Source organism: Pseudomonas sp. WS 5146 (assembly GCF_012985495.1).
Lineage (GTDB): Bacteria > Pseudomonadota > Gammaproteobacteria > Pseudomonadales > Pseudomonadaceae > Aquipseudomonas > Aquipseudomonas edaphica.
Window position 1 is genome coordinate 461,374 of record NZ_JAAQWL010000001.1, and the last position, 57,671, is coordinate 519,044.

Annotated in this window: 52 protein-coding genes (2 of these 52 only partly in view); 32 read left to right on the forward strand and 20 right to left on the reverse strand. The window is 60.1% G+C overall.

Annotated elements, in window-relative coordinates; all coding sequences use genetic code 11:
- From HBO41_RS02000 to cobA, 8 genes are all read left to right on the forward strand, one after another.
- On the forward strand, positions 1-716 hold the 3' portion of the coding sequence (locus tag HBO41_RS02000) for a CmpA/NrtA family ABC transporter substrate-binding protein (RefSeq protein WP_017134768.1). It extends 511 nt beyond the left edge of the window; the window shows 716 of its 1,227 coding nt (coding positions 512-1,227); its start codon lies beyond the left edge, outside the window; it ends in the stop codon at positions 714-716.
- A gap of 13 nt (positions 717-729) precedes the next feature.
- Positions 730-1,305 carry an ANTAR domain-containing response regulator gene (locus tag HBO41_RS02005; protein ID WP_053257467.1) on the forward strand — a complete coding sequence of 192 codons (576 nt, stop codon included), beginning with the start codon at positions 730-732 and terminating at the stop codon, positions 1,303-1,305.
- A gap of 183 nt (positions 1,306-1,488) precedes the next feature.
- On the forward strand, positions 1,489-2,700 hold the full coding sequence (locus HBO41_RS02010; RefSeq protein WP_058422064.1) for a NarK/NasA family nitrate transporter: 1,212 nt from the start codon (positions 1,489-1,491) through the stop codon (positions 2,698-2,700).
- On the forward strand, positions 2,700-4,370 hold the full coding sequence (locus HBO41_RS02015; RefSeq protein WP_138451665.1) for a bifunctional protein-serine/threonine kinase/phosphatase: 1,671 nt from the start codon (positions 2,700-2,702) through the stop codon (positions 4,368-4,370). The genes HBO41_RS02010 and HBO41_RS02015 overlap by 1 nt, the downstream gene beginning before the upstream one ends.
- Before the next feature lie 231 nt (positions 4,371-4,601).
- Positions 4,602-7,055 carry a nitrite reductase large subunit NirB gene (gene nirB, locus HBO41_RS02020; RefSeq protein ID WP_169984965.1) on the forward strand — a complete coding sequence of 818 codons (2,454 nt, stop codon included), beginning with the start codon at positions 4,602-4,604 and terminating at the stop codon, positions 7,053-7,055.
- On the forward strand, positions 7,052-7,369 hold the full coding sequence (nirD, locus tag HBO41_RS02025; protein WP_017134764.1) for a nitrite reductase small subunit NirD: 318 nt from the start codon (positions 7,052-7,054) through the stop codon (positions 7,367-7,369). The genes nirB and nirD overlap by 4 nt, the downstream gene beginning before the upstream one ends.
- Positions 7,369-10,077: a nitrate reductase gene (locus HBO41_RS02030; protein WP_169984967.1), complete on the forward strand. Its 2,709-nt coding sequence runs from the start codon at positions 7,369-7,371 to the stop codon at positions 10,075-10,077. The genes nirD and HBO41_RS02030 overlap by 1 nt, the downstream gene beginning before the upstream one ends.
- A 10-nt stretch (positions 10,078-10,087) precedes the next feature.
- A complete protein-coding gene (gene cobA, locus HBO41_RS02035; protein ID WP_169984969.1) occupies positions 10,088-10,831 on the forward strand; it encodes a uroporphyrinogen-III C-methyltransferase in 744 nt (247 codons plus the stop codon).
- Between the two features lie 60 nt (positions 10,832-10,891).
- On the opposite strand, the gene HBO41_RS02040 is transcribed toward cobA, so the two are convergent.
- The 8 genes from HBO41_RS02040 to ppsA all read right to left on the reverse strand — a co-directional run bounded on the left by HBO41_RS02040 (position 10,892) and on the right by ppsA (position 19,032).
- Positions 10,892-11,872, reverse strand: a complete 981-nt coding sequence (locus tag HBO41_RS02040; RefSeq protein WP_169984972.1) for an OmpA family protein — start codon at positions 11,870-11,872, stop codon at positions 10,892-10,894.
- A gap of 107 nt (positions 11,873-11,979) precedes the next feature.
- The gene (gene sigX / locus HBO41_RS02045; protein WP_017134760.1) at positions 11,980-12,570 is read right to left on the reverse strand and encodes an RNA polymerase sigma factor SigX; all 591 of its coding nucleotides are present in this window, start codon (positions 12,568-12,570) and stop codon (positions 11,980-11,982) included.
- Positions 12,571-12,657: 87 nt separating this feature from the next.
- Positions 12,658-13,482, reverse strand: coding sequence for a mechanosensitive ion channel family protein (locus HBO41_RS02050; RefSeq protein ID WP_003193288.1), 825 nt, complete (start codon positions 13,480-13,482; stop codon positions 12,658-12,660).
- A 2-nt stretch (positions 13,483-13,484) separates the two neighbouring features.
- A complete protein-coding gene (locus HBO41_RS02055) occupies positions 13,485-13,730 on the reverse strand; it encodes a hypothetical protein (RefSeq protein WP_005790375.1) in 246 nt (81 codons plus the stop codon).
- Positions 13,731-13,816: 86 nt separating this feature from the next.
- The gene (locus HBO41_RS02060) at positions 13,817-14,812 is read right to left on the reverse strand and encodes a zinc transporter ZntB (protein WP_138814349.1); all 996 of its coding nucleotides are present in this window, start codon (positions 14,810-14,812) and stop codon (positions 13,817-13,819) included.
- Positions 14,813-14,837: 25 nt separating this feature from the next.
- The gene (rraA, locus tag HBO41_RS02065) at positions 14,838-15,326 is read right to left on the reverse strand and encodes a ribonuclease E activity regulator RraA (RefSeq protein ID WP_169985266.1); all 489 of its coding nucleotides are present in this window, start codon (positions 15,324-15,326) and stop codon (positions 14,838-14,840) included.
- A gap of 234 nt (positions 15,327-15,560) precedes the next feature.
- Complete coding sequence (locus HBO41_RS02070) at positions 15,561-16,550, reverse strand: alpha/beta fold hydrolase (protein ID WP_017134757.1); 990 nt, start codon at positions 16,548-16,550, stop codon at positions 15,561-15,563.
- Positions 16,551-16,656: 106 nt separating this feature from the next.
- Positions 16,657-19,032 carry a phosphoenolpyruvate synthase gene (gene ppsA / locus HBO41_RS02075; protein ID WP_017134756.1) on the reverse strand — a complete coding sequence of 792 codons (2,376 nt, stop codon included), beginning with the start codon at positions 19,030-19,032 and terminating at the stop codon, positions 16,657-16,659.
- Positions 19,033-19,210: 178 nt separating this feature from the next.
- Between ppsA and HBO41_RS02080 the strand changes: the two genes are divergently transcribed.
- Positions 19,211-20,029, forward strand: a complete 819-nt coding sequence (locus tag HBO41_RS02080) for a pyruvate, water dikinase regulatory protein (RefSeq protein ID WP_003193298.1) — start codon at positions 19,211-19,213, stop codon at positions 20,027-20,029.
- Between the two features lie 178 nt (positions 20,030-20,207).
- Here HBO41_RS02080 and HBO41_RS02085 read toward each other — a convergent pair whose 3' ends face one another.
- Positions 20,208-21,632 (reverse strand): PLP-dependent aminotransferase family protein, encoded by a 1,425-nt coding sequence (locus HBO41_RS02085; protein ID WP_169984974.1) that lies wholly within the window; start codon positions 21,630-21,632, stop codon positions 20,208-20,210.
- A 160-nt stretch (positions 21,633-21,792) separates the two neighbouring features.
- On the opposite strand from HBO41_RS02085, the gene HBO41_RS02090 reads away from it, so the two are divergent.
- From HBO41_RS02090 to HBO41_RS02110, 5 genes are read left to right on the forward strand one after another with little or no spacing between them, the layout of a single operon-like run.
- Positions 21,793-22,686 (forward strand): DMT family transporter, encoded by an 894-nt coding sequence (locus HBO41_RS02090; protein ID WP_017134754.1) that lies wholly within the window; start codon positions 21,793-21,795, stop codon positions 22,684-22,686.
- A 35-nt stretch (positions 22,687-22,721) separates the two neighbouring features.
- A complete protein-coding gene (moeB, locus tag HBO41_RS02095) occupies positions 22,722-24,584 on the forward strand; it encodes a molybdopterin-synthase adenylyltransferase MoeB (protein WP_099548797.1) in 1,863 nt (620 codons plus the stop codon).
- 15 nt (positions 24,585-24,599) lie between these two features.
- Entirely contained in the window at positions 24,600-25,514 is a 915-nt protein-coding gene (locus HBO41_RS02100) for a PLP-dependent cysteine synthase family protein (protein WP_017134752.1), read from the forward strand.
- Positions 25,515-25,551: 37 nt separating this feature from the next.
- Entirely contained in the window at positions 25,552-26,544 is a 993-nt protein-coding gene (locus HBO41_RS02105) for a serine O-acetyltransferase (protein WP_017134751.1), read from the forward strand.
- A gap of 2 nt (positions 26,545-26,546) precedes the next feature.
- Positions 26,547-27,278 (forward strand): alanyl-tRNA editing protein, encoded by a 732-nt coding sequence (locus HBO41_RS02110; RefSeq protein ID WP_099548796.1) that lies wholly within the window; start codon positions 26,547-26,549, stop codon positions 27,276-27,278.
- A gap of 62 nt (positions 27,279-27,340) precedes the next feature.
- Here the strand turns inward: HBO41_RS02110 and HBO41_RS02115 are convergent, their stop codons facing one another.
- Complete coding sequence (locus HBO41_RS02115) at positions 27,341-28,189, reverse strand: hypothetical protein (RefSeq protein ID WP_169984976.1); 849 nt, start codon at positions 28,187-28,189, stop codon at positions 27,341-27,343.
- Positions 28,190-28,579: 390 nt separating this feature from the next.
- Here HBO41_RS02115 and HBO41_RS02120 point away from each other — a divergent pair, with 390 nt between their 5' ends.
- Together HBO41_RS02120 and HBO41_RS02125 are read left to right on the forward strand one after the other, a co-directional pair.
- Positions 28,580-30,325, forward strand: a complete 1,746-nt coding sequence (locus HBO41_RS02120) for an ABC transporter permease subunit (protein ID WP_169984978.1) — start codon at positions 28,580-28,582, stop codon at positions 30,323-30,325.
- A gap of 14 nt (positions 30,326-30,339) precedes the next feature.
- On the forward strand, positions 30,340-31,662 hold the full coding sequence (locus HBO41_RS02125; RefSeq protein WP_017134747.1) for an AAA-associated domain-containing protein: 1,323 nt from the start codon (positions 30,340-30,342) through the stop codon (positions 31,660-31,662).
- Positions 31,663-31,806: 144 nt separating this feature from the next.
- Here HBO41_RS02125 and prpD read toward each other — a convergent pair whose 3' ends face one another.
- From prpD to HBO41_RS02155, 6 genes are all read right to left on the reverse strand, one after another.
- Positions 31,807-33,291, reverse strand: a complete 1,485-nt coding sequence (gene prpD / locus HBO41_RS02130; protein ID WP_169984980.1) for a 2-methylcitrate dehydratase — start codon at positions 33,289-33,291, stop codon at positions 31,807-31,809.
- A gap of 200 nt (positions 33,292-33,491) precedes the next feature.
- The gene (prpF, locus tag HBO41_RS02135) at positions 33,492-34,682 is read right to left on the reverse strand and encodes a 2-methylaconitate cis-trans isomerase PrpF (RefSeq protein WP_017134745.1); all 1,191 of its coding nucleotides are present in this window, start codon (positions 34,680-34,682) and stop codon (positions 33,492-33,494) included.
- Positions 34,683-34,692: 10 nt separating this feature from the next.
- Positions 34,693-37,287 (reverse strand): Fe/S-dependent 2-methylisocitrate dehydratase AcnD, encoded by a 2,595-nt coding sequence (gene acnD / locus HBO41_RS02140; protein ID WP_169984982.1) that lies wholly within the window; start codon positions 37,285-37,287, stop codon positions 34,693-34,695.
- 183 nt (positions 37,288-37,470) lie between these two features.
- Entirely contained in the window at positions 37,471-38,598 is a 1,128-nt protein-coding gene (gene prpC / locus HBO41_RS02145; protein WP_169984984.1) for a 2-methylcitrate synthase, read from the reverse strand.
- A gap of 42 nt (positions 38,599-38,640) precedes the next feature.
- Positions 38,641-39,534 carry a methylisocitrate lyase gene (prpB, locus tag HBO41_RS02150; protein WP_017134742.1) on the reverse strand — a complete coding sequence of 298 codons (894 nt, stop codon included), beginning with the start codon at positions 39,532-39,534 and terminating at the stop codon, positions 38,641-38,643.
- Positions 39,531-40,244: a GntR family transcriptional regulator gene (locus tag HBO41_RS02155; protein ID WP_017134741.1), complete on the reverse strand. Its 714-nt coding sequence runs from the start codon at positions 40,242-40,244 to the stop codon at positions 39,531-39,533. The genes prpB and HBO41_RS02155 overlap by 4 nt, the downstream gene beginning before the upstream one ends.
- A 272-nt stretch (positions 40,245-40,516) precedes the next feature.
- Between HBO41_RS02155 and HBO41_RS02160 the strand changes: the two genes are divergently transcribed.
- The 6 genes from HBO41_RS02160 (at position 40,517) to HBO41_RS02185 (ending at position 45,989) form a co-directional block, all read left to right on the forward strand.
- Positions 40,517-41,050 (forward strand): ATP-dependent zinc protease, encoded by a 534-nt coding sequence (locus tag HBO41_RS02160; RefSeq protein ID WP_017134740.1) that lies wholly within the window; start codon positions 40,517-40,519, stop codon positions 41,048-41,050.
- 5 nt (positions 41,051-41,055) lie between these two features.
- Positions 41,056-42,588, forward strand: coding sequence for an inactive transglutaminase family protein (locus HBO41_RS02165; RefSeq protein WP_017134739.1), 1,533 nt, complete (start codon positions 41,056-41,058; stop codon positions 42,586-42,588).
- Positions 42,588-43,574, forward strand: a complete 987-nt coding sequence (locus HBO41_RS02170) for an alpha-L-glutamate ligase-like protein (RefSeq protein WP_017134738.1) — start codon at positions 42,588-42,590, stop codon at positions 43,572-43,574. Before HBO41_RS02165 ends, HBO41_RS02170 begins: the two co-directional genes overlap by 1 nt.
- 185 nt (positions 43,575-43,759) lie before the next feature.
- A complete protein-coding gene (gene pabB / locus HBO41_RS02175) occupies positions 43,760-45,103 on the forward strand; it encodes an aminodeoxychorismate synthase component I (RefSeq protein ID WP_169984986.1) in 1,344 nt (447 codons plus the stop codon).
- 227 nt (positions 45,104-45,330) lie between these two features.
- Entirely contained in the window at positions 45,331-45,633 is a 303-nt protein-coding gene (locus HBO41_RS02180; RefSeq protein ID WP_099548789.1) for a type II toxin-antitoxin system HigB family toxin, read from the forward strand.
- Positions 45,633-45,989, forward strand: coding sequence for a type II toxin-antitoxin system HigA family antitoxin (locus HBO41_RS02185; protein WP_017134735.1), 357 nt, complete (start codon positions 45,633-45,635; stop codon positions 45,987-45,989). The genes HBO41_RS02180 and HBO41_RS02185 overlap by 1 nt, the downstream gene beginning before the upstream one ends.
- 109 nt (positions 45,990-46,098) lie before the next feature.
- Here HBO41_RS02185 and thrH read toward each other — a convergent pair whose 3' ends face one another.
- Positions 46,099-46,716 carry a bifunctional phosphoserine phosphatase/homoserine phosphotransferase ThrH gene (thrH, locus tag HBO41_RS02190; protein ID WP_017134734.1) on the reverse strand — a complete coding sequence of 206 codons (618 nt, stop codon included), beginning with the start codon at positions 46,714-46,716 and terminating at the stop codon, positions 46,099-46,101.
- Between the two features lie 151 nt (positions 46,717-46,867).
- Between thrH and HBO41_RS02195 the strand changes: the two genes are divergently transcribed.
- The 3 genes from HBO41_RS02195 (at position 46,868) to HBO41_RS02205 (ending at position 50,335) form a co-directional block, all read left to right on the forward strand.
- Positions 46,868-47,602, forward strand: coding sequence for a phosphoadenylyl-sulfate reductase (locus tag HBO41_RS02195; protein WP_017134733.1), 735 nt, complete (start codon positions 46,868-46,870; stop codon positions 47,600-47,602).
- A 467-nt stretch (positions 47,603-48,069) separates the two neighbouring features.
- Entirely contained in the window at positions 48,070-49,599 is a 1,530-nt protein-coding gene (locus tag HBO41_RS02200; RefSeq protein ID WP_017134732.1) for an NCS1 family nucleobase:cation symporter-1, read from the forward strand.
- Between the two features lie 13 nt (positions 49,600-49,612).
- The gene (locus tag HBO41_RS02205; RefSeq protein ID WP_099548786.1) at positions 49,613-50,335 is read left to right on the forward strand and encodes an aspartate/glutamate racemase family protein; all 723 of its coding nucleotides are present in this window, start codon (positions 49,613-49,615) and stop codon (positions 50,333-50,335) included.
- An 88-nt stretch (positions 50,336-50,423) separates the two neighbouring features.
- Here the strand turns inward: HBO41_RS02205 and HBO41_RS02210 are convergent, their stop codons facing one another.
- The gene (locus tag HBO41_RS02210; protein ID WP_169984988.1) at positions 50,424-51,347 is read right to left on the reverse strand and encodes a LysR family transcriptional regulator; all 924 of its coding nucleotides are present in this window, start codon (positions 51,345-51,347) and stop codon (positions 50,424-50,426) included.
- A 105-nt stretch (positions 51,348-51,452) separates the two neighbouring features.
- Here HBO41_RS02210 and HBO41_RS02215 point away from each other — a divergent pair, with 105 nt between their 5' ends.
- Positions 51,453-52,199, forward strand: coding sequence for a 3-oxoacyl-ACP reductase family protein (locus tag HBO41_RS02215; RefSeq protein ID WP_169984990.1), 747 nt, complete (start codon positions 51,453-51,455; stop codon positions 52,197-52,199).
- Positions 52,200-52,289: 90 nt separating this feature from the next.
- Here HBO41_RS02215 and HBO41_RS02220 read toward each other — a convergent pair whose 3' ends face one another.
- Positions 52,290-52,979 (reverse strand): HAD-IA family hydrolase, encoded by a 690-nt coding sequence (locus tag HBO41_RS02220; RefSeq protein ID WP_169984992.1) that lies wholly within the window; start codon positions 52,977-52,979, stop codon positions 52,290-52,292.
- A 221-nt stretch (positions 52,980-53,200) separates the two neighbouring features.
- On the opposite strand from HBO41_RS02220, the gene HBO41_RS02225 reads away from it, so the two are divergent.
- On the forward strand, positions 53,201-53,584 hold the full coding sequence (locus HBO41_RS02225; protein ID WP_169984994.1) for a DUF2784 domain-containing protein: 384 nt from the start codon (positions 53,201-53,203) through the stop codon (positions 53,582-53,584).
- On the opposite strand, the gene HBO41_RS02230 is transcribed toward HBO41_RS02225, so the two are convergent.
- The gene (locus HBO41_RS02230) at positions 53,544-54,512 is read right to left on the reverse strand and encodes an NAD-dependent epimerase/dehydratase family protein (RefSeq protein WP_169984996.1); all 969 of its coding nucleotides are present in this window, start codon (positions 54,510-54,512) and stop codon (positions 53,544-53,546) included. The genes HBO41_RS02225 and HBO41_RS02230 overlap by 41 nt on opposite strands.
- Positions 54,513-54,605: 93 nt before the next feature.
- Between HBO41_RS02230 and HBO41_RS02235 the strand changes: the two genes are divergently transcribed.
- From HBO41_RS02235 to HBO41_RS02255, 5 genes are all read left to right on the forward strand, one after another.
- Complete coding sequence (locus tag HBO41_RS02235; protein ID WP_169984998.1) at positions 54,606-55,490, forward strand: LysR family transcriptional regulator; 885 nt, start codon at positions 54,606-54,608, stop codon at positions 55,488-55,490.
- Positions 55,491-55,544: 54 nt separating this feature from the next.
- Positions 55,545-56,123: a DUF4337 domain-containing protein gene (locus HBO41_RS02240; RefSeq protein ID WP_017134636.1), complete on the forward strand. Its 579-nt coding sequence runs from the start codon at positions 55,545-55,547 to the stop codon at positions 56,121-56,123.
- A gap of 192 nt (positions 56,124-56,315) precedes the next feature.
- Positions 56,316-56,975: a M24 family metallopeptidase gene (locus tag HBO41_RS02245; protein WP_169985001.1), complete on the forward strand. Its 660-nt coding sequence runs from the start codon at positions 56,316-56,318 to the stop codon at positions 56,973-56,975.
- 9 nt (positions 56,976-56,984) lie between these two features.
- Positions 56,985-57,338: a gamma-glutamylcyclotransferase family protein gene (locus HBO41_RS02250; protein WP_017138310.1), complete on the forward strand. Its 354-nt coding sequence runs from the start codon at positions 56,985-56,987 to the stop codon at positions 57,336-57,338.
- 102 nt (positions 57,339-57,440) lie between these two features.
- Positions 57,441-57,671 carry the 5' portion of a hypothetical protein gene (locus HBO41_RS02255; protein WP_017138311.1) on the forward strand. It continues 105 nt past the right edge of the window, so 231 of the gene's 336 nt are visible here — the first part of the coding sequence; the start codon lies at positions 57,441-57,443; its stop codon lies off the right edge, out of view.

A 57,671-nucleotide genomic window follows, 5' to 3' on the forward strand; every position in this document is an offset into this window, starting at 1 on the left:
AGGATGTAGACAGTGTGGTGGTGCCGCCACCGCAGATGATCGCGCACCTGCAAGCCGGGCGCATCGACGGCTTTTGTGTCGGTGAGCCCTGGTGCGCCAGCGCGGTCAAGCAAAACCAGGGGTTCACCCTGGCCACTACCCAGTCGATCTGGCCAAACCACCCAGAAAAAGTGCTCGGCTGCACCCAGGCGTTCGTCGATCAATACCCAAACACCGCCCGCGTACTGGTTATGGCGATCCTCGAGGCCAGCCGTTTTATCGAACAAAGCCAGGAAAACCGCCGCTCCACCGCACAACTGCTCAGCGCTCGCGAGTACCTCGATGCCCCGCTCGACTGCATCGAACCCCGCTTGCTGGGGGCTTATGACGACGGCCTCGGCAACCAGTGGCAAGACCCGCACGCCCTGCGCTTTTTTGCTGATGGCGAGGTGAACCTGCCGTACCTCTGCGATGGCATGTGGTTCATGACCCAGTTTCGACGTTGGGGCCTGCTGCGCGAAGACCCGGACTACCTGGGCGTGGCTCGCCAGGTGCAGCAACTGGACCTGTATCGCCAGGCCGCGACTGCCGTTGGCGTCCCGGCCAACGCCCAAGACATGCGCAGCAGCCTGTTGATCGACGGCAAGATCTGGGACGGCTCCGACCCCGCCGCCTACGCCCGCAGCTTCCGCCTGCATGCCCTGGCGGACCTTACCAGCCGCCAGGCACTGCGCTGACAGGACCACGACTATGTTACGAATCCTGTTGATCAACGACACCCCGCGCAAGGTCGGGCGCCTCAAAGCCGCTTTGACCGAGGCCGGTTTCGAGGTGATCGATGAGTCCGGCTTGACCATCGACTTGCCGGCGCGCGTCGAAACGGTGCGCCCGGACGTGATCCTGATCGATACCGAGTCACCCGGTCGCGATGTGATGGAGCAAGTGGTGCTGGTCAGCCGCGACCAGCCGCGACCCATCGTGATGTTCACCGATGAGCACGACCCCAATGTGATGCGCCAGGCGATCAAGTCAGGGGTCAGCGCCTACATCGTCGAAGGCATTCAGGCCCAGCGCCTGCAGCCGATTCTCGACGTGGCCATGGCCCGCTTTGAAAGCGACCAGGCCTTGCGCGCCCAGCTCCAGGCCCGTGACCAACAGTTGGCCGAGCGCAAGCGCATCGAGTTGGCCAAGGGCATGCTGATGAAAATGAAGCACTGCAATGAGGAAGAGGCCTACACCCTGATGCGCCGCCAGGCCATGAGCCGCCAGCAGAAATTGATCCAGGTGGCCGAGCAGATCATCGCCATGAGTGAGCTGCTCGGCTGAACTGGCGCAGCTCTTGCTAAGCACTTATTACAGGTAGCCAACGGCGGTTGCCCCTTTTACGACAAAGACGTCGCCCATCCGGTTTGCACTCGCGAACTCGATGGCGGCGTTTTTTTTCGTTTTGGCCCCGGCGATTGGGGCCAACAGGCCTTCTGACAAGACCCCCAACCGTTGAGGTGCGTGATGAAATCAAGCTTCTGGAAATCCGGGCACACCCCGACCCTGTTTGCCGCGTTCCTGTATTTCGACCTGAGCTTCATGGTCTGGTACCTGCTGGGGCCACTGGCGGTGCAGATTGCCGCCGACCTGCACCTGACCACCCAGCAACGCGGCCTGGTGGTGGCCACGCCAATCCTGGCAGGCGCGGTGCTGCGCTTTTTGATGGGCATGCTGGCCGACAAGCTGTCACCCAAGACCGCCGGGCTGATCGGCCAGGTGATTGTGATCGCCGCCCTGTTCGGCGCCTGGAAACTCGGCATCCATAGCTACGAGCAAGCGCTGTTGCTGGGCGTGTTCCTGGGCATGGCCGGTGCATCCTTTGCAGTCGCCCTGCCCTTGGCCTCCCAGTGGTATCCGGCTGAGCACCAAGGCAAGGCCATGGGTATCGCCGGCGCCGGCAACTCCGGCACCGTGTTTGCCGCCTTGCTGGCGCCGGTACTGGCCGCCGCATTTGGCTGGAGCAATGTGTTCGGCTTCGCGCTGATCCCGCTGGTGCTGACACTGATCGTGTTCGCGTGGCTCGCGCGTAATGCGCCCGAGCGCCCGAAAGCCAAGTCCATGGCCGACTATTTCAAAGCCCTGGGCGACCGCGACAGCTGGTGGTTCATGTTCTTCTACAGCGTGACGTTCGGCGGCTTTATCGGCCTGGCCAGCGCCCTGCCCGGCTACTTCAACGACCAGTACGGCCTGAGCCCGGTGACCGCCGGCTACTACACCGCCGCCTGTGTGTTTGGCGGCAGCTTGATGCGCCCATTGGGCGGCGCGCTGGCCGACCGCTTCGGTGGGATTCGCACCCTGCTCGGCATGTACGGCGTGGCAGCGATTTGCATCGCCGCCGTGGGTTTCAACCTGCCAAGTTCCTACGCCGCACTGGCGCTTTTCGTCTGCACCATGCTCGGCCTCGGTGCAGGTAATGGCGCGGTGTTCCAACTGGTGCCCCAGCGTTTTCGCCGCGAAATAGGCGTGATGACCGGCCTGATCGGCATGGCGGGCGGCATTGGCGGCTTTGCTCTGGCGGCAGGCATGGGCGCGATCAAACAGAGCACCGGCAGTTATCAGCTGGCCTTGTGGTTATTTGCCAGCCTTGGCGTGTTGGCCTGGTTCGGCCTGCACGGCGTCAAGCGTCGCTGGAGAACCACGTGGGGCTCGGCCGCCGTGACCGCCGCACGCGTCTGATGAGCCTGCAACTGAGCGTCGCCCAGGCCAGCGCCATCGGCCCGCGGGCAGAAAACCAGGACGCCCTGCGGGTGGTCACGCCCATGCCGGAACTGGCCGCAAGCAAGGGTTACCTGTGCGCCATCGCCGATGGCGTCAGCCAATGCGCCGACGGTGGCCTGGCCGCCCGTTCAACCTTGCAGGCGCTGGCCCTGGACTACTACGCCACGCCGCAAACCTGGGGCGTGGCCCAGGCACTGGAGCGACTGTTACTGGCACAGAACCGCTGGTTGCAGGCCAACGGCGGTGGCCAGCCGCTGCTGACCACCCTCAGCGCCCTGGTATTTCGCGGCCAGCGCTTCACCCTGGCGCATGTGGGGGATTGCCGGGTGTATCGCTGGCTGGACGGCGAGTTGCAGCGCATCACGCAAGACCATGTGTGGGAACAACCGGGCATGCAGCATGTGCTCAAGCGCGCCCTCGGCCTGGATCAGCACCTGGTGCTGGACTTTCTCGACGGTGAACTGCGCGAAGGCGAGTGCTTCCTGCTGCTCAGCGATGGCGTGTGGGCCACGTTGGGCGACCACAGCATCAGCGCGATCCTGCGCGAACAAACCAATCTCGATGTGGCGGTGAACACGCTCGTCAGTGCCGCACACCTGGCCGCCAGCCAGGACAATGCCAGCGCGCTGCTGGTGCGTATCGACCAGCTAGGCGCCGCGACCCTGGGCGATGCGCTGGTGCAGTTGCAGCAATGGCCGCTGCCACCGCCCCTGAAGGCCGGGCAACGCTTTGAAGGCTGGCAGGTTGAAAGCCTGCTGGCGCAAAGCCGACAGTCATTGCTGTACCGCGTGCGCGATGCCCAGCAACAAGCTTGGCTGTTGAAAACCTTGCCGCTCAACCGCGACGATGACAACGACGCCGGCCAAGCCTTGCTGTCGGAAGAATGGTTTCTGCGACGAGTGGCCGGGCGCGCGTTTCCTGAAGTGCATGCGGCCAGTGGGCGTCAGCATTTGTACTACGTGATGCGTGAATATTCGGGGCAGACCCTCGCGCAGCTGTTCCAGCAACAAGGCCCGCTGCCCTTGGCGCAATGGCAGTCCATTGCCGAGCGTTTGCTGCGGGCAGTGGGCCTTCTGCATCGACGGCAGATCCTGCACCGTGACATCAAGCCGGAAAACCTGCTGCTGGGCGATGATGGCGAATTACGCGTGCTGGATTTCGGCCTGGCCTACTGCCCGGGGCTTTCCGAGGACCGCGCCCATTTGCTGCCCGGCACCCCAAGTTTTATCGCGCCCGAAGCCTTCAGTGGCGAACGTCCTACGCCGCAACAGGATTTATACAGTATCGGTGTCACGCTCTATTACCTGCTGACCGGGCATTACCCCTACGGTGAAATCGAAGCTTTCCAGCGGCCACGTTTCACCCAGCCCGTCAGCGCCAGTCGTTACCGCCCCGATTTACCGGACTGGTTGCCGTTGAGCCTGGAACGCGCTGTGGCCGCACAGCCCGCAGAACGTTATGAAACCGCCGAGGAATGGTTGCTGGTGCTGGAACAGGCCGACCGCCGTGAATTGAGCGTACGACCCAAACCGTTGCTGGAGCGCGAGCCGCTCAAGGTCTGGCAAACCCTGGCGACCGTCTCGCTGCTGGTCAATCTGGTGCTGCTGTACTGGCTGCTGCACCACTAGGGGGCGAATTTCCATGTGATATCAATGGGAATCCCAATAAAACGGGCGTCCGGCAACTTGGCACAACCGCTGCATTAGCTTCATCAACAACTCACATATAGCCGCCCCTTCAACGTCGAAGGGTCGAGCTTCCCGAGAGAACGGGACCGGACAAAGGTGTCCTCGCCAGGTAACTGGTGGGGGCGCCTTTTTTGTTTGCGCACGATTTGTCGAGCCATTGCGGAGAACGACATGAAAAAACTCAAACTGGTGATGATCGGCAACGGCATGGCCGGGGTTCGCACCCTTGAAGAATTGCTCAAGCTGAGCAGCGACCTGTACGACATCACGGTGTTCGGCGCCGAGCCCCACACCAACTACAACCGCATCCTGCTGTCACCGGTGCTGGCCGGCGAGCAGACCTTCGAAGAGATCGTGCTCAACGACCTCGACTGGTACCTGGACAACCACATCAAGCTGTTGCTCAACCGCAAAGTGGTGCAGATCGACCGTGTAAGACGCATCGTCATCGCTGAGGACGGCAGCGAGGCCGAGTACGATCGTCTGTTGATTGCCACCGGCTCGACGCCTTTTATCCTGCCAATCCCCGGCAATACCTTGCAGGGTGTGATCGGCTACCGCGACATCGCCGACACCCAGGCCATGATCGACACCGCCAGGACCCACAAGCACGCGGTGGTCATCGGCGGCGGCCTACTCGGCCTGGAAGCCGCCAACGGCCTGATGTTGCGCGGCATGCACGTGACCGTGGTGCACATCGGCGAATGGCTGCTGGAACGCCAGCTGGACAAGACCAGCGGCCAGTTGCTGCAAACCGAACTGGAAAGCCGTGGCCTGGTGTTTCGCCTGTGCGAGCAAACCCAGGCCCTGCACGACGCCGGCAATGGTCGTGTCGGCTCGGTGCAGTTCAAGAATGGCGACATCATCCCCGCCGACTTGGTGGTGATGGCCGCCGGCATCCGCCCCAACACCGAACTGGCAGAGAAATCCGGCATCCCCTGCAACCGAGGGATTCTGGTCAATGACACTCTGCAAACCTACGACCCGCGCATCTATGCCATCGGCGAGTGCGCCAGCCACCGTGGGATCGCCTACGGCCTGGTGGCGCCGCTGTTCGAACAGGCCAAGGTCTGCGCCAATCACCTGGCCCAGTTGGGCTTTGCCACTTACAAAGGCTCGGTGACCTCGACCAAGCTGAAGGTCACCGGTATCGACCTGTTTTCCGCCGGGGATTTCATGGGTGGCGAAGGCACTGAGACCATCACCCTCTCCGACCCGATTGGCGGCGTGTACAAGAAGCTGGTGATCAAGGACGACATCCTGGTTGGCGCGTGCCTGTACGGCGATACCGCCGACGGTGGTTGGTATTTCCGCCAGATCCGTGAGAACCACGCGATTGGCGAGATTCGTGATCACCTGATGTTTGGCGAAAATGCTTTAGGCGATGTCGGCCACCAAGGCCAGGACAAAGCCATGAGCATGGCCGACAGCGCTGAAGTCTGCGGCTGCAACGGCGTGTGCAAAGGCACCATCGTCAAGGCGATTCAGGAACACGGGCTGTTCAGCGTTGACGATGTGAAGAAGCACACCAAAGCCGCCAGCTCCTGCGGATCCTGCGCCGGGCTGGTGGAACAGATCCTGATCAACACCGTGGGCGGCGCCGCCGACGTCAAACCCAAAAGCGAAAAAGCCATCTGCGGCTGCAGCGACCTCAACCATGGGCAAATCCGCCAGGCGATCCGCGACCAGCACCTGCTGACCATCGCCGGCACCATGAGCTACCTGAACTGGCGCACCCCCAACGGCTGCGCGACCTGCCGCCCGGCCCTGAACTATTACCTGATCTCCACCTGGCCCGGCGAGGCCAAGGACGACCCGCAATCGCGCCTGATCAACGAACGCGCCCACGCCAATATTCAGAAAGACGGCACCTACTCCGTAGTCCCACGGATGTGGGGCGGCGTGACCAATCCGTCGGAGTTGCGGCGCATTGCCGATGTGGCCGACAAGTACAACGTGCCAATGGTCAAGGTCACCGGTGGCCAGCGTATCGACCTGCTGGGCATCAAGAAACAGGATTTGCCCGGTGTGTGGAAGGACCTCGACATGCCCTCCGGCCACGCTTACGGCAAATCCATCCGCACCGTGAAGACTTGCGTGGGCAGCGAGTTCTGCCGCTTCGGCACGCAGAACTCCACGCAGTTGGGTATCGAGTTGGAGCACGACCTGTTCAATATGTGGTCGCCGCACAAGGTCAAGCTGGCGGTGTCCGGTTGCCCACGCAATTGCTCGGAAGCGGGCATCAAGGACGTCGGCATTATCGGCGTCGACTCCGGGTGGGAGATGTACATCGGCGGCAACGGCGGGATCAAGACCGAAGTAGCGGAGTTTTTCGTCAAGCTGAAAACTGCCGAAGAGGTGCGCGAATACAACGGCGCGTTCCTGCAGCTGTATCGCGAAGAGGCTTTCTACCTCGAGCGCACCGTGCATTACCTGCAACGGGTAGGCATGGAGCACATCAAGAAAGCCGTTCTGGAAGACCCGGCCCGGCGCCAGACCCTCAACGAGCGCCTGCAATTCTCGCTGTCATTCGAACAAGACCCGTGGAAAGAACGCCTGGAACAGCCGCTGCTGAAAAAGGAATTCGAGGTCATCCCCGTCAAACAGCTGGAGGTGTCGGCATGAACTGGCTGGATATCTGCGCCCTCGATGAAATCAACGCCCTGGGCTCGCGCATCATCAATGGGCCAAAAGGCGATATTGCGATTTTTCGTACCAGTGACGATGAGGTTTTCGCTCTTGATGACCGCTGCCCACACAAAGGCGGGCCGCTGTCCCAAGGCTTGATCTACGGCAAGCGCGTGGCCTGCCCGCTGCACAATTGGCAGATCGACCTGGCGTCGGGTGAAGCCCAGGCGCCGGACATCGGCTGCGCCCATCATCACCCCGCCCGCGTAGAAAACGGCCGGGTGATGCTGGCCCTGCGGGACGCCGGTTGATGAACCGACAGACCACCGCGTCCACCTGCTGTTACTGCGGCGTGGGTTGCGGCGTGCTGATCGAGCATGACGGCGTGCAGATCCTGGGGGTGCAAGGCGACCCGAACCACCCGGCCAACTTCGGCAAGTTGTGCAGCAAGGGTTCGAGCCTGCACCTGACCGGCGACCTGACCGCCCGTGCCTTGTACCCGGAACTGCGCCTGGGCAAAGGCCTGTCCCGCGCCCGCACCGACTGGGACACCGCCCTGGACCACGCGGCCAACGTGTTCGCCGACACCCTTGCCGAACATGGACCGGACAGCGTGGCGTTTTACATCTCTGGCCAGTTGCTGACCGAGGACTACTACAGCTTCAACAAGCTGGCCCGCGCGCTGGTGGGCACCAACAATATCGATAGCAATTCGCGGCTGTGCATGTCTTCGGCAGTGGTCGGCTACAAGCGCAGCCTGGGCGCCGATGCGCCGCCGTGCAGCTATGAAGACCTGGAGGCAAGTGATTGCGTGATGATCGTCGGCAGCAACATGGCCTACGCCCATCCGGTATTGTTCCGACGTCTTGAGGAAGCCAAGGCGCGGCGCCCGCAGATGAAAGTGCTGGTGATCGACCCACGGCGCACAGACACTTGCGATTTGGCCGACCTGCACCTGGCGATCCTGCCGGGCACCGATGTGGCGCTGTTCCATGGGATCTTGCACCTGTTGCTGTGGGAAGACTGGATCGACCGCGACTTTATCCAGGCGCATACCGATGGGTTGCTCGAGTTGAAACGACTGGTGCATGACTACACGCCGCAGATGGTCACGCAGTTGTGCGGCATCAGCGTCGAGCAGTTGCGCGTGTGTGCAGAGTGGGTCGGCACCTCCGGCAGTTTTCTCTCGCTGTGGTGCATGGGGCTCAACCAGTCCACCGCCGGCAGCGCCAAAAACAGTGCGCTGATCAACCTGCACCTGGCCACCGGCACTATCGGTCGGCCGGGTTGCGGGCCGTTTTCCCTGACCGGCCAGCCAAATGCCATGGGCGGGCGCGAAACCGGCAGTTTGTCGAACCTGTTGCCGGGGCATCGCGAGGCGGCCAACCCTGAGCACAGGGCTGAAGTCGCGGCTTATTGGGGCGTTGAATCGTTGCCGGCGCCTACCGGGCTGACGGCTATCGAACTGTTCGAACAGATCCAGGCCGGCAAGATCAAGGCCGTGTGGATTGCCTGTACCAACCCCGCGCAATCCTTGCCGGACCAGAACAGCGTGCGTGCGGCATTAGCGGCCTGCCCGTTCGTGGTGTTGCAGGAGGCTTTTCGCACCACCGAAACCGCCGCCTACGCCGACCTGCTGTTACCCGCCGCCAGTTGGGGCGAGAAAGAAGGCACGGTGACCAATTCCGAACGGCGGATTTCCCACGTACGCCGCGCCATCGACCCACCCGGGGAAGCACGGCCGGACTGGGCGATTACCGTGGATTTCGCACAGCGCCTTGAGCGACGCTTGCGTCCGGGGTTGCCGAGTTTGTTCGCCTTCGAGCAACCGGCGCAGATCTTTGATGAGTACAAGATGTTGACCCGTAACCGCGACCTTGACCTGTCGGGAATCAGCCATGCTCTGCTCGATCAGCTCGGCCCGCAGCAATGGCCATTTCCCGAGGGCGCACAAGCGGGCACGCCGCGCCTGTACACCGAGGGTGTGTTCCCGACAGACAGCGGCCGCGCGCACTTTATCGCCGACCCTTACCGCGCCGCCAAAGAACAACGTGACGCGCGCTTCCCACTGACCCTGATCACCGGGCGCCTGCGCGATCAATGGCACGGCATGAGCCGCACCGGCACAGCCGCGCAGTTGTTCGGGCACGTCAATGAAGCACTGCTGAGCCTGCACCCGGATGAGCTGCGTCGGCACCGTTTCAAAGAGGGCGATCTGGTCAGCCTGAAAAGCCGTCGTGGCAGCGTGATTATCGCCGTCAGCAGCGATGACAGCGTGCGCCCGGGCCAGGCATTCCTGCCGATGCATTGGGGTGATCGCTTTCTCAAGGGCGGTGTTAATGCCCTTACCCAGCCGGCGTTCGACCCCTTGTCGAAACAGCCCGAACTCAAACACAGCGGCGTGCGCCTGGAGCCAGTGCAACTGCCGTGGCAGCTGTTCGCGCTGATCGAAGGAAATGTGCAGCAACACTTTGACGCCCTACGCCCGCTGTGTGAGGGCTTTGCCTACGTCAGCTTGAGCCTGGCCGGGCGTGAACGGCCGGCTCTTCTGGTGCGCGCAGCCCATACCGAGGCGCCCGACTTGCAACTGTTAACCCGTATCGACGAACTGCTGGGCCTCAATGACGGCCCGGTCATGGCCTATGACGATCCGCGGCGTTCGATTGGCAAGCGGGTAAAAATCGAAAAAGGCCGCATCACCGCGCTGCGCCTGGCCGGCGAAACCCTGGCACGGCATTGGTTGCAGCGTTTGTGGCTGGAAGGCCGTGCCGACGATCAACTACGGCGCTGGCTGCTGGCGCCACTCAGTGCACCACCGGGCGGCGCGGCAGCCAGCAGTAAAATTTTGTGCAACTGCAAGAACGTCAGTGAAAGCGCGGTATGCGCCGGTATCGGCCGTGGCCTGGACCTGGCCGGGCTTAAGCAGGAACTGGGCTGCGGCACGCAGTGCGGCTCTTGTGTACCGGAAATCAAACGTCTTTTGGCCAGCACGTCGCTGCCAATCGCAATCAGTGTGTGAGGGGATAAACATGAGCGCAAAAGTCTGGCTGGTAGGCGCAGGCCCCGGTGATCCGGAGTTGTTAACCCTCAAGGCGGTACGCGCCCTGCACGCAGCCGATGTGGTGCTGATCGATGATTTGGTCAACCCGAGGGTGCTGGAGCACTGCCCGGACGCTCGGGTGATAACCGTGGGCAAGCGCGGCGGCTGCCGTTCGACACCCCAGGATTTTATCCACCGCCTGATGCTGCGCTATGCGCGCCAAGGCAAATGCGTGGTGCGACTTAAGGGCGGCGACCCGTGTATTTTCGGCCGGGGCGGCGAAGAAGCGCTGTGGTTGCGTGAACGCGGGGTTGAGGTGGAATTGGTCAACGGGATTACCGCGGGCCTGGCAGGTGCAACGAACTGCGATATTCCCCTGACGCTGCGCGGGGTCAGCCGCGGTGTGACGCTGGTCACTGCGCATACCCAGGACGACAGCAGCCTGAACTGGCGTGCCTTGGCCGAGGGCGGTACGACATTGGTGGTGTATATGGGCGTAGCGAAGCTGGAGGAGATTCGTCAGCAATTGCTGGAGGGCGCAATGGCAGCGGATATGCCGGTGGCGATGATCGAGAACGCCTCATTGCCTCAGCAACGCGAGTGCCGCAGCACTCTGGCGCACATGCATACCGATGCACAGGTATTTGCTCTGAAAAGCCCTGCAATCCTGGTGATCGGCAGTGTTGCTGGCGCAGGGCAAGCCGCCTCTATCACAGTGTCAGCCAGCGCCTGAGGTAAATTTCAGGCAAAAAAAAGCCCGGCCTAAGCCGGGCTTTTTTCTACCACTCAGTAATTACTGAGCTTGAGCTTCAACCGACGCTTCTACGCGACGGTTAACAGCGCGACCAGCTTCAGTTGCGTTGTCAGCAACTGGGCGGGATTCGCCGTAACCTACCGCGGTGATGCGGCTAGGAGCAACGCCGTCTTTAACCAGGACTTGCTTAACAGCGTCAGCACGACGCTGGGACAGCTTCTGGTTGTAGGCGTCTGGACCGATGGAGTCAGTGTGACCAGCAACTTCTACGTTGGTAGCTGGGTACTGAGCCATGAAGTCGGCCAGGTTTTTCACGTCGCCGTAGCTGTTAGGCTTAACAACCGACTTGTCGAAGTCGAACTTAACGTCCAGCTCAACACGAACAACCTGAGCAACTGGAGCTTCTGGCTCTGGAGTTGGCTCTGGAGCTGGTGCTGGGGTAGGAGCTGGAGCAACTGCGCCAGCGTTACCGCCGAAGTTCACACCCAGGCCGACCAGTGCGGAGTAGTCCCACTTGCCGTTGTCCAGTGCGTAGTCAGCTTCAACACCGGCACGAGCGTACACGTTGTTGGTGAAGTAGTACTTCACGCCAGCGCCGGCGATAGCCAGGGTGGACTGGTCGCGACCGCTGTGGCCGTCAGCTTTGACGTTGCCACGGCTTTGGTGGCCGAAACCGCCTTCTACGTATGGACGCAGGCTGTCAACGCCAGCCTGGCCGAAGTGGTACTGAGCAGTCAGGCTGCTAGTGTCGCCACCGATCTTCTGGCTGCCAGTACCGTCGTTCGAACGGGTGTGGTTGGTTTTGTCGTAGGACAGGTTCAACGACAGGTCGTCGGTCAGGAAGTAACCAATGCGAGCGCCTGGGTTGAAGCCGTCTTCGATGTGCTTAACGCTATCGTTGTACTGCTTCTTGTAGAACAGCTCGCCTTCAACTGCGCCTTGGCCTTGTGCCAGTGCGCCGAAAGAAGTAGCGGCAATAATAGAACCAATGGCAAAGCCCAAGGTGTTTTTCAGTTTCATCCGTTAAATCCCCATCTGGTGATTGTAAAGCAGTCCCACAAACCGGGGGACAACTCGGCGACAAGTCTAACAGAACTTGCCTACACGTAAGAGATATTTGCCACGCACTAAGTTTCAGTCTCGCCCGCAAATTTCTCACGTAATTTATCAAGAGCACGCTTGTAACGCATTTTTGTAGCACTCAAACCCATGTGCATGATGTCAGCAATTTCCTGAAACTCCAGCTCTGCGACAAATCGTAGCACCAGAATTTCCCGGTCAATCGGATTCACATGCACCAACCAGCGATCAAGTCCGGCCTTTTCCTCGGGTACCGGCGCCTTTTCTTCAGACGCTTCCTCAAGGGGGTCCAGACTTAAAGCGTCCATCAAGCGACGCTTTCGCCGTTCCTTACGATACTGCGTGATGCACTCGTTGTACGTGATGCTATAGAGCCATGTCTTGAACTTCGATTTGCCCTCGAAGTTCTTCAGGCCGTACAGCACCTTGAGCATCACTTCCTGACAGACATCATCCGCATCTCTATCGTTCCCTAAATACCTTGAACAAACGTTGAACAGAGTGCGTTGATACCTGCGCATCAATTCTTCGTACGCGCGTGTTACGTGAAACAGCTCCGTGTGCGAGCGCGCGACCAACTCCTCATCAGAGAGCTCACGGGGGTCATAGCGCGTGGACAGCGTTTGGGCTTTATTCAAAACAAGTCGTGCCGACAGTCAGGTCAATGTCCGCTACAGCCCGGTCTCCCGGGTTTGCGGCGGCGTACATTAGCAGGATTTGCCGGGTTAGCGGCTACTGACCTGCTGCTCGAGGAGAATCCGATTGGACAGCGATACCAGCTCACCGTCATCGGTCAGCACCGTCGTCTTGACCGTGCCGATCTCCTCGATTTGCCCTTCGACCTCGCCCACACGCACCTGTTGCCCAACCTGATACAGCTCACGCACATAGATTCCCGCAAGAATCTGACCGGCAATTTCCCGGCTTCCCAAACCCATGGCCAGCGCAACTGCCAGACCAACGGTAATCAAAACAATCACAATCACGTGGTTTAGAAGGTCAGTTTTGACCTCCAGCTGGCTGATCGCGACGGAAATACTGATGATGATCACCAGCCCCTGGGCAATTCGCCCCAGGCCCGCAGCATAGTCCAACCCCACGCCTTCAGCAGCACCGCGCACCAGCCCGTTGGCCAGTTGCGCCAGTAAAACACCTACCAGCAACACCAGCGCGCCGCCGAAAACCTTCGGCAAATACAGCGCCAGCATGTCGAGCGTAGCTGAAACTCGCTCAAGTCCAAGGGATTGAGCCGCAGAAACCAGAAAAATAAGCAGAACGAACCAATAAACGATCTTACCGATGAGGGTTGAGATCGGCACTTGCAGCCCGGCACGGCCCAGCAGCTTGGTCAGGCCGGTGCCCGCCATCAAGCGATCCAGCCCCAATTTTGCGAGCAATTTGGACAGCAGGGTGTCGAGCAACTTGGCCACGACAAAGCCCAGCAACACCAAAACCAGAGCACCAAACAGGTTGGGAATGAAATTCGCCACCTTGGTCCACAATGCGGTCATCGCGGTGACCAGGCTCTGGGTCCAGAGATCAAGTTCCATATTCAATCAGCCTTATCAGCAGTGCGAGCAAGAGGTTTACGACGCGAAACCGGCGATACGTGGGCCGAACCATTGTTCAGGGCCATCATCAACGCCGGCAACCAACGACCCAGCAGACCGAACAGGTCACCCGCCCCTACCTGACGGTTGGCGGTTTTCAACACGCGGCCCAGGCATGCATCGTCATCACGGTTGGATGGCGACGCATTGAGCATGTCACGCAAAGACTGTTCGAACGGATCGTGCATAAAGACCTCTCGCAAGTGAGTTAAAAGACGAGGGTTAAATTCTTTGGGTCACATGTGCCCCTGCCTGTGTTCAGGTCATATTCAGGTCAAACCCAGCGCAATCGTCGAAATAGCCACCATTGACCGAGTGCTACCGAGACCATCAACAAGCAGGCAATCACGAATCCATAGGGGCTGGCAGAGAACGGAATCCCGCCCACATTTATACCCAGCAAACCGGTCAGAAAACTCATCGGCAGGAAGATCCCGGTGATGATCCCGAAGCGGTACATGGTGCGATTCATGCGTACGCTCAAGCGCCGGTCTTCGGCCTCAAGTACCAGCCCCACGCGCTCCCGGGTCAGTTCGAGCTCTTCCAGGTAGCGGGTCAGGCTGTTGTTCAATTCGTTCCAGTAGTCAGCATCGTCATCACAAAACCACGCTAATTTGATCCGCGTCAGCTGCGCAAAAATATCCCGCTGCGGCGCCAGGAAACGCTTCAATCCGGCAGCCCGTCGACGGATCTGCAAGACGTTGCCGTGCTCCGGAGTATACCGTTCGTCGGCATCGAGTTTTTCTTCCTCTAAATCGACGACTTCGGACAGGTCGGTGACCAGATCCTGCACTTTATTGGTCAGGTACTGCGCCATATAAAGGATGAGTTCAGAAGCGGTTTTTGGCCCTTTGCCTTCAGCCAGTTGCACCAGCAGCTCATCGGTAGCCCGCAATGGGCGCAAGCGCAGGGAAATCACGCGACTGGCTGCCGCGAAAATACGCACCGAGACCATGTCTTCCGGCTCGGCGCCAGGGTTGAGGTTGACTCCGCGCAGAAACAACAGCAATTCGCTGTCCGGCAGCGGCAACAGGCGCGGTCGGGTGTTTTCCTCCAGCAACAAGTCGCAGGCAAATTCGCTCAAACCGCTGGATTTACGCAACCAGGTCTGAGTCTGTGGATGGCTGCGATCCCAATGCAGCCACAGGCTTTCCTGGGGCTGCAGCTGCAAATCATCGAGCTCAGTCCGGGCAATCGAACGCGCACCGCCTTTACCGTCCAGCACCAGGGCATGCACCAGCCCCCATTGCGCGTTTTCTTCCTCGAACATCCTCACCCCTTTCGGCTACTGCGGTTTATTCAGGCATTTTCAGCGGGCTTGGCGAAACGATCACGCCATTATTGTCGGCGTAGACGTACTCACCAGGGCGGAATGTCACGCCGGCAAACGTCACCACCACGTTCAGGTCGCCAATGCCGCGCTTGTCGGTCTTCATGGGGTGAGGCGCCAACGCCTGCACACCCAGGTCTGTCTGGGCGAGGACGTCGACATCACGCACGCAACCGTAGATCACCAACCCTTCCCAACCATTTTTTGCAGCTTTCTCGGCGATCATGTCGCCCAGCAGCGCGCGACGCAGGGAACCGCCGCCATCGACCACCAGCACTTTGCCGGCGCCTGGTTGGTCGGCCTGTTCCTTGACCAGCGAATTGTCTTCGAAGCACTTGATGGTGACGATTTCACCGCCAAAGGAGTCTCGGCCACCGAAATTACTGAACATCGGCTCAACTACCTGCACCAGCTCCGGGTAGGCGTCGCACAGATCGGGCGTCACGTAATGAATCATCGGGAAACTCCTGTCATCAAGGAAGAGGTCGAACATCCCACGGTGTACATCAGAAAAACGCGTCACAACGGCTGAAGTTTAAGCGCTCACCCCTCAGCGGCGGCCATGATCAGACCCACGCCATCGCAACGCAATAGCGACTGCGCGACTGAATATGACCAGAAGCGTTTGACGCGTCATATCTTAGCCGCAACCTCTCTGGAGTGAAACGCCCTTGGCAGAGCGGTTGTGCTAAACCGTTGCAGCTACTTGGGGCTCTGCTGCGAATAAAGGTGTCAGTGGATCTTTCAGCCATTGCGCCATCAACGGCCACACTTCGGCCTGCGCGGCCTTGCTGACCAGCATCTCGACGTGCCCGAAATCCCCGCTGAAGCCTTGCTTGCGCCCCAGGCACAGGTATTGGCGGTGTTCAGAGCCAACTTGTTCGAACAACTTGCGACAAGCCCAGTCCGGGTCCTGTTGATCGCCAGCAGCGCTGACCGCCAGCAGCGGCACGTCGACATCGGCCAGGCCTTTCCACCAGTCCTGCTTGCCATCGCCAAAACGACCGAACAGGCCGTTCCAGCGCATGGCTTCGATCATCACGCCCGCCGGCTCGTCCTCGGGGCCGCGTTTGAGCCGTACACCGGATACTTCACCAAAGCGTTTCAAGAGCAAACGGCCGGTCCACTCCAGCGGCGGAATCTTCAACGGCCAGTGGGTGCGGCTGACCTGGCAGCCAAACAGGGCTACCGACGCCACGGCTGGCGCGCCAAGGTGCTGACCGCCCAAAGCCGCTGCCAAGGCAGTGCCGCCCAGGGAGTGGCCGATCCAGTGCGGGATTTGTGCGCTTTGCTCACGGACAAACGCGCCGATCGCCGGCAAATCGTAACGCGCATAATCGGCGACGCGGTTTCTGGCGTAATCCTGATTGCGCTTGGACAGGCCATGGCCGCGCATTTCCGGGATCCACACATCAAACCCCTGACGCGCCAGGTAAGCGCCCAGGCCGATACCTTTGGGCGAATACCAGAAGCGCCGATTGGAAAAACTGCCGTGCAATAAAATTACCGGCGTGCCCCGGTTTTCCGGGACATCTGCCAGGCCCAAACGGGTCACAGCCAGCTCAACAGTGCCGTCGGGGCTGTTGCCGGGTTTGAGGCGGTACACATCTTCACTCAGGTCGCCACGACGTTCAGCGCTGATCAAGGCGACGGGAAATAGGTTGCTGCTGCTTTGCATAATGCTCTTGCACAAAAAAGGGCGGCGTCCGGATGGAATTCCGCCCTGTACAGATAAGAATGCCGGTCACCCAGGCTGGGTGACCGGCACTTTTGACGTCACGTCCTTAAGCGGACGCTTGGCCTTCCGCCAGGAAGAACCAGGTTTCCAGCACGGAGTCGGGGTTCAGCGAGACGCTTTCGATACCCTGCTCCATCAGCCATTTGGCCAGGTCCGGGTGGTCGGAAGGGCCTTGGCCGCAGATACCGATGTACTTGCCGGCCTTGTTGCAGGCCTGAATGGCGTTGGCCAGCAGCTTCTTGACCGCAGGGTTACGCTCATCAAACAGGTGCGCGATGATCCCCGAGTCACGGTCCAGGCCCAGGGTCAACTGGGTCAGGTCGTTGGAACCGATGGAGAAGCCGTCGAAGAACTCCAGGAACTCCTCGGCCAGGATGGCGTTGGACGGCAGTTCGCACATCATGATCACGCGCAGGCCATTCTCGCCGCGGGACAAGCCGTTTTCAGCCAGCAGGTCGACGACTTGGCTCGCTTCGCCCAGGGTCCGTACAAACGGCACCATGATCTCGACGTTGGTCAGGCCCATCTCGTTGCGCACGCGCTTGAGGGCACGGCATTCGAGTTCGAAGCAGTCACGGAAGGCTTCGCTGATGTAACGCGAAGCGCCACGAAAGCCCAGCATCGGGTTTTCTTCTTCGGGCTCGTAGAGCTTGCCGCCGATCAGGTTGGCGTACTCGTTGGACTTGAAGTCCGACAGGCGCACGATGACCTTTTTCGGGTAGAACGCCGCCGCCAGGGTGCTGATGCCTTCCACCAGCTTCTCGACGTAGAAACCCACTGGATCGTTGTAGCCGGCGATGCGCTTGTCGACGCTTTCCTTGATTTCCAGCGGCAGGCCGTCGTAATTCAACAGCGCCTTAGGGTGTACGCCGATCATGCGGTTGATGATGAACTCGAGGCGGGCCAAGCCCACACCGGCGTTCGGCAACTGCGCGAAATCGAACGCACGGTCGGGGTTGCCGACGTTCATCATGATCTTGAACGGCAGGTCCGGCATCGCATCGATGGAGTTTTGCTTGATATCGAAGCCCAGTTCACCTTCAAAGATGAAGCCAGTGTCGCCTTCGGCACAGGACACGGTCACACCCTGGCCGTCTTTCAACAGTTGGGTGGCGTTGCCGCAACCGACGACTGCGGGAATCCCCAACTCACGGGCAATGATCGCCGCGTGGCAGGTACGCCCGCCACGGTTGGTGACGATGGCGCTGGCGCGCTTCATCACTGGTTCCCAGTCCGGGTCGGTCATGTCGGAGACCAGCACGTCACCGGGCTGGACTTTGTCCATTTCAGACACGTCCTTGATGATCCGCACTTTGCCGGCGCCGATGCGCTGGCCGATGGCACGGCCTTCCACCAGCACAGTGCCGGTTTCTTTCAACAGGTAGCGTTCCATCACATTGGCCGAAGTGCGGCTCTTCACGGTTTCCGGACGCGCTTGCACGATGTACAGCTTGCCGTCATCACCGTCTTTGGCCCACTCGATGTCCATCGGGCACTTGTAGTGCTTTTCGATGATCATCGCTTGTTTGGCCAGTTCGCTGACTTCAGCGTCGGTCAGGCAGAAACGCGCGCGTTCGGCCTTGTCGACTTCAACGGTTTTCACCGAGCGACCGGCCTTGGCCTCGTCGCCGTAGATCATCTTGATGGCCTTGCTGCCCAGGTTGCGGCGCAAGATGGCCGGGCGGCCGGCCTCAAGGGTGTGTTTGTGGACGTAGAACTCGTCCGGGTTAACCGCGCCTTGTACGACGGTTTCGCCCAAGCCGTAGGCGCCGGTGATAAACACCACGTCACGGAAACCGGATTCGGTGTCCAGGGTGAACATCACGCCGGCGGTGCCGGTTTCCGAACGCACCATGCGCTGCACACCGGCAGACAAGGCCACCAGCTTGTGGTCGAAACCCTGGTGTACGCGGTAGGAAATAGCGCGGTCATTGAACAGCGAGGCAAACACTTCCTTGGCGGCGCGGATCACGTTTTCAACGCCGCGGATGTTCAGGAAAGTTTCCTGCTGGCCAGCAAAAGAGGCGTCCGGCAAGTCTTCGGCGGTGGCCGAGGAGCGCACGGCAACTGCCATGTCCGGGTTGCCGGCCGACAGTACTGCGAAGGCGGTACGGATTTCTTCGTTGAGCTTCTCGGGGAACTCGGCGTCCATGATCCATTGGCGGATCTGGCTGCCGGTTTTCGCCAGGGCATTGACGTCATCGACGTCCAAGGCGTCCAGCGCGGCGTGGATCTGGGCGTTGAGGCCGCTCAGCTCGAGGAAATCGCGGTAAGCCTGGGCCGTGGTGGCGAAACCACCGGGCACCGACACACCAGCGCCTGCAAGATTACTGATCATCTCGCCGAGGGATGCGTTCTTGCCCCCCACATGCTCTACATCATGGACGCCGAGCTTATCGAGGGAAACTACGTACTCTACCAAGGTGATCTCTCCACTTTCTGTGTTGGAAAAGCTCAGGACGCCGGCGGCTCAGTAGGAGCAAACGCCAGCGCTTGTGGCCTGGACCTGGAAAATAAGTGAGAATGCGGCCCACTGCGGGACGGCAAAATCGCGCCTATCATATCCAAGATTCGCCATCAGCTTAAGGCCCAGGGCTCAAATGAAACGATCTGCTTTCTTTATCTCCGACGGCACCGGCATCACAGCCGAAACATTGGGTCAGAGCCTGCTCGCGCAGTTCGAAAACATTACCTTCGCCAAATTCACGCGGCCTTATATAGACAGCGTGGATAAAGCGCGGGCCATGGTACAACAAATCAATCTGGCGGCTGAAAAAGACGGTTTTCGCCCGATCATTTTCGACACCATCGTCAATCAAGACATTCGTGAGATCCTGGCAACCTCCAATGGTTTCATGATCGACATCTTCTCTACGTTCCTGGCGCCATTGGAACAGGAGCTGAGTGAACATTCCTCCTACTCCGTGGGCAAGTCCCATTCCATTGGCCACAACTCCAACTATATGGAGCGTATCGAGGCGGTGAACTTCGCCCTCGACAACGATGACGGCGCCCGCACCCACTACTATGACAAGGCTGACTTGATCCTGGTGGGCGTGTCTCGCTGCGGCAAGACCCCGACCTGCCTGTACATGGCCATGCAATTCGGTATCCGCGCAGCCAACTACCCGCTCACCGAAGACGACATGGAGCACCTGACGCTGCCTGCCGCCCTGCGTGCGCATTCGCACAAGCTGTTCGGCCTCACCATCGACCCGGACCGTCTTACCGCCATCCGCAACGAGCGCAAGCCCAACAGCCGCTACTCCAGCTATGCCCAGTGCGAGTTCGAGGTGCGCGAAGTGGAAAATCTATTCCGTCGCGAGAATATTGCGCACATCAATTCCACGCATTTTTCGGTGGAAGAGATTTCGGCGAAGATTCTGGTGGAAAAAGGTGTGGAGCGCCGCTTCAAATAGTGGGTGCCTGCACGGGCGCCATCGCAGGCAAGCCAGCTCCCACAAGGGAATGCATTCCAAATGGGGGAGATTCTGGTGGAGACCTGAACTGGCCCCAGCAAGCCAGCTCCCACAGGGGAATGCATTCCAAATGTGGGAGCTGGCTTGCCTGCGATGAACGATAACGCGGTAAACCTGCCTACAGCTGAAACCTGTCACCGCCCTGCCCCAACGCGGTGGCCAGCGCATCAAAGCCCTCACGCAGCAACTGATCATCGCCTGACGTATTACAGATACTCGCCCGAATAAACTGCGGCACCGCCGTCTGCCCTACGGCAAATGCCTCAGCGGTGGCGATCAGGTAATTATTCTGCTTGAGCTCCGCCTCGATTTCCGACGCACGCCAGGGCTCCGGCACTTCAATCCAGAAGTGTGGGCTGTTGAGGTGAGTGCGGTATTCCAAACCGACCAAAAGGTCGCGCACCAGTGCTTTTCGCCGGATGATCTCGTTGATTTGCTGGCGCAGCAGGTATTCCGCCGTGCCGTTTTCGATCCATTGCGTCGCCAGCTCCAGCGTCACCGGCGTAGCCATCCAGCAGGTCGAGCGCAAGGCCGCCGAAATCCGGCTGACCAATGCCGGTGGCGCATGCACATACCCCACCCGCAGCCCGGCAGACACCGCCTTGCTCAGGCTGCTGATCAAAATCGTACGCTCGGGCGCGAAAAAGCTCAGCGGTGGCGGGCGATCTTCCACCAACACGCCGTGGGCTTCGTCTTCCAGAATCAGCAGATTATGCTCGCGACACACCTTGGCCAGCGCTTCCCGGCGTGCGACCGACAGCACGGCCGTGGTCGGGTTCTGGATCGTCGGCGTGCAGTACAGCGCCGAAACCCGGTGATTACGACAGACTTCATCCAGCGCACCCGGCAGCACGCCTTCGTCATCCATCTCCAGGCCGATCAGCCGTACACCGAGCATACGTGCGGCGGTGATAAGCCCTGGGTAAGTCAGTTGCTCAGTGACCACCGTATCCCCCGCCCGCAGCAACGCCATCATGGCGCAGAGCAGGCCATGCTGGCCGCCGTTGACGCAGATGACCTGCTCGGGAATCGGATGAAAATCGCGCTGCACCAGCCATTGCGCACCGGCCTCGCGGTAGCGCGGCAAACCGGCGTCCGGCGTATAGGCGCTGATGTCCTGAAGGAATTTGGCGTTGGTCGACAAGGTTTGGAAGCTCTGGGCCAGAAACACCGTCTCTTGCCCGGGAATGTGCATGTTGCGGCTCATATCGAAGTACTGGCGTGGCTCTTCGCTGACGTTGCGAAAGCCTTCATCACGCTGGCGCTCCATCCCACGCTTGCGCACGAAAGTGCCGTCACCGACACGCGCCACCACTAACCCCAGGCGTTCCAGCTCGCCGTAGGCTCGGCTGATGGTGCCGATGGTCACGCCGAGGTTATCGGAAAGAACCCGATGGGGCGGCAGTTTGCGCCCCGGCTCAATCAAGCCTTCAAGGATGCCTCGCTCCATCACATCGGACAGGCGTTTGTACTTGACGCCCTGACCGCTGGACAACCCCTCACGCATAATTGACACCATGTCAATATTTGTTTTGACAGCCATCATTCGCCCTAATAGTGTGCTTTTACGGGTTCAATCACCGGATGAAACAACTTAATACACAGTCAATATAGAGTTCAATTCCGGCTCAGGGAAGCAATAAACGATGCCAATGTCCGCCGTTCTTGAAAACACTACAAAAACAAAAAATCAGAAACAGTGGTTGGCCGGTCTGGTCACCAGCGTGATGTTTCTTATCGTGTGCCTGAGTTGGGGCACCACCTGGCTGGGCATCAAGATCGCCGTCGAAAGCGTGCCGCCGCTGACGTCCGCCGGGCTGCGCTTTCTGATCGCGTTCCCGCTGTTCCTGTGTTTTGCCCTGGTGCGCCGCGAGCCGATCCTGTTCCCGCGCGAAAGCCGCTGGTTCTTCGTATTTGTGACCCTGTCGTACTTCAGCGTTCCCTATTACTTGCTCAACTACGGCGAGATGCATGTGTCGTCCGGCCTCACCGCGCTGCTGTTCAGCTGCATGCCGGTGTTCATCCTGATTTTTTCCGCGCTGTTTTTGCGCGAGCGCATCTACTTTTCCCAAGTGGTCGGCATCGGCATCGGTTTCGGCAGCCTCTACATGATCATCAAGAGCCAGGGCCTGCACCTGGACCACGCCGAATTCTTCGGCGTGCTGGCAATTCTGACCGCCGCGATCATGCATGCCTTGTGCTACGTCATCACCAAGCAAAAAGGCAGCGCCATCAGCGTGATTACCTACAACACATTGCCCATCGGCATCGCCGGGTTGATGCTGTTCGTGGCCGGCCTGTGGTTTGAAACACCGACGTTCGAAAACATCACCCTGCGTTCATGGAGTGCCTTGTTCTACTTGGGATTGGTGGCGTCGGTGGGCGGGTTTATCGTGTACTTCATGTTGCTCAAACGTTTGAGCCCGATCATTTTGTCATTCGTGTTCATCATCTTCCCGGTGTTCGCGGTGATCATCGGCGCCTGGTACGAGGGCGTGGAAATTTCCCGTGACCTGATGCTGTACTCGGCCATTCTGCTGGCCGGCTTTGCGATCACCAAGTTGCCAGTTGAAAAACTCCTGGCCAAGAAAAATTGACCCTTAAACCACAACTACAACAACGCGAGAGAAACATGGAAGTCCTCCGCCCCACCGCTCTGGAACAGATCTATGCCCATGCCAGCCGCAGCTACCCGGAAGAATGCTGCGGTTTTGTCTTCGCCGATGGCAGTGTGTACCTGGGCAACAATATCCAGAATGAGCTGCACCACAAGAACCCCGAGATGTACCCGCGCAGCGCGGCCAATGGCTATACCTTTTCGGTGGCCGACACCCTGCTGATGAACAAGGCGTTTCGCAGCGACAACCCGGTGGTGGTGATCTACCACTCCCACCCGGACGTCGGCGCCTATTTCAGTGATGAAGACCAGGACAAGGCACTGTTCCTGGGTGAGCCGATCCACCCCGTCAGCTACCTGGTGGTGGACGTGCGCCAGGGCCAGGCCCTGGGCTCAAAGCTGTTTGCCTGGGATGGCAAGCAATTCGCCCTTAAACCCTTCAACGACCTGCACACGGAGTTGTCCATGAACGCTGTCTCTTTCCCCGATATTCTGGTTCGCGTGGCCAAGCTGCCGGAATCGACCCTTGAGGGCACTGGATCGACATTGCGCGAAGTCATTGAAAGCCTCTGCAGCAGCCACCCACAGCTGCGCACGCACCTGTTTCATGAAAAGAACAACCAGCTCAAGGAACACTTCCTGTTCACCGCCGAGGAAGAACTGATCGGCGCCGATGAGCAGTTGCCGGAAAAAGCCAAAATCGAAGTGCTGCTGGCCACCTCCGGTGGCATGGACGTCGACCAACTGAGCAACGAAGAAGTGCAGCGCTACGTACGCCACATCACCCTGCCCGGCGTCGGCCGGGAAGGCCAGTTGAACCTGAAAAAAGCCAAGGTACTGATCATCGGCACCGGCGGCCTGGGTTCGCCCATCAGCCTGTACCTCGCGGCAGCCGGCATCGGCACCCTGGGCCTGGTGGATTTCGACGTGGTCGAGAGCAGCAACCTGCAACGCCAGATCGTGCACGGCAACAGCACCTTGGGCATGCCCAAGGTCGAGTCGGCCAAGCGGCGGCTGCAAGACCTCAACAGCCATATCCAGATCAATGCCCACGACACCGCTCTCAACGCCGACAATGCGTTGGAGCTGGTCGGCGCTTATGACCTGGTGATCGACGGCACTGACAACTTCGACACCCGCTACCTGGTCAACGATGCCTGCGTGCAACTGGGCAAACCGTTGGTGTACGGCGCCATCTACCGCTTCGATGGGCAGATCAGCGTGCTCAACTACAAAGGCGGGCCGTGCTACCGCTGCCTGTTTCCTTCAGCACCGCCGGCCGAGTTGGCACCCAATTGCAGCGCCGGTGGCGTGATCGGTGTGCTGCCGGGTGTGGTCGGGATGATCCAGGCCACCGAAGCGATTAAATTACTCATCGGCATCGGCGAACCGCTGTCGGGCCGCCTGATGCGCTTCGACGCGCTGGCCATGAAGTTCAGCGAGATCCGCTTCAAACGCCGTGCCGACTGCCCATGCTGCTCAGACCTGCGCCACAGCGAAAGCGTCGCGCCAGCCGTTTGCGCGGACGCCCTCCCGAGCCAGCCCGCGTTGGCCGAGGAGCGCTACATCAAACCACGCGTGCTCAAGCAACTGCTCGAACACCCACGCAGCGCCGACGTGCTGCTGGATGTGCGCGACGCCAGCGAGCTGGAGGTGTGCAAATTGCCGGGCGTGGTGCATATCCCCCTGGCCGAACTGGATGGGCAGTTGGACAGCCTCAGCCGCGACAATACCCATTACCTGATCTGCTACGCCGGAACCCGCGCCGAGCAAGCGGCCGGCACCCTGCTGGCCGCCGGCTTCGCCAATACCAAAGTCCTGCAGGGCGGCATGAAACATTGGGTTCGCGACGTCGAACCCGACATGCCTTTGTACTGATCCGGGGGCTGAGCGATGTTGCATAACTCCATTCTCGACGTGATCGGCCATACGCCGATCGTGCGCCTGGCGCAGTTTTCCGAAGACCTCGGCATCGAGGTCTACGCCAAGCTCGAATCCCTCAACCCTGGCGGCAGCCACAAGGCGCGTATTGCCCTGGGCATGATCCTCGACGCAGAACGCCGAGGCGTGCTGATTCGCAACTGCGGGCAAACCATCATCGAGCCCAGCGGCGGCAATACCGGCATTGGCCTGGTGATGGCCGGCAATGTGCTGGGCTACAAAGTGGTGCTGGTGATCCCTGACAACTACAGCCCCGAAAAACAGAAACTGCTGCGTTTATACGGCGCCAAGGTGGTGCTGTCGGACAGCCGTCTGGGCAACAACTCCCACGGCGAAAAGTGCATGGAACTGCAGTTGGAAAACCCCAACTTCGTGATGCTCAACCAGCAGCGTAATGGCGCCAACCCGCAGACTCACCGCGACACCACCGCACCGGAAATCCTCCGCGCGTTCGGCGAGCAGCGGGTGGACTACTTCGTCAGCGGCATCGGCACCGGTGGCCATATCACCGGCATCGGCGAAACCCTCAAGGCAGCCTGGCCCGCGATGCGCATCATGGGTGTGGAACCGGAGGAGTGCGACCTGCTCAAGGACCAGCACGCGCCGCACCATATTCAGGGCCTGTCGATCGGCTTGATCCCGAGCATTCTTAACGTGGGTGTACTGGACGGCATGCTCAAGGTCTCACGCCTGGCGTGCCTCGACATGATGAAACGCATCATGCGCACCGACGCCATCAGCTTGGGTTTGTCTTCGGCCGCCAACATGGTTGCCATTGCCCAACTCGCTCCCGAACTCCCGCCTGAAACGGTGGTGTTGACCATGGTCTACGACAATGCCGATAGCTACCTGCCCAATTTCGAATAATCGGTTTTTCAACCATCCAGACTGTGGGGGTGCCTCCATGGGGGGCTTTATCGACATGCAACAGCTGCACGATGAGTTGCTCACTCACCTCATCCAGACCCTGACGCCTGCGCAGATGAAGCAGTTGGAGCCGCATTTGGCGCCATTGATCCAGAACGCCGCCCAGGCCGTGGCAGAGGACTTGATTGCCTATGCCTATCGCGACCCGGCGTCCCGTGGGCGTGGCGAACTGATCCTGGAATCCTACGCGTCGTTCAAGGCAGTGCTGTTCTACCGGCTGGCACACTTGGTGTGGAATTTTCCCGACCCGGCCAACGGTGTGTTTTCACGCATGGCTCTCAAGCTCAGCAACCAGGGCAAAATCCTCTCCGGCGCCGAAATCCACCCCGCAGCCCGCATTGGCCGGCGCTTTGTGCTGGATCACGGCTTCGGCACCGTGATCGGCGAAACCTGCGAGATCGGTAACGATTGCTACATCCTCTGCGGCGTGACCCTCGGCGCCCGAGGCATTGCCAATAATCCGGACGGCAAACGCCACCCGCGCCTGGGCAATAACGTCGAGGTCGGCTCCGGCGCCCGTGTGCTGGGCTATGTGCTGATTGGCGACAACGTGTTTATCAGCCCTTCGTGTGTGATCACCCAGGATGTGCCGGCGGGCACCAAGGTCAAGGTGGTCAACCAGATCCAATTACAAAAGAATGCCGAATCGGATCACAGCAATTACCTGGGGGCTTTCGCGCTGGATGAGCGTTTGCACGTGGTTGGCGAAGTCAGCGCCAGCCACAAGGTCACGGTGCTGGATGCCGACTTTCACCCTTTGCAGGGGCTGCTGCTGGAGCCCACGGTGAAGGAGCGCCATCACTTGCAGTTTCGTCTGCGTCGCCTGGATACCGGCGACCATCTGCCACGCTTGCCGCTGAACCTGAAAGTCTGTGGCCCCGAATTTGAGATCACCCTGCTCTCCCCGCCTGGCTTGAGCGCAATGGTACGTCACCTGCTGCAAGCCAGCCCACTGATCGTCGGAGGTTGAACATGTCCGTGCATACCATGGAAACCCTGGCGCTGTTTGACAGCGCGCCCTACCAGAACGCCTTCAGCGCCCGGGTGATTGCCGTCAGTGAACAAGGCATTGCCCTGGAACACACGCTGTTCTACCCCACCGGCGGTGGGCAACCGGGCGACACCGGGCACCTGACCCTGGCCGACGGCACGCGGGTCAACGTGACCGGCACCGTGCGCGACCCGGTGTTGCGCTCGATCATCTGGCACCAGGTTGAACACTGCCCCGAGCAATTGGCGGCGGGCGTGCAGGTGGATGCCGGCCTGGATTGGGAACGGCGCTACCAGCACATGAAGATGCACACCTGCCTGCACCTGCTGTGCTCGATCATTGATGCGCCCGTCACCGGCTGCAGCATCAGCGCAGACAAAGGCCGCCTGGATTTCGATTTACCGGAAATGACCCTCGACAAGGACAGCATCACCCGCGACCTTAATGCCTTGATCGAACAAGCCCATGCCGTGAAGACCCTGTCGATGCCCGCCTCGGAATACTCGACCCTGCTGCAGATCACCCGCACCCAGGCGGTGGCGCCACCGGTCATCCAGGGCTCGGTGCGGGTAATAGAAATCGCCGGGATCGATATCCAGCCGTGCGGTGGCACCCACGTGATCAATACCGAAGAAATCGGCCGGGTGTTCTGCGAAAAAATCGAGAAGAAGAGCAAGCATAACCGCCGGGTGATCCTGCGGTTTGAGGGATAAATTACGTGAGTCGGCCAAGCGTGGGCGCTGGAGACCCACGCTTGCCGAAGTGAAGCCAAGCCTTACTGCTTCGCCTCATCAAGGTGCTTTTTCAACACTTGAACCTGTTCCTCAAGCAATGAAATTTGTGTGCTGTAGTAGGACTTCATCTCAGCAATACCCGCTTCGATACTAGCGTTGTCCACCCTGAATTGATCAGCGGTGGGCAGTGCCTGCGTGGGTGACTCGTTGGTCGGATCTGCCGGCTCATCGCTGGTGGTCATAATGGACTTATCCGCTGGCGCCGTTGGCGCCTGGGTTTCAGGTTTGGTCATCGTCTTGACGTGCTCAGTCATACTTTTAAGCTCCTTGCCCAACGCTTCAAAGGCCTCTTTCATCTGCTGCATGAGCTCGCCGATATCATCGCGCAACTGCGTATTTAGCTTGAGCGCCTCCTCAAGCTCTTGATCCTGGGCAACTTCAGTTGTCCGAGCGTCTTGAACAACCTGCTTAACCGACTCTTGAGGTGTTTGAGGCAGTTCTACGGGGGCCTCGTCGGTGTCTTTGCATGGAGCACTCAGTTGCTCACGCAGTTCGACAATATCGTTTTTAAGATTGACGATTTTCTCCTGGCACTCGGTGATAAACGCCTTGAAGTCGATCAGGAGCTGGTTATTTTTACCCAACAACTCCAGGGTCTCAGCCTGTGGGCCGACCTTATGCAATTGCGGCTGGTTAACGAGGGTGTTGTGGCTCGAAAACTGACCGCGTTGCTCTGCCGTCACGGGCGGCCGAGGAGCCGCAGCATCGCCCTGTGTGTCGACACCCGTTGAGGTATCGGCCATGTTTTTCTGACGAAGGGGCTGCGAATATTGCGACGCCTCGTGGCCCGTTGGGTAGTTCGTTTGTGGCCGGGTATTTACGCTATTCATAGGGTGCTTTCTCAAATCCAGACAGTGCTGAGTTGTGGGTTGGCAGAGACTTGCTGCGACAAGTGATCTGACCCATTGATTGGCATTTATCTGAAAGCGGTTCCCGGGATACAGGATGTGTGGGTAGCTAATTATGTCGGCAGCACAATCAGTCTTTTCCTGAAGGTTGATCAACGCAGGCAAAACCGGTGCCCAAGCCGCAGTTCGTACAGGAAACTGACAGCAAATTTATGTGCTTGTAACATTCAGAAACGTACAATCCCGCCAGCAATGCATCGTTGCCCCTGACTCACGAAAACAGCGCCCGTCCCTCCCGGTGGGGCATTCGTGCAGCAGCTAAGCTCACTCCCATTACGCCCCTGAATCTGAACGCTGCAGGACTGAATGCCTATGAACAAAGTGTTCCGCGATTACCTGCCGGCATCCACCCTGCGCTTACTGCCCAACCTCTGGGACCTGGTCGCGCTGCCGCTGGTGATCGGCTTTCTGCTGTTTTTCTCCCTTACCGCGCGGGAAACCTGGGCGCCCATCGCCACGTTGCAAAGTGAAGTCATCTCCCTCGACCCGGCCAACCTGCCGGAATACGCGATGCGCACCACGATGCGCATGCTCGCGGCCATGGTCGCGGCGCTGGTTTTTACCCTGCTGTACGGCACCCTGGCCGCCAAAAGCCGACGTGCTGAAAAGCTGCTGGTGCCGGTGCTCGATATCCTGCAATCGGTGCCAGTGCTCGGCTACATCTCATTCACGGTGACGTTCTTTCTGCTGCTGTTCCCTGGGCGCGTGCTCGGCGCCGAGCTCGCGGCGATCTTTGCGATCTTCACCAGCCAGGCCTGGAACATGACGTTCAGCTTCTATCAGTCGCTGCGCATGCTGCCCCACGATTTGGTAGAGGTGTCGACCAACCTGCGGCTTTCCGGCTGGCAGAAGTTCTGGAAGCTCGATGTGCCGTTCGCCATGCCGGGGCTGGTGTGGAACATGATGATGAGCATGTCCGGCGGCTGGTTCTTCGTGGTTGCCTCCGAAGCCATCACCGTCGGCGACAAGACCATCACCCTGCCGGGCGTAGGTTCGTACCTGGCCTTGGCGATCGCCCAGAAAGACCTGCACGCCGTGGGTTACGTGATTTTGGCGATGATTGTGGTGATCCTGCTGTACGACCAGTTGCTGTTCCGCCCGTTGGTGGCCTGGGCTGACAAGTTCCGCATGGAAACCACCGCGTCCCAGGGCGCTGCGCCACAATCCTGGCTGCTGAACCTGATCCAGCGCACGCGCATCGTGCAACGCAGTCTGCGCCCTATTACCCGCACCTTCAGCCGGATCGGCAACAAACGCTTCAGCCTGGCGGGCGGTGCGCTCAAGGCGTTGCCGGCAGAAACACCGGCGGCGTCAAAAGTGATCGACTGGGTGTGGGGCACGTTGATTGCGTTGCTGGCCGCGTATGCGCTGTACCACATCGTGCAATACGTCGGCACCGAAGTGACCTTCGCCGAAGTCGGCCACGTGTTTGTACTGGGCCTGATCACCTTGCTACGCGTGGCCGGGCTGATTCTGATCGCCTCGCTGATCTGGGTGCCTTTAGGCGTAATGATCGGCTTGCGCCCTGCACTGGCGGAAAAAATCCAGCCGCTGGCACAGTTTCTCGCGGCTTTCCCGGCGAACCTGCTGTTCCCGGTGTTTGTGATCGTGATCCTGCACTACAACCTCAACCCGGATATCTGGCTGAGCCCGCTGATCGTGCTGGGCACCCAGTGGTACATCCTGTTCAACGTGATTGCCGGCGCCAGTGCCTTCCCCAATGACTTCAAGGAAGCCGCCGCCAACTTCCGCATCCGTGGCTGGCTGTGGTGGCGCAAGGTGATGCTGCCGGGGATCTTCCCCTATTACGTCACCGGCGCCATTACCGCCTCGGGCGGTGCCTGGAACGCCAGCATCGTGTCCGAGTACGTGTCCTGGGGCCAGGACAATGTGGTCGCCCATGGGCTGGGCGCCTACATCGCGCAAACCACCGCGGCCGGCGACTTCCCGAAAATTGCCCTGGGCGTGGTGGTGATGTCGATCTTCGTGGTGGCGTTCAACCGCGCAGTCTGGCGGCCGATGTACGCCATCGCTGAAAACAAACTTCGTCTGAATTGATGGGATTCGCCGTGATGACTACCTACACCGAAAACACTGCCGATACCCCGCAAATCTACTCGCTGAAAAACGTCAACCGGGTGTTCGGCAAAGGTAAAGACGAGCTGCAAGTGCTCAGCGGCGTCGACCTGAGCCTGCACGAGGGTGAGATCGTCGGCATGCTTGGCCGTTCCGGCTCGGGTAAATCCACCTTGCTGCGCATCATCGCCGGGCTGATCCAGCCATCATCCGGCGAAGTTCGCTACAACGGCGCGCCGCTCAACGGCCCGGCCGAAGGTGTGGCCATGGTGTTCCAGACCTTTGCCCTGTTCCCCTGGCTTACCGTGCTGGAAAACGTCGAAGCCGGCCTGCAAGCCTTGCAAGTCGAGCGCAAGGAAACCCGCCGGCGCGCCTTGGCCGCCATCGACTTGATCGGCCTCGACGGGTTTGAAAACGCTTACCCGCGCGAACTCTCCGGCGGCATGCGCCAGCGCGTGGGGTTTGCCCGTGGCCTGGTGGTCAACCCGACGCTGTTGCTGATGGATGAGCCCTTCTCGGCCCTCGACGTGCTCACCGCCGAAACCCTGCGCACCGACCTGCTGGACTTGTGGAGCGGCAAACAGCTGCCGATCAAGTCGATCCTGATCGTGACCCATAACATCGAAGAAGCAGTGCTGATGTGCGACCGTATTCTGGTGCTGTCATCCAACCCCGGCCGCGTGGTCGCCGAGATCAAGGTGCCGTTCGCGCACCCGCGCAACCGCCTGGACCCGACGTTCCGGCAAATGGTCGACGACATCTACGCACTGATGACCGACCGACGCAGCGCCGATGCCAGCCGTGGCATACCCGAGCTGAAAATGGGCAGCCTGCTGCCGGAGGTATCCACCAACCTGATGGCCGGCCTGATCGAAACCCTGGCCGCCGAGCCTTACAACGGCCACGCCGGCTTGCCGACCGTGGCCGAACGGCGCTTGCTGGAAGTCGATGACCTGTTCCCGGTGGCCGAGATGCTCGAGCATTTGGGTTTCGCTGAACTCAAGGGCGCGGACATCACCCTCACCGACGCCGGCAAGCTGTTCGCCGACTACGGCACGCAAGAGCGCAAAACCCTGTTCGCCGAGCACTTGATCAAACACGTGCCTCTGGCCGCGCGGATTCATCAGGTATTGCTTGAACGCAGCGGGCACCGTGCGCCACGGGTGCGTTTTGAGCAGGAGCTGGAAGACTCGATGACCGAAGCCTTTGTGGAGAAAACCCTGGAAAGCGTGGTGGCGTGGGGGCGTTATGCGGAGATTTTCTCCTATGACGACCATACCGAGACATTCAGCCTGGATGATGTGGAAGGCAGTATGTAATGGACCTAATGGGAGCTGGCTTTTGTGGGAGCTGGCTTGCCTGCGATGCAGGCGACTCGGTGTTTCTGAAGTACCGAGGTGATGCTATCGCAGGCAAGCCAGCTCCCACACAAGCTAGCTCCCCAGTTAGCTTTTTGGTGTTTGTCAGATCACAAACAGGTCCACAAACCGATTCACCGGCGTAGCCTCAAGCCGCGCCTGATCCTTGCACAACGCAAAAATCTCGCCACTGCGCTGCGCGGTAAACCGCGTGGCCAGGTTGGCTTTGAACTTGTCCTCCAGCAATGGAATGCCATCCACCCGACGGCGGCGATGCCCAATCGGGTACTCCACCGCGACCTGCTCAGTGTGGGTACCGTCCTTGAAAAACACCTGCACGGCATTGGCGATAGAGCGCTTGTCGGCCTCCAGGTATTCCCGGCTGTAGCGCAAGTCCTCAACGACCTCCATCTTTTCGCGCAGCTCATCGATGATCGGGTGCGCCGCGTGGAATTCATCCTCGTACTGCTCGGCCACCAGATTGCCGAACGCCAACGGCACCGCAGTCATGTACTGCAGGCAGTGGTCGCGGTCGGCGGCGTTAGCCAGCTTCCCGACTTTGGAAATGATGCGAATCGCCGACTCGTGGGTGGTGATCACAATGCGTTCGATTTCATGCAGACGATCCTTGACCAACGGGTGCAAGGTCACCGCCGCTTCACAGGCTGTTTGCGCGTGAAACTCGGCCGGGAAGCTGATTTTGAACAGCACGTTTTCCATCACATAGGTGCCATAAGGCTGGGACAGGCTGAACGCGCGCTTGTCCTCAGGCTTGAGCGCCAGGTCTTTATTGGTGTGGCTGAACAGCACGTCATAAAAACCCCATTGCGGCGCGCTCAGCACACCGGGGATGCCCATCTCGCCGCGCAGCGCGATATCCGCCAGGCGTACGCCACGGCTCGATGCATCCCCGGCCGCCCAGGATTTGCGCGAGCCGGCATTCGGCGCATGGCGATAGGTGCGCAGCGCCTGTCCATCGACAAACGCGTGGGACAACGCCGACAGCAGCTGTTCACGTTTGGCGCCCATCAGCTTGGCGGTGACCGCCGTGGAGGCGACTTTCACCAGTAACACATGGTCGAGGCCGACGCGGTTGAAGGAATTTTCCAGGGCAATCACGCCCTGGATTTCGTGGGCCATGATCATCGCTTCCAGCACCGCACGCACGGTCAGTGGCGCATCGCCGCTGGCCACGCGTTTTTGCGACAGGTGATCGGCCACGGCGAGGATGCCGCCGAGGTTATCCGAAGGGTGGCCCCATTCGGCGGCGAGCCAAGTGTCGTTGTAGTCGAGCCAGCGCACGATGCAGCCGATGTCCCAGGCGGCTTTGACCGGGTCCAGACGCAATGAAGTGCCCGGCACACGCGCGCCGAACGGCACGACGGTGCCTTCCACCAGCGGCCCCAGGTGCTTGGTGCACTCGGGGAAGCGCAGGGCCAGCAGGCCGCAACCGAGGGTGTCCATCAGGCAATTGCGTGCAGTGTCCAACGCGTCGCGGGAATCGATGCGGTAATTGAGGACGTAGTCGGCAATGTCCTGCAGGACCTGGTCGTAGTCGGGGCGGTTATTCTGGTCGACGTTGGCGCTCATGGCAGTACTCCAAAGTGGGTTGGGGTTAGTCCTCGGGCTTACGGTTATTGGAAAGCAGATCTTGGGTGTCTGCCTTGAAATAGAGAATCACCTGTGGGAGCCGGGCTTGCCCGCGATGGCATCACCTCGGTTCATCTGAAACACAGAGGTGATGCCATCGCAGGCAAGCCAGCTCCCACACAAGCCAGCTCCCGCAAGGGTTAGAACGCGTCGCCGGGCACGCGCACGAAGCCTTCCATCAACACCCGTGCGCTGCGGCTCATGATGGCTTTTTTCACCACCCATTCGCCGTTCACCTGGGTGGCTTCGGCACCGACGCGCAAGGTGCCGGACGGGTGCCCGAACCGCACCGCGTTGCGCTCGACACCACCGGCCGCGAGGTTGACCAGGGTGCCGGAAATCGCCGCCGCCGTGCCAATCGCCACCGCCGCCGTGCCCATCATCGCGTGGTGCAACTTGCCCATGGACAGTGCGCGCACCAGCAAATCCACATCACCGGCCTTGATTGCCTTGCCACTGGAGGCCACGTAATCCAAAGGTTTGGCCACAAACGCGACCTTCGGCGTGTGCTGGCGCTGGGCGGCTTCGTCCAGGTGTTTGATCAGGCCCATGCGCAACGCGCCATAGGCCCGCACGGTCTCGAACATTGCCAGGGCCTTCGGGTCGCTGTTGATCGCGCCTTGCAGCTCGGTGCCGGTGTAGCCGAGGTCTTGGGCGTTGATGAAAATCGTCGGGATACCGGCGTTGATCAGCGTCGCCTTGAAGGTGCCGACACCCGGTACTTCCAGGTCGTCGATCAGGTTGCCGGTGGGAAACATCGAGCCACCGCCGCCCTCTTCTTCCGCTGCCGGGTCCATGAACTCCAGCTGCACTTCGGCAGCCGGGAAGGTCACGCCGTCGAGCTCAAAGTCGCCGGTTTCCTGCACCGCGCCGTCGGTGATCGGCACGTGAGCGATGATGGTCTTGCCGATATTGGCCTGCCACACCCGCACCACCGCCACACCGTTATGCGGCACGCGGGCCGGGTCAACCAGGCCGGCGCTGATGGCAAACGAACCCACCGCCGCCGACAGGTTGCCGCAGTTGCCGCTCCAGTCGACAAACGGCTTGTCGATGGAGACCTGGCCAAACAGGTAATCCACGTCGTGATCGGCCCGGGTACTTTTGGCCAGGATCACGGTTTTGCTGGTGCTGGAGGTTGCACCGCCCATGCCGTCGATCTGCTTGTCGTAGGGGTCGGGGCTGCCGATGACCCGCAACAGCAAGGCGTCACGGGCGGCACCCGGCACCTGCGCCGACTCGGGCAGGTCCTTGAGGCTGAAAAACACGCCCTTGCTGGTGCCGCCACGCATGTAGGTGGCGGGGATCTTGATTTGCGCTGCGTGTGCCATGGTTATCCCCTTAAGCCGTCGCCGCCGATTCCAGGAAGTCCTGGGCAAACCGTTGCAACACGCCGCCCGCCTCGTAGATCGACACTTCTTCGGCGGTGTCCAGGCGGCACGTCACCGGCACTTCGACACGTTCGCCATTCTTGCGGTTGATCACCAGCGTCAGTTGCGCACGCGGGGTGCGTTGGCCGACCACGTCATAGGTTTCGCTGCCGTCAATCTTCAGTGTGTGGCGGTCGGTGCCCGGCAAAAATTCCAGCGGCAACACGCCCATGCCTACCAGGTTGGTGCGGTGGATGCGCTCAAACCCTTCGGCGGCAATCGCCTCCACACCGGCCAGGCGCACGCCCTTGGCCGCCCAGTCGCGGGACGAGCCCTGGCCGTAGTCGGCGCCGGCAATGATGATCAGCGGCTGCTTGCGCTCCATGTAGGTTTCGATGGCTTCCCACATTCGCGTGACCTGGCCTTCGGGCTCGATACGCGCCAGGGAACCCTGCTTGACCTTGCCGTTTTCCACGACCATTTCGTTGAACAGCTTCGGGTTGGCGAAGGTTGCGCGCTGCGCGGTCAAGTGGTCGCCGCGATGGGTCGCGTAAGAGTTGAAGTCGACTTCCGGCAGGCCCATTTTCGCCAGGTATTCGCCGGCGGCGCTGTCGAGCATGATCGCGTTGGACGGCGACAGGTGGTCGGTGGTGATGTTGTCCGGCAGTACCGCCAGCGGGCGCATGCCCTTGAGCGGCCGCGCACCCGCCAACGCACCTTCCCAGTAGGGCGGGCGGCGGATGTAGGTGCTTTGCGGGCGCCAGTCGTACAGCGGCGCGACTTTGGGGCCGGTGTCTTCGTGGATCGCGAACATCGGGATGTAGACGGCGCGGAACTGCTCCGGTTTGACCGACGCCTTGACCACAGCGTCGATTTCTTCGTCGCTTGGCCAGATGTCTTTCAGGCGGATTTCCTTGCCGTCGGCATCCAGGCCCAGCACATCCTTTTCGATGTCGAAGCGGATGGTACCGGCAATCGCATAGGCCACCACCAACGGCGGCGAAGCCAGGAACGCTTGCTTGGCATACGGGTGAATACGCCCGTCGAAGTTGCGGTTACCCGACAGCACGGCAGTGGCGTACAGGTCGCGGTCGATGATTTCTTGCTGGATCACCGGGTCGAGTGCGCCGGACATGCCATTGCAAGTGGTGCAGGCAAAGGCCACCACGCCGAAGCCGAGTTTTTCCAGCTCATGGCCAAGGCCGGCTTCTTCCAGGTACATGGCCACGGTTTTCGAGCCCGGCGCCAGCGAGGATTTGACCCACGGTTTGCGCGTCAGCCCCAGCTGGTTGGCATTACGTGCCAGCAAGCCTGCGGCAATCACGTTGCGCGGGTTGCTGGTGTTGGTGCAACTGGTAATGGCGGCGATGATCACCGCGCCGTCGGGCATTTGCCCCGGCACTTCATCCCACTGACCGGAGATGCCTTGGGACGCCAGATCGCTGGTGGCAACACGCGCATGCGGGTTGCTCGGGCCGGCCATGTTGCGCACAACACTGGACAGGTCGAAGGTCAATCCACGCTCGTATTGCGCGCCCTTGAGGTCATCGGCCCACAGGCCGGTGTGGCGGGCGTATTGCTCGACCAACGTGACTTGTTCGTCTTCGCGGCCAGTGAGTTTCAGGTAGGCGATGGTTTGCTGGTCGATGTAGAACATCGCGGCGGTAGCGCCGTATTCCGGGGCCATGTTGGAGATGGTCGCGCGGTCGCCCAGGGTGAGTGCCGAAGCGCCTTCGCCGAAAAACTCCAGCCACGCACCCACGACTTTCTGTTTGCGCAGGAACTCGGTCAGCGCCAGCACCATGTCGGTGGCGGTGATGCCCGGTTGCAGCTTGCCCGTCAGTTCCACGCCGACGCTTTCCGGCAGGCGCATCCACGAGGCGCGGCCGAGCATCACGCTCTCGGCTTCAAGGCCACCGACGCCGATGGCGATCACGCCCAAGGCGTCTACGTGCGGGGTATGGCTGTCGGTGCCGACACAGGTATCGGGGAAGGCCACACCGTCACGCACCTGGATCACCGGAGACATTTTCTCCAGGTTGATCTGGTGCATGATGCCGTTGCCCGGCGGGATCACGTCGACGTTCTTGAAGGCCTTTTTGGTCCACTCGATAAAGTGAAAACGGTCTTCGTTGCGACGGTCTTCGATGGCGCGGTTTTTCTCGAACGCCTGCGGGTCAAAACCACCGGCTTCGACGGCCAGCGAGTGGTCGACGATCAGTTGGGTCGGCACCACCGGGTTGACCTGCGCCGGGTCACCGCCTTGCAGGGCGATGGCATCGCGCAGGCCGGCAAGGTCGACCAGCGCGGTTTGGCCGAGGATGTCGTGGCACACCACGCGCGCCGGGAACCACGGGAAATCCAGGTCGCGTTTGCGTTCGATCAGTTGGCTCAGGGAAGCGTTGAGGGTGGCCGGGTCGCAGCGGCGCACCAGGTTTTCGGCGAGCACGCGCGAGGTGTACGGCAAGGTGGCATAGGCGCCGGGCGTGATTGCCTCGACAGCCGCGCGGGCGTCGAAGAAATCCAGGCGGCTGCCGGGCAGCGGTTTGCGAAATTCAGTGTTCATCGTCAGGACTCGGTCACGGTAGGTTCACAAGGCGAACTGTCGACACTGGCCTGGCTCTCTGTGGGAGCTGGCTTGCCTGCGATGGCATCACTGCGGTGTGACAGGTACACCAGGGTGATGCGATCGCAGGCAAGCCAGCTCCCACAGAAAAGCACATAGGCCAATGTGCCTGGTTCATGCCACTCAGCGACGTTCGATTGGCACGAACTTGCGCTGCTCAACGCCGATGTACTCGGCGCTTGGACGGATGATGCGGTTGTTGGCGCGCTGCTCGAACACATGCGCAGCCCAGCCGGTCAGCCGTGAGCACACGAAGATCGGCGTGAACAGCTTGGTCGGGATGCCCATGAAGTGGTACGCCGAGGCATGGTAGAAGTCAGCATTGGGGAACAGCTTTTTCTGTTCCCACATGGTCTTGTCGATGGCTTCGGAGACCGGGAACAACACTTTGTCGCCGACCTCATCCGCGAGTTGTTTCGCCCAGCCCTTGATCACTTCATTACGCGGGTCGCTGTCTTTGTAGATCGCGTGGCCAAAGCCCATGATCTTGTCTTTGCGCGCCAGCATGCCGAGGGTGCCTTCGACGGCTTCTTCGGCCGAACCGAAACGCTCGATCATCTCCATCGCGGCTTCGTTGGCGCCGCCATGCAACGGACCGCGCAGCGAGCCGATAGCGGCGGTCACGCAGGAATACAGGTCGGACAGGGTTGAAGCACACACGCGGGCGGTGAAGGTTGAGGCGTTGAATTCGTGCTCGGCGTAGAGGATCAGCGACACGTTCATGACTTTTTCATGCAACGCGCTGGGCTTCTTGCCATGCAGCAGGTGCAGGAAGTGGCCGCCGATGCTTGGCTCGTCGGTCACGCAGTCAATCTTTTTGCCGTCGTGGCTGAAGCGATACCAGTAGCACATGATTGCCGGGAAAGCGGCGAGCAGGCGGTCGGTGACATCGTGCTGCGTGCTGAAGTCTTTCTCGGGTTCGATATTGCCCAGGAACGAGCAACCGGTGCGCATCACGTCCATAGGGTGGGCGTCGGCAGGAATGCGTTCCAGCACTTCTTTAAGCGCTTGCGGCAGGTCGCGCAGTTTGCTGAGTTTGGCGCTGTAAGCGGCCAATTCGGTTTTGCTCGGCAACTCGCCGTAGAGCAGCAGGTAGGCGACCTCTTCAAATTGCGCATCGGCGGCCAGTTCACGCACGTCATAGCCGCGATAGGTCAAGCCGGCACCGGCCTGGCCGACGGTAGACAGTGCGGTCTGCCCGGCCACCTGGCCACGCAGGCCGGCACCACTCAGTACTTTTGCTTCAGCCATGGTTCTTCTCCAATTTTGTAGTTATTCAGGGAGGCGCGTTCGTTACTTTTTCGCGGCGAACAGCGCGTCGAGCTTCTGCTCGAAGGTGTGGTAGTCGATGCGATCGTAAAGCTCCATGCGGGTTTGCATGGTGTCGATGACGTTCTGTTGCGTACCGTCGCGACGGATCGCGGTGTAGACGTTCTCGGCAGCCTTGTTCATGGCGCGGAAAGCCGAGAGCGGGTACAGCACGATGGAAACATCGGCAGATTTCAGTTGATCGACTGTGTAGAGAGGGGTTGCACCGAACTCGGTGATGTTGGCCAGGATCGGGGCCTTTACCTTTGAGGCGAAGAGCTTGTACATCTCCAGCTCAGTGATGGCTTCCGGGAACACCATGTCGGCACCGGCTTCGATGCAGGCGGCGGCACGCTCCAGGGCCGACTCCAAGCCTTCAACCGCCAGCGCGTCGGTGCGCGCCATGATCACGAAGCTGTCATCGGTGCGCGCGTCTACGGCGGCCTTGATGCGGTCGACCATTTCCTGCTGGGACACGATTTCTTTGTTCGGGCGATGCCCGCAACGCTTGGCGCCGACCTGGTCTTCGATGTGGATGGCGGCGGCGCCGAACTTGATCATCGACTTGACGGTGCGCGCCACGTTAAAGGCCGAGGAGCCGAAACCGGTGTCGACGTCGACCAGCAGCGGCAGGTCGCACACGTCGGTGATGCGACGTACGTCGGTGAGTACGTCGTCCAGGCCGGTGATGCCCAAGTCCGGCACGCCCAGGGAGCCGGCAGCTACGCCGCCGCCTGACAGATAAATCGCCTTGAAACCGGCACGCTTGGCCAGCAGCGCGTGGTTGGCATTGATTGCGCCAACCACCTGCAAGGGCTGTTCGCTGGCAACGGCGTCACGAAAACGCTGGCCTGGAGTGGTTTTATTGTTGGAACTCATGACTCACCTCGTGATGAAGGAGCGCCGTCCGGGAAATGACGGGCAATATTGCGTTTGGAAGCGCCGATATGGCGGCGCATCAACAACTCGGCCAGTTCACCGTCGCGATCGGCAATCGCGTCAAGAATGCGGTGATGCTCGGCAAAAGCCTGGCGTGGACGATTCGGGGTGGCGGAGAACTGGATGCGGTACATGCGCACCAATTGGTACAGCTCGCCGCAGAGCATTTGGGTAAGGGTGCGGTTACCGGCGCCTTGAATTATCCGGTAATGAAAATCGAAGTCGCCCTCCTGCTGGTAGTAGCCCAGGCCCGCCTGAAACGCTTCGTCGCGCTCATGGGTGTGCAACACCTGGCGCAGCTCTTCGATTTCGGCGTCGGTCATGCGCTCGGCGGCCAGGCGGCAGGCCATGCCTTCCAGGGACTCGCGGATTTCATACAGTTCGATCAGCTCGGCATGGCTCAAGGACACCACTCTTGCGCCCACATGAGGCACACGCACCAGCAGGCGCTGGCCTTCGAGGCGGTGGATAGCCTCACGCAACGGGCCACGGCTGATGCCATAGGTGCGCGCCAGTTCCGGTTCGGAGATCTTGCTGCCGGGAGCGATTTCACCCTTGACGATGGCGGCCTGGATACGCCGGAAGACGTTCTCTGACATGGTCTGGGAATCGTCTTGCGACACCACCGGCGTTTCCAGCTGATCCAGCATATTGTCGACACCTTTAAAAGCAATGTCGCAAAAACTAGCCAATCAAGCCTTATTAGTCAAAGAATAAATCCACATTGTCGACAATCGTCTAATAACCCTTGCCGCACCTTCGCTGGGCATGGCCGCCTGCCAGCGCTGGCGCCAGAAAAGCATCATGTTAGAATGCCCGCCGCTTTTGCCTGACATCACTTGATGAAACGGCGCACGAGGGAGTTTGCGCAGCAATGCCAGTCGCCTTGAATTAAACATCGCACTGCACCGCGTCAGGATCTATGAGACTCAAGCCCTTCCTTCTTATTTGCCTACTGTGCATACCTGGCCTTGGCGTTGCCGCCGAGAAGACCGTGTATGGCCTGAATGAATACGCCAAATTGGCCGGCATCGACCTGGAAGTCGCCGCCAAACTCGACACCGGCGCCAAGACTGCCTCGTTGAGCGCCCGCGATATCAAGCGTTTCAAGCGCGACGGCGAATCCTGGGTACGCTTTTATCTCGCCATCGACACCGCCCATTCCCACCCCATCGAACGCCCCCTGGCCCGCGTCAGCAAGATCAAGCGCCGCGCCGGTGACTACGACCCCGATGAGGACAAGAACTACACCGCCCGCCCAGTGATCTCCCTGGATATCTGCATGGGCACCGCTTTACGCAGCATCGAAGTGAACTTGACTGACCGCAGCGCCTTCCAATACCCGCTGCTGATCGGCTCCGAAGCGTTGAAACGCTTTGATGCGCTGGTCGACCCCAGTCTTAAATACGCAGCGGGCAAACCCGCCTGCGCCGCCGACGCTCATACCGCCGAGTAAACCGAATGCGCTCTCTGACCCTGCACCTGAGAATCCTGATCACCATCCTGGTGGTGTTGGGTATTTCGGTCACCGCCTATCAGATTTTCGTGCTGGGAATTCCCGTCACCGAAGACGCCACCGACGACCTGTGGAACATCGACGCCAAGGTCGAGTTCGTCGCCAACCCCAAGGACCCGGTGAAGATCTCGATGTTCGTGCCGCCCCTGAGCCGCGACTTCGTCAGTCTCAATGAAAGCTTTATTTCCAATAACTACGGCGTGAGCGTCAACCGCACCGACGGCAACCGCAAGGTCACCTGGTCGGCGCGCCGGGCCAAAGGCAAGCAGACCCTGTATTACCGCCTGGTGCTGACCAAGCGCTACAGCGGTGAAAAGGTCAAGGTCAAAGGCCCGACCTTCCGTGACAGCATCGCTGTGGAAGGCCCGGAAAAAATCGCCGCCGAAGCCCTGCTGGCGCCGATCCGCCAGCATTCGGCCGACGTCGAGACCTTTATCACCGAGGCGATCAAGCGCACCAACAACCTCAACGACGACAATGTAAAGCTATTGCTGGCGGGCGACCCGTCCACGCCACACAAAGCCAAGATCGTCGAACTGTTGCTGTCCATCGCCCATGTGCCGGTGGAAAAAGTCCACACCATCCGGCTAGTCGCCGACCAGCCGCAAACTCCGGAACTGTGGTTGCGCAGCTTCAACGGCAATGACTGGCTGTACTTCAACCCGGAAACCGGCGAGCAAGGCCTGCCGTCCGACCGGCTGCTGTGGTGGACCGGCGATGAAAACCTGATCACGGTGGATGGCGGCAAGAAGGCCGCAGTGACCTTCAGCCTCAACAACAGCGAGATGAACGCGATTCGCCTGGCCAAGCTGACGGACGAAAACACCGACGCCAATTTCCTCGAATACTCGTTGTACGGCCTGCCGCTGCAAACCCAGCAAACCTTCATGATCATGGTAATGATCCCCATCGGCGTGCTGGTGATTCTGATCCTGCGCAACCTGATCGGCCTGCAAACCCTGGGCACCTTCACCCCGGTACTGATCGCCCTGGCGTTTCGCGAGACGCAATTGGGCTTCGGCATTGCGCTGTTTACTATCATCACCGCGCTGGGCCTGTCGCTCAGATCGTACCTGGAACACTTGAAGCTGCAGATGCTGCCGAGGCTCTCGGTGGTGCTGACCTTTGTGGTGGTGCTGATTGCGGCCATCAGCCTGTTCAGCCACAAGCTGGGCCTGGAACGCGGGTTGTCGGTAGCACTGTTCCCGATGGTGATTCTGACCATGACCATCGAGCGCCTGTCGATCACCTGGGAAGAACGTGGCGCCAACCATGCGTTGAAAGTGGCCGTGGGCACACTGTTCGCCGCCGCCCTGGCGCACATCATCATGAGCGTGCCGGAGCTGGTCTACTTTGTGTTCACCTTCCCGGCCATCCTGTTGATCCTGGTGGGTTTCATGCTGGCCATGGGTCGCTATCGCGGCTATCGCCTGACCGAGCTGGTGCGTTTCAAGGCCTTCCTCAAGGCTGATTCGTAATGTTCGGCTTCTGGAAAACCTGGAAGGCCCTCGAAGCGCGAGGGATCATGGGCATCAACCGGCGTAACGCCGACTACGTGCTCAAGTACAACAAGCGCAGCCTGTACCCGATCGTGGATGACAAGATCATCACCAAGGAACGGGCGATTGCGGCGGGCATCCATGTGCCCGAGATGTACGGGATCATTTCCACCGAGAAGGAAATCGACAAGCTCGACGAGATCATCGGCGGGCGCAGCGACTTCGTGATCAAACCGGCCCAGGGTGCCGGCGGTGATGGCATCCTGGTGGTAGCCGACCGGTTTGAAGGGCGCTACCGCACGGTGTCCGGCAAGATCATCAGCCATGAAGAAATCGAGCACCAGATCTCCAGCATCCTCACCGGTTTGTACTCCCTGGGCGGCCACCGCGACCGCGCACTGATCGAATACCGCGTGGTGCCCGACCAGATCTTCAAGAGCATCAGCTACGAAGGCGTGCCGGATATCCGCATTATCGTGCTGATGGGCTACCCGGTGATGGCCATGCTGCGTCTGCCGACCCGCCAGTCCGGCGGCAAGGCCAACCTGCACCAGGGCGCGATTGGCGTGGGTGTGGACCTCGCCACCGGCCTGACACTGCGCGGCACCTGGCTGAACAACATCATCACCAAACACCCCGACACCACCAACGCGGTGGATGGCGTGCAGCTGCCCAACTGGGACGGGTTCATGAAGCTCGCGGCCGGCTGCTATGAGCTGTGCGGGCTGGGCTATATCGGCGTGGACATGGTGCTGGACCAGGAAAAAGGTCCGTTGATCCTGGAGCTGAATGCGCGACCGGGGCTGAATATCCAGATCGCTAACGACTGCGGTTTGACGTTGCGTACCCATGCGGTTGAAGCGCGACTGGACGAACTCAAAGCGGCTGGCGTGACCGAAACTGCGGAAGAACGGGTGAAGTTTGTGCAGGAAATGTTTGGGCATATTCCTGCGGTAGAAGGCTGATGGCCTCATCGCAGGCAAGCCGGCTCCCACATGAGAACGCGATCAACCAGTGGGCGCTGGCTTGCCTGCGATAGCTTTCTGACAAGCAACACCTCTATCCAGCTATCACCGACATCCCCTCTAGGACCAAACCCTTCAGGGGACTACAATCGCCACCCCCACGCCAACGGCTGATCCACCCTGCAATGTCGACCTGCTCCGTACACCCGCTGCCCTACCGGGCCAACCCCGCCGACTACTTTGCGGCGATTCGTCATGCCCCTGGCGCAGTGCTGCTCGACAGTGGCCGCCCGGCTGCCGAACGCGGGCGTTATGACTTGCTCAGCGCCTGGCCGCGAGCGACATTGACGGTTGCGCCTGACGAAAGTGGCGGTGATTTCCTGCAACGCTTGCGGACCAACCTGACGCAGTTGGGCGAAGCGGATCTGCCTGCAGGTTATGCGCTGCCGTTTGCTGGCGGCCTGATTGGCTACTTGAGTTATGACTTTGGCCGGCACTTGGAGCAAATGCCTGATTGGGCTGTGGATGACCTGCACCTGCCGGATGCGCGCTTCGGGCTGTATGCCTGGGCGCTGATCAGCGATCACCAGGCACAGACCAGCCAGTTGGTCTTTCACCCCACGTTGGCCGACAGCGAACGGCTGCGGTTGGTCAACCTGTTCGGGCAACCTGCTGCTGAATCATCTGACACCTTCAAGCTCAACGGTCCCATGGCACCGGAGCTCACGCCCGAGGCCTACCGACAGGCCATCGCGCGTATTCAGGACTACATCCAGGCGGGCGACTGCTACCAGGTCAACTTTGCGCAACGTTTTCGCGCGCCCTGTAGCGGCGATCCCTGGGTGGCGTATTGCGCGTTGCGCGAGGCCTGCCCTACCCCGTTTTCCGGGTTTCAGAGCCTGCCCGATGACGGCGCGGTACTCAGTCTGTCGCCGGAACGATTCGTGCAGATCAGCAAACGCCAGGTCGAAACCCGCCCAATCAAAGGCACCCGCCCGCGGGGTTTGACGCCTGAAGAAGACGCCGCCAACGCCGCCGAACTTCTGGCCAGCCCCAAGGATCGCGCCGAAAACCTGATGATCGTCGACCTGCTGCGCAACGATCTCGGCCGCACTTGCCGCACCGGCTCGGTGAAAGTGCCAGAGTTGTTCAGCCTGGAAAGTTATCCCAATGTGCACCATTTGGTGAGCAGCGTGACGGGGGTGCTGGCCGACGACAAAGACGCCCTCGACCTGATCGCCGGCAGCTTCCCTGGCGGCTCCATCACCGGCGCGCCGAAGATTCGCGCAATGCAGATCATCGATGAGCTGGAGCCGACCCGACGCGGGTTGTACTGCGGCTCGCTGGTGTATCTGGATGTACGCGGCGAGATGGACAGCTCCATCGCCATCCGCAGTTTGCTGGTCAAGGATGGGCACGTGAACTGCTGGGGCGGTGGCGGGATCGTGGCGGATTCGGAGTGGGAGGCGGAGTATCAAGAGTCGCTGACCAAGGTGCGGATCTTGTTACACACTTTGGAAAACCTGTAGCACCCCGCCTTTCCTGGCGCTCGTACGCGGCGCCCAGCGACAGAAAAAACCTGAATCAGAATGGCTGTGGACGCAGTATGAGCGGGCGGATAGCGTCCGGTTCAGACCGTCCACCCGCCACCTGTGAAGGATCACATGAAGCGAATGCCTACTCGTCAGAAATTATTTCCGGGATTGCATCTCACACGAACCCCACCTAATATCTCCCAAACTGGGAGGGAGCAGCGATGCGGATAATCGCCCTCTCTACCCTAAGGACATTCTGGGAAAGCCATCGCGCTTATACCGATGCCAAGACACCGCTGGTCGAACTGTATCGCCATATGGAGAGGACCACTTACACAACGCCACAGGCACTCAAGGCAGAGCTTGGAACGGCGAGCATTCTCAAGGGCGGCAGAGTTGTTTTCAACGTGGGCGGCAACAAGTATCGAGTGATCATGGCGATCGACTATCAACGACAGCTGGGGTTCGTGCGTTTCGTGGGAACCCATATGCAGTACGACCAGATAAACGCGGAGACCGTGTGATGAACATCAAACCTATTCATTCCCAGGAAGACCTGACCGCTGCGCTTGTGCGTGTGGAGCAGCTCTGGGGCGCGGACATTGGCTCGCCAGAGGGTGACGAGCTGGAAATTCTTGCCGTGCTTATTGAGAAATACGAGGCGGAACACTTTCCCATGCCGCCTTCGGACCCGGTGGAGGCGATCAGATTTCGCATGGAGCAATTAGGCATGACTGCCCGTGATCTGGAGCCCTTTATCGGCACCAGTGGGCGGGTGTCAGAGGTGCTGAACCACAAGCGCAAGCTGAGCCTGTCGATGATCAAGCGGCTGCATGAAGGCTTGAGCATTCCATATGAGCGGTTACTGGCCGGGGTTTAGGCAGTGGCCGCACGGGCCTCATCGCAGGCAAGCCAACTCCCACAGGTTGACCGCATTCAGTGTGGGAGCTGGCTTGCCTGCGATGGGGCCATCAACAGCGCTGAGTCACTTACAGGCTCAACTGCCGATTCGACGCCTTGATGAACGCTTTCTTCAAGTCCTCAAAGGTATGCACCGCAGGAAACTGCGGGAACTCGCGAATCACGTTTTCTGGCGCATGGAACAGAATCCCACGGTCAGCTTCACCCAGCATCGTGGTGTCGTTGTAGGAATCGCCAGCGGCGATCACGCGGTAGTAAAGGGTCTTGAACGCCAGCACGGATTGGCGCTTAGGGTCTTTCTGACGCAGTTGATAGCTCACCACTCGATCATTTTCATCAGTGATCAGGCGGTGGCACAACAAGGTCGGGAAACCCAGCTGGCGCATCAACGGCTGGGAGAATTCGTAGAAGGTGTCCGACAGAATCACCACCTGGAAGCGTTCGCGCAACCAGTTGACGAACTCGATGGCGCCGTCCAGCGGCTTGAGGGTCGCGATTACTTCCTGGATATCGGCGAGTTTGAGGCCATGCTCGTCAAGAATGCGCAGACGCTGCTTCATCAACACGTCGTAATCGGGAATGTCACGGGTGGTTGCCCGCAGGGATTCAATACCGGTTTTTTCGGCGAAGGCGATCCAGATTTCCGGAACCAGTACCCCTTCCAGGTCGAGACAGGCAATTTCCACAAGACACTCCTATTGGATGTTGTTAGTTGAGCGAGCAAAAGGACTGCCGAACTCTAGCGATTCAAGCGCGGCGCCGCAACGCAGAGCGGATTTTGATACCATCACTCCCCTATAGAGCGCTCAGCGCCACTGACCTGTAGGAACCGTCCTGATGAACCAAGCCTTCGACGTCGCTGAACTCGCCGCGACTTATGCCAACAAATCCGCTCAGGACATTCTCAAGCTGGCATTCAGCCAGTTTGGTGATGACCTGTGGATTTCCTTCAGCGGTGCCGAGGATGTGGTGCTGGTCGATATGGCTTGGAAGCTGAACAAGAACGTCAAGGTGTTCAGCCTCGACACCGGCCGTCTGCACCCGGAGACCTACCGGTTTATCGAGCAGGTGCGCGACTTCTACAAAATCGACATCGAGCTGATCTCGCCGGACCAGAGCAAGCTGGAACCCTTCGTCAAGGAAAAGGGCCTGTTCAGCTTCTATAAAGACGGCCATGGTGAATGCTGCGGCGTGCGCAAGATCGAACCGCTGCGGCGCAAACTGTCCGGCGTAAACGCCTGGGCCACCGGCCAACGGCGCGACCAAAGCCCCGGCACCCGCAGCCAGGTGGCGGCGCTGGAGATCGATACAGCGTTCTCCACCCCGGAGCGCACCCTGTACAAATTCAACCCACTGGCGCAGATGACCAGCGAGGAAGTCTGGGGCTACATCCGCATGCTGGAGCTGCCCTACAACAGCCTGCATGAGCGCGGTTTTATCAGCATCGGCTGCGAGCCCTGCACCCGCCCGGTATTGCCTAACCAGCATGAGCGCGAAGGCCGCTGGTGGTGGGAAGAAGCCACGCAGAAGGAATGCGGGCTGCATGCCGGGAATATCATCAGCAAGGCTTGAGGGCTGACGCGGTAAAAATGTGGGAGCGGGCTTGCCCGCGATTGCGGTGGAACAGTCACTTATAAGTCGGCTGAGAGGCCGCCTTCGCGGGCAAGCCCGCTCCCACATTTTGTTTTGGGCAGCCCATAGAAATGTACACACTAATGTAACCATAAGTGCCATTTATGTGTGCAATCCGTATTCTCCCGCACCAAAACGTAACACTCATTTCCTAACGCTGCTTCCCTCTTAAATAAAGCGCCTCCCCACAAAAAATAAATACCTGTTCAATCGGTCAATTTATATTGCTTTTAATTCAGCAATTTATTCAACAGACCTATAAAAACGAAATTAACCCTGATTTTCATAGACCCAAAACTGGCACGCATGTGGCTTAAGGTGAATTGCTCTTTGTATACAATAAATACAAAACATACATACACTTTGCCATCTGCAGCGTTCCTGCAGATGCGCCGGAGCCTGCCGGAATGCGTACAAGCCTCTCGAATGACATCGCACTGGATCTGCCCTCCTCCGCCCTGAACCTCGAGGCCGCAAGCCCCGGCCCATTGGTGCTCAGCCCGCGCCTGCACAACAAGGACCTGGCTCCCACCAAAGCCGAAGGCCGACGCTGGGGGCGCTACAGCATCTTCGCGTTGTGGACCAACGACGTGCACAACATCGCCAACTATTCGTTTGCCATCGGCCTGTATGCGCTGGGCCTCGGCGGCTGGCAGATTCTGCTGTCCCTGGGGATCGGCGCAGCGCTGGTGTATTTCTTCATGAACTTGTCGGGGTTTATGGGCCAGAAAACCGGCGTGCCGTTTCCGGTGATCAGCCGTATCAGTTTCGGCATCCATGGTGCGCAGATCCCGGCGCTGATCCGTGCGGTGATTGCGATCGCCTGGTTTGGTATCCAGACCTACCTGGCCTCGGTGGTTTTCCGTGTGTTGCTGTCGGCAATTCATCCAGGATTTGCCGACTATGACCACAACTCAATTCTCGGCCTGTCGACCTTGGGTTGGGCGTGTTTCATCACGATCTGGTTTGTGCAACTGGCGATCCTGGCGTACGGCATGGAAATGGTGCGCCGCTATGAAGCCTTCGCCGGGCCGGTGATTCTGGTGACCGTGGCTTCGCTGGCCGGTTGGATGTACTTCCAGGTCGGCGGCAATATTGCCTGGTCGATCCGCGAGCCTTTGAGCGGTGGCGAGATGTGGCGCAACATCTTTGCCGGTGGCGCGCTGTGGCTGAGCATCTATGGCACGCTGATCCTCAATTTTTGCGATTTCGCGCGCTCCTCGCCGTGCCGCAAGACCATCCTGGTCGGTAACTTCTGGGGTTTGCCGGTAAATATCCTGGTGTTTGCCGCGATCACCGTGTTGCTCTGCGGCGGGCAATTCCAGCTCAATGGCCGGGTGATCGAAAGCCCGACCGAAATCATTGCGGCCATCCCCAATACCTTCTTCCTCGTGCTCGGCTGCCTGGCGTTCCTGATCGTTACCGTGGCGGTGAACATCATGGCCAACTTTGTCGCGCCAGCCTTTGTGCTCAGCAACCTGGCGCCCAAGTACCTGAACTTCCGGCGGGCCGGGCTGATCAGCGCCACCGTGGCGGTGCTGATCCTGCCGTGGAACCTCTACAACAGCCCGCTGGTGATCGTGTATTTCCTCTCCGGGCTGGGTGCGCTGCTGGGGCCGTTGTATGGGGTGATCATGGTCGATTATTGGCTGATCCGTAAAAGCCAGGTGGATGTACTGCAGCTGTATAGCGAAGACCCGAATGGCGTTTATTACTACAGCCGTGGGGTCAATTTACGCGCGGTCGCGGCGTTTATTCCTGCGGCAATCATCGCCATTCTGCTGGCACTGTTGCCCGGTTTTGCCAGCGTCGCACCGTTTTCCTGGCTGTTTGGCGCCGGTATTGCAGGGCTGTTGTACTTGCTGATCGCCAAGCGCCAAACGTTCTACGCCGATGTCAGCGGCGAAAGCATTGCAGTCGATAACGCCAGTCATTAATCAAGGACATTCCATGCGCATCCTCGTGGTCAACGTCAACACCACCGCGTCAATCACCGACACCATCGCCCAGCAGGCGCGGGCTGTGGCTTCACCAGGCACCGAAATCGTCGGGCTTACCCCGTACTTTGGCGCCGAATCGGTGGAAGGCAACTTTGAAAGCTACCTGGCCGCCATCGCCGTGATGGACCGAGTGATGGCCTACGACCAACCGTTTGATGCGGTGATCCAGGCCGGCTACGGCGAACATGGCCGTGAAGGCTTGCAGGAATTGCTCAACGTGCCGGTGGTGGACATCACCGAAGCGGCGGCCAGCACGGCGATGTTTCTGGGCCATGCCTATTCGGTGGTCACCACCCTGGACCGCACCGTGCCGTTGATCGAAGACCGCCTGAAACTCGCAGGTCTCTATCAACGCTGCGCCTCGGTCCGCGCCAGCGGCATGGCGGTGCTGGAGCTGGAAGAAGACCCGCTGGCCGCCATGGAAGCCATCGTGCGCGAGGCGGAGCTGGCCATTCGCGACGACAAGGCCGAAGTGATCTGCCTGGGCTGCGGCGGCATGGCCGGGCTGGATGAGCAGATTCGCCAGCGTACCGGCGTGCCGGTGGTGGATGGCGTCACGGCGGCGGTCACCATTGCCGAATCGCTGGTGCGCCTGGGGTTGTCGACGTCGAAGATCAGGACTTACGCAACGCCAAGGCCGAAGAAAGTGATCGGCTGGCCAGGCCACCGCTGAAGGCATCCATATTCTCCTGTGGCAAGCCTGCTCGCCACAACGGGCGCCTTACTACAGACGATGGCCGCGACTCGGTAGATGGTAGTGATCAAATCGCGCTGAACACTTGCCCCAGTTTCTGCTCGGCAAACTGCTCGATGATGAAATCCACAAACGCCCGGGTCTTGCCGGGCAGTAGTTTGTGTTCGGCGTAGTAGATGGAGATGTTGCCGTCGTCGACATACCAATCGGGCAGTACGCGTACCAACTTACCGCTCGCCAGCCAAGGCACGGCAAACGGCATGCTCACCAGCGCAATGCCCAACCCCTGGTCTGCCGCGACGCAGGCCGCCTGGGAATCGCTCATGGTCATGCGCGCCTTGAGGTGCAACGGGCCGTGCTCGCCGTGGCGACCGGTCAGTTGCCAGGAACGCACACGGCCGGTTTGTGGCGAACGAATCAGGATGCCATCGCAGTGCTCAAGGTCTGCCGGCTGCACAACCTCCGCATGTGCCGTCAGGTAATCGGGCGAGGCCACCAGCACTCGATGCGCCGGCGCGAGCTTGCGTGCGACCACCCCCTGAGGCAGCTCAAACCCACCGCCCAGTGCGGCGTCAAAGCCCTGCCCAATCAGATCGACCTGACGGTTATCAAAATGCCAGTCGGGGCTGATACCCGGGAAGCGCTTCAGAAACTCGCCCAGCAACGGCACGATGTACAAACACCCCACCACCGTGCCCATGCTCACTTTCAAGGTGCCCACCGGCCGCCCTTCGGCGCTGGCCAAGTTAGCCACGGCATTCTGGATGGTGGTGAGGCTGGCGCTGACTTCTTCGAGAAACAGCTTGCCGGCTTCCGTCAGCGTCAGCCGCCGGGTGCTACGCTGAAACAGCCGAACACCCAGGCGTGCTTCCAGCTTGGCGACGCTTTTACCGACCGCCGCCGGGGTCAAACTCAGATGCCGGGCGGCTTCGGCAAAGCTGCCACCTTCGGCGCTGCGCACAAAACATTCGATACTGCCAAAGCTCTCCATATCGACCACTCTAAACTTTTGGTTTACACAGACTATAGCAATCACGGTCTACCGGCCTGGGTGGGTGAGGCCGATACTCGGTCCATCAACTACTTGGAGAACGACATGACCACACACAATCTCAGCGGCAAAGTTGCATTGATCCAGGGCGGTTCCCGCGGTATCGGCGCCGCCATCGTCAAACGTCTGGCAGCGCAAGGTGCAGCCGTTGCTTTTACCTATGTCAGCTCTGCCGCCAAGGCCGAGGCACTGCAAAACAGCGTGATCAGCGCAGGCGGCAAAGCCTTGGCCATTCAGGCCGACAGTGCCGATGCCACGGCGATTCGCAACGCCGTCAACGCCACCGTCGAAGCCTTTGGGCGCCTGGATATCCTGGTGAACAACGCCGGCGTGCTGGCCATCGCGCCACTGGAAGATTTCAAGCTGGAAGACTTCGACCAGACCCTGACGATCAATGTGCGCAGTGTATTTATCGCCACTCAGGAAGCGGCCAAACACATGGGTGAAGGCGGCCGCGTGATCAATATCGGCAGCACCAATGCCGAGCGCATGCCCTTTGGCGGTGGCGGGCCGTATGCGATGAGCAAGGCGGCGCTGGTGGGGCTGACCAAGGGCCTGGCACGGGATCTGGGACCGCGTGGCATCACCATTAACAATGTGCAGCCTGGGCCGGTGGATACCGATATGAACCCGGCAGACAGTGAGTTTGCAGCGAGTTTGATTGGCTTGATGGCGGTTGGGCGGTATGGGCAGGTCGAAGAGATTGCCAGCTTCGTGGCGTATCTGGCCGGTCCGGAGGCGGGCTACATCACGGGTGCGAGCTTGACCATTGATGGTGGTTTCAGCGCATAACCAAATGTGGGAGCTGGCTTGCCTGCGATGGCGATCTTGAGGACGCTATCGCAGGCAAGCCAGCTCCCACATTTTTTTGACCGTGTTGGGTCAGGACATTGGCGGCAAGCCGTAGGCCGCCAGGTCGAAGTCCGCCAGCTTGCGGATGATCTGGTCGGCATGCTGGTACTTGCTGTCGGCCATGGCTTCATCGGGCACGGCGATGGCGGTCATGTGGGCGGCCTTGGCGGCGGTCACGCCGAACGGCGAGTCTTCGAACACCAGGCAATCCTCGGGCGCGACACCCAAGCGGCGGGCGGCAGTGAGGAAGATATCCGGCGCGGGTTTGGCGGCACCCACTTCTGGGTCATCGGCGGTGACGATCGTGCCGAACAAGCCAAACCACTCACGGTGCAAGGTGGTCTTGTGGCCAAACGAATTGCGCGACGAACTGGTGCCCACGGCAATCGGGATGTTGTGCGCCTTCAAGTGTCGCACCAGCGCTTCGGCACCGGGCATGCCCAAGGCCTTGGGGAAACGCTCGCTCATCAGCGGTTCGCGAATCAGCAGAAACTCTGCCGGGGTGATCGGCAAGTCCAGCGCCTTCACCACATATTCAGCCAGGTCCTGAGCGCCCCGGCCGATGATGTGCTGCTTGATGCCCCAGTCGTAGGTGCGGCCGTAGCGTTCGGCGATAATCTGTGTAACTTCGGTGTAGATACCTTCAGTGTCCAGCAACAACCCGTCCATATCGAAAATCACGGCCTTGATCGGACCGACTGGAGTACGCGGTACATTCATCGCAACAGCACCTTGGGGAAGGACTAAAAGGTTTCAGCACAATAGCGGCCTACAGCGTAGGTAAGCAACCTTGGCGGCCCTCCACCCTGCGGCGCTATTCAAGGTGCCCACAATGCGCTGTACTTGTATGACTTCAACCGCAGCAACACACCGAAAAAGCTGCGCGTGTTTATCGACTACCTGCAAACTCAACGCCAGCCCTGATAAAAGCGAACCTCTTCATGCTCTATCGCATTGCCGCCGACAGCCTGGTGCTGTTCCACCTGTGTTTTATCCTGTTCGTGCTGTTTGGCGGGTTGCTGGCCCTCAAGTGGCGGCCGGTGATGTGGCTGCACCTGCCCGCCGCGGCCTGGGGCGTGGCGGTGGAAGTGTTCCACCTGCCCTGCCCGCTGACCCGCTGGGAGAACATGCTGCGCCACCTCGCCGGGCAGGACGGTTATGGCGGCGGTTTTATCGAGCATTACATTCTTACGCTGATCTACCCGGACGGGCTGACCCCACAGATTCAACTGGGGCTGGGCGCCGTGGTGTTGCTGATCAACAGTGCGGTGTATGTACGCTTGATCAGACAGCGTCAGGCAAACACCCCAGACCGAGCAACGTAGCTTCCACCGCCTGCTCCAGCGGCGTGTGCGGCTCGCGCCCCAAAGCCGCGACCAAGCGCGTGTTTTCCAGACGCAATGGGGTTTGCCACAGGTAACGCATCTCCTGCATTTCGCGAAGGGTGACGACAAAGGGCGCGGCCACTTTCAGCAACCACCATGGGAAACGACCTACGCGTGGTTGCTGGCCCGTCCTGCGCAACACCTCCTGCTGGATCGCCTGGGTCATCTGCGTGCCATCCGTGTCCATATGCCCGGCCATATGAAAGCGCGCAAAAGCCTCCAGGGTTGACCGGCGTTCAAGCAACTCGACCATGGTGCGCGCCACATCCGGCAAATAAGCCCATTGATGCGCCACACCCGGTGCGCCCGGATAACTGATGGCGTGTACCGGTTTACCGGGTTTGATCAAGCCTTGGGCAAACCAGTTGTTGGCCACCCGAGCGCCGAAAAAATCCCCGGCGCGCACAATCAACACACGGGCGCCACGGCGGGACGCCTGTTCCAGACGCTGCTCGAGTTGTACGCGGATAGCCCCCTTGCGCGTTTGCGGGTGCTGCGGCGAATCTTCATACAGCACCGGAAACACATCCGGCCCGAAGTTGTAGACCGTGCCCGGCAACACAATCGTCGCGCCCTCGGCGATGGCCGCCGCAATGCTGTTGTCGATCATCGGCATGACCAGCTCAGCCCAATTGCGGTAACCCGGTGGGTTGACGGCATGTACGATCACCGCACAACCACGGGCCGCGGCGCGTACCTCATCACGGTTGAGCGCGTCGCCCTCGATCCAGGAAAAGTCGGCATTCGCGCGGCGCGCCTTGCCCACATCCCGCGTCAGTGCACACACCTCCCAGCCTGCCGCGTGCAGTTGCCGCGCCACTTCACCGCCGATCCCGCCGGTTGCCCCCAGTACCAGAACCTTGCTCATGACCTTCTCCTGCATTAGTTGGTGAGGCCATTGTGTGTGCAGCCTTGCTATAGATAAATTGCCCAAGACCATCCAGCCGCTATACATTTATGCATGGCATCGACTATTGGATGGGAGCTTTACCGGTCGTTCCTTGGCGTACTCAAGGAGGGATCGTTATCGGGTGCCGCGCGGCAGCTCGGTATCACACAGCCTACGGTGGGCCGGCACATCGCGGCGCTCGAAGCCGAACTGGGCGTGGTGCTGTTTACCCGTTCGCCTGCCGGGCTGTTGCCGACGGCGGTGGCCCACACCTTGCGCGCCCATGCCGAAACCATGGAACGCACTGCCGCGGCCCTGGAGCGCGCCGCGTCTGCCCACGGCGATGAAGTGCGCGGGGTGGTGCGGGTGTCGGCCAGCGAGGTGGTCGGCGTGGAAGTACTGCCGCCGATCATCACCCAATTGCGCCGCGAGCACCCGCACTTGCGGGTTGAACTGGTGCTGACCAACCGCCTCAGCGACCTGCTGCAATTGGAGGCCGACATCGCCGTGCGGATGGTCCGCCCCAGCCAGGAGCAACTGCTGGCGCAGCGCGTCGGCCTGATCGAAGTGGGACTGCACGCCCGCGACGATTACCTGCAACTGCAGGGCGCCCCTTTGCAGATGCAAGACCTGGCTGGCCATTCAGTGATCGGCTTCGACCAGGAAAACGCGTTTATCCGCAGCCTGGCGATCAAGGGCTTTGAACGCAGCGCCTTCGCCATCAGCAGCGACAGCGACCTGGCGCAATTGGCGCTGATCCGCGCCGGTGCCGGTATCGGCGGCTGCCAGGTGCAACTGGCCAAGCGCGACCCGCGTTTGCGCCGGGTACTGCCCGATGGCTTTGCGCTCAAATTGGACACCTGGGTGACCATGCACGAAGACCTGCGCAACAGCCCGCGCTGCCGGGTGACATTCGACGCGCTGGTGCAAGGTTTGCAGCGTTACGTACAGGATTGAGACAGCTTCACTGGTAAAGAATCAGTCTCCCTCAGTCCCTTCATAGACGCCCCCATGTCCGAAGCCTTCGAAGTCCCCAGCCCCCACGAAAAACACATCGAACACACCACCGAACATGCGCACGGGCGCGGTGACAATTTCGCCAGCCGCATCGCCGTAATGACCGCGTTGATGGCCACCCTGGGTGCCATGCTCAGCTACCAGGCCGGCTCCACCGAAAGCGAAGCGGCCATGGACAAGAACAACGCCGCCATCATCAAGACCGAAGCCGCCAACCAGTGGAACTACTACCAGGCCAAATCCAGCCGCCAGAACCTGGCGGAGCTGGCCACGCATATTCCGGGTGTAGATGCCGCGCATTACAAGGACGAAATCGAGCGCTACAAGGGCCAGAAGGAGGAGGTGCGCAAACAGGCCGAGAAGCTTGAGGCGACATCCAAGGAATGGGACCAGAAATCCGAAGAGGCACTGCACCAGCATCACCGCTGGGCACAGGCAATGACCGCGATTCAGATCGCGATTTCGTTGGCGGCGATTACGTTGTTGACGCGTAAAGAGTGGCTCAAGCGCCTGTCCTACACCGCAGGTGGAGTGGCGATGGTGCTGGGTAGCCTGGCCTGGCTGCACCTCTGACAGCATGTGGGAGCTGGCTTGCCTGCGATGGCGGTGGGTCAGGCAACATCACTGTTTGCTGAACCACCGCCATCGCAGGCAAGCCAGCTCCCACATTTGATCTGTGGTGTTTTAACGGTTGGGTTCCATCTCGGCATCGCTATATAGTAAAACGCATAACGACCAGCACAGCCTGACTGCGAGGGAACACCGGTGACTGCACAACCCAAAGAAGCCGTGGGCGCCGCCTACAGCATCGAGGCCATGCGCTACGCCCAAGCCATGACCTGGCAAGCCATCGAACACCTCGCCCAACGCATCCGCCCCGGCATGCTTGAATCCGAGGCTCGCGAGCTGGGCAAACAGGTACTCACTGAGCTCGATATGCAACGCATCTGGCACCCGCTGCTGGTGCGTTTCGGCGCCAACACCCTCAAGGCTTTCAACCAACGCTCCGAAGGCGACCCGGTGCTGGCTGAAAACGATATCTTCCTCATCGACATGGGCGCCGTGTGGCAAGGCCATGAAGGCGACGCCGGTGCCACCTTCACCGTTGGCAACGACGCGGACATGATCGCCTGCGCCAACGCCGCCAAGGCACTGTTCGACCGCGTACAATCACGCTGGAAAAATGACCACGTGGCGGGCCTTGAGCTTTACCGCTACGCCCAAGAGCAAGCCCAAGCCATGGGCTGGCGTTTGAACCTCGACATCAAAGGCCACCGCGTCAGCGACTTCCCCCATGCCATCCATCGCGGCGGCGACCTGGGCGATTTCGAGCATTACCCGAATGCCGGGCTGTGGATTCTGGAAATCCAGATCGCCCACCCGAGCAAGCCCTACGGCGCTTTTTACGAAGACCTACTCGCTTAAGGAACATCCATGGAACGCTCCACCCAATTTCCCGTGCTGCTGTTTTCCTACGGCACCTTGCAGGACAAAGCCGTGCAACTCGCCAACTTCGGCCGGGAACTGGTCGGCCATCACGACGCCATGCTCGGCTATGCGCAAAGCTGGGTAGAAATTACCGATCCGCAAGTGCTCGCCACCAGTGGCAAGACCCATCACCCGATTGTCGCGCCCACCGAGGAAAAGGCTGCCAGCGTTGAAGGCATGGTCTTTCAGATTAACGAGCAGGAACTGGCGGCAGCGGATGCGTATGAGGTGTCGGACTACAAGCGTGTGTCCGTGGCGTTGGCTTCGGGTCTTACAGCGTGGGTGTACGTGCAGGTGTGAAAATGAAACATCCGGGTAATTGATTTCAATCTGCCAGTGTGGGGATTAAAATGGCGCCCCCTCGAGAATTGAATCCCGGGGGTCAGTCCATGGAGTTTCACAGTGAAGTACGTCAGTAAAGTAGTTGCAGCAGCTGTTCTCGGTTTCACCCTCGCAGGCTGCACCGGCACCGCCATCAAATCCCCGCAGTACGACAGCAGCCAATACACCGTTTTGGGCCACAGTGAAGGCAGTGCCACCGGCATCATGTTGCTCGGCGTCATCCCGATCGGCCAGAACAACCGCTTCGTGCGCGCCCAGGATGCCGCCATCAAGGCCAAAGGCGGCGACGCG

Coding starts and splice junctions, on each gene's coding strand:
- HBO41_RS02005 (WP_053257467.1), top strand. CDS start 730: ATGTTACGAATCCTGTTGATCAACGACACCCCGCGCAAGGTCGGGCGC.
- HBO41_RS02010 (WP_058422064.1), top strand. CDS start 1,489: ATGAAATCAAGCTTCTGGAAATCCGGGCACACCCCGACCCTGTTTGCC.
- HBO41_RS02015 (WP_138451665.1), top strand. CDS start 2,700: ATGAGCCTGCAACTGAGCGTCGCCCAGGCCAGCGCCATCGGCCCGCGG.
- nirB (WP_169984965.1), top strand. CDS start 4,602: ATGAAAAAACTCAAACTGGTGATGATCGGCAACGGCATGGCCGGGGTT.
- nirD (WP_017134764.1), top strand. CDS start 7,052: ATGAACTGGCTGGATATCTGCGCCCTCGATGAAATCAACGCCCTGGGC.
- HBO41_RS02030 (WP_169984967.1), top strand. CDS start 7,369: ATGAACCGACAGACCACCGCGTCCACCTGCTGTTACTGCGGCGTGGGT.
- cobA (WP_169984969.1), top strand. CDS start 10,088: ATGAGCGCAAAAGTCTGGCTGGTAGGCGCAGGCCCCGGTGATCCGGAG.
- HBO41_RS02040 (WP_169984972.1), bottom strand. CDS start 11,872: ATGAAACTGAAAAACACCTTGGGCTTTGCCATTGGTTCTATTATTGCC.
- HBO41_RS02050 (WP_003193288.1), bottom strand. CDS start 13,482: ATGGAACTTGATCTCTGGACCCAGAGCCTGGTCACCGCGATGACCGCA.
- HBO41_RS02055 (WP_005790375.1), bottom strand. CDS start 13,730: ATGCACGATCCGTTCGAACAGTCTTTGCGTGACATGCTCAATGCGTCG.
- HBO41_RS02060 (WP_138814349.1), bottom strand. CDS start 14,812: ATGTTCGAGGAAGAAAACGCGCAATGGGGGCTGGTGCATGCCCTGGTG.
- HBO41_RS02070 (WP_017134757.1), bottom strand. CDS start 16,550: ATGCAAAGCAGCAGCAACCTATTTCCCGTCGCCTTGATCAGCGCTGAA.
- HBO41_RS02080 (WP_003193298.1), top strand. CDS start 19,211: ATGAAACGATCTGCTTTCTTTATCTCCGACGGCACCGGCATCACAGCC.
- HBO41_RS02085 (WP_169984974.1), bottom strand. CDS start 21,632: ATGGCTGTCAAAACAAATATTGACATGGTGTCAATTATGCGTGAGGGG.
- moeB (WP_099548797.1), top strand. CDS start 22,722: ATGGAAGTCCTCCGCCCCACCGCTCTGGAACAGATCTATGCCCATGCC.
- HBO41_RS02100 (WP_017134752.1), top strand. CDS start 24,600: ATGTTGCATAACTCCATTCTCGACGTGATCGGCCATACGCCGATCGTG.
- HBO41_RS02105 (WP_017134751.1), top strand. CDS start 25,552: ATGGGGGGCTTTATCGACATGCAACAGCTGCACGATGAGTTGCTCACT.
- HBO41_RS02110 (WP_099548796.1), top strand. CDS start 26,547: ATGTCCGTGCATACCATGGAAACCCTGGCGCTGTTTGACAGCGCGCCC.
- HBO41_RS02115 (WP_169984976.1), bottom strand. CDS start 28,189: ATGAATAGCGTAAATACCCGGCCACAAACGAACTACCCAACGGGCCAC.
- HBO41_RS02120 (WP_169984978.1), top strand. CDS start 28,580: ATGAACAAAGTGTTCCGCGATTACCTGCCGGCATCCACCCTGCGCTTA.
- HBO41_RS02125 (WP_017134747.1), top strand. CDS start 30,340: ATGACTACCTACACCGAAAACACTGCCGATACCCCGCAAATCTACTCG.
- prpD (WP_169984980.1), bottom strand. CDS start 33,291: ATGAGCGCCAACGTCGACCAGAATAACCGCCCCGACTACGACCAGGTC.
- prpF (WP_017134745.1), bottom strand. CDS start 34,682: ATGGCACACGCAGCGCAAATCAAGATCCCCGCCACCTACATGCGTGGC.
- acnD (WP_169984982.1), bottom strand. CDS start 37,287: ATGAACACTGAATTTCGCAAACCGCTGCCCGGCAGCCGCCTGGATTTC.
- prpC (WP_169984984.1), bottom strand. CDS start 38,598: ATGGCTGAAGCAAAAGTACTGAGTGGTGCCGGCCTGCGTGGCCAGGTG.
- prpB (WP_017134742.1), bottom strand. CDS start 39,534: ATGAGTTCCAACAATAAAACCACTCCAGGCCAGCGTTTTCGTGACGCC.
- HBO41_RS02155 (WP_017134741.1), bottom strand. CDS start 40,244: ATGCTGGATCAGCTGGAAACGCCGGTGGTGTCGCAAGACGATTCCCAG.
- HBO41_RS02160 (WP_017134740.1), top strand. CDS start 40,517: ATGAGACTCAAGCCCTTCCTTCTTATTTGCCTACTGTGCATACCTGGC.
- HBO41_RS02165 (WP_017134739.1), top strand. CDS start 41,056: ATGCGCTCTCTGACCCTGCACCTGAGAATCCTGATCACCATCCTGGTG.
- HBO41_RS02170 (WP_017134738.1), top strand. CDS start 42,588: ATGTTCGGCTTCTGGAAAACCTGGAAGGCCCTCGAAGCGCGAGGGATC.
- pabB (WP_169984986.1), top strand. CDS start 43,760: ATGTCGACCTGCTCCGTACACCCGCTGCCCTACCGGGCCAACCCCGCC.
- HBO41_RS02180 (WP_099548789.1), top strand. CDS start 45,331: ATGCGGATAATCGCCCTCTCTACCCTAAGGACATTCTGGGAAAGCCAT.
- HBO41_RS02185 (WP_017134735.1), top strand. CDS start 45,633: ATGAACATCAAACCTATTCATTCCCAGGAAGACCTGACCGCTGCGCTT.
- HBO41_RS02195 (WP_017134733.1), top strand. CDS start 46,868: ATGAACCAAGCCTTCGACGTCGCTGAACTCGCCGCGACTTATGCCAAC.
- HBO41_RS02200 (WP_017134732.1), top strand. CDS start 48,070: ATGCGTACAAGCCTCTCGAATGACATCGCACTGGATCTGCCCTCCTCC.
- HBO41_RS02205 (WP_099548786.1), top strand. CDS start 49,613: ATGCGCATCCTCGTGGTCAACGTCAACACCACCGCGTCAATCACCGAC.
- HBO41_RS02210 (WP_169984988.1), bottom strand. CDS start 51,347: ATGGAGAGCTTTGGCAGTATCGAATGTTTTGTGCGCAGCGCCGAAGGT.
- HBO41_RS02215 (WP_169984990.1), top strand. CDS start 51,453: ATGACCACACACAATCTCAGCGGCAAAGTTGCATTGATCCAGGGCGGT.
- HBO41_RS02220 (WP_169984992.1), bottom strand. CDS start 52,979: ATGAATGTACCGCGTACTCCAGTCGGTCCGATCAAGGCCGTGATTTTC.
- HBO41_RS02225 (WP_169984994.1), top strand. CDS start 53,201: ATGCTCTATCGCATTGCCGCCGACAGCCTGGTGCTGTTCCACCTGTGT.
- HBO41_RS02230 (WP_169984996.1), bottom strand. CDS start 54,512: ATGAGCAAGGTTCTGGTACTGGGGGCAACCGGCGGGATCGGCGGTGAA.
- HBO41_RS02235 (WP_169984998.1), top strand. CDS start 54,606: ATGGCATCGACTATTGGATGGGAGCTTTACCGGTCGTTCCTTGGCGTA.
- HBO41_RS02240 (WP_017134636.1), top strand. CDS start 55,545: ATGTCCGAAGCCTTCGAAGTCCCCAGCCCCCACGAAAAACACATCGAA.
- HBO41_RS02250 (WP_017138310.1), top strand. CDS start 56,985: ATGGAACGCTCCACCCAATTTCCCGTGCTGCTGTTTTCCTACGGCACC.